This is a genomic window from Geomonas limicola (assembly GCF_014193675.1).
GTDB classification, from domain to species: domain Bacteria; phylum Desulfobacterota; class Desulfuromonadia; order Geobacterales; family Geobacteraceae; genus Geomonas; species Geomonas limicola.
Genome location: NZ_BLXZ01000001.1, coordinates 1 through 57,671 on the forward strand (window position 1 = coordinate 1; position 57,671 = coordinate 57,671).

General features: G+C 60.8%; 46 protein-coding genes (1 of these 46 running past the window's edge). 18 read left to right on the forward strand and 28 right to left on the reverse strand.

What is annotated here, in order from left to right; all coding sequences use genetic code 11:
- Positions 1 to 207, forward strand: a 207-nt coding sequence (locus H7688_RS22510) for a hypothetical protein (RefSeq protein ID WP_209006546.1), incomplete at its 5' end; no start/stop codon positions are given.
- Between the two features lie 72 nt (positions 208 to 279).
- Here H7688_RS22510 and H7688_RS00005 read toward each other — a convergent pair.
- From H7688_RS00005 to H7688_RS00065, 13 genes are all read right to left on the reverse strand, one after another.
- Positions 280 to 1,071 (reverse strand): NAD(+)--dinitrogen-reductase ADP-D-ribosyltransferase, encoded by a 792-nt coding sequence (locus H7688_RS00005; protein ID WP_183358969.1) that lies wholly within the window; start codon positions 1,069 to 1,071, stop codon positions 280 to 282.
- 49 nt (positions 1,072 to 1,120) lie between these two features.
- A complete protein-coding gene (locus H7688_RS00010; RefSeq protein WP_183358970.1) occupies positions 1,121 to 1,450 on the reverse strand; it encodes a NifB/NifX family molybdenum-iron cluster-binding protein in 330 nt (109 codons plus the stop codon).
- A gap of 168 nt (positions 1,451 to 1,618) precedes the next feature.
- Positions 1,619 to 1,882: a ferredoxin III, nif-specific gene (gene fdxB, locus H7688_RS00015; protein ID WP_183358971.1), complete on the reverse strand. Its 264-nt coding sequence runs from the start codon at positions 1,880 to 1,882 to the stop codon at positions 1,619 to 1,621.
- Between the two features lie 89 nt (positions 1,883 to 1,971).
- A complete protein-coding gene (gene nifX, locus H7688_RS00020) occupies positions 1,972 to 2,361 on the reverse strand; it encodes a nitrogen fixation protein NifX (protein WP_183358972.1) in 390 nt (129 codons plus the stop codon).
- A gap of 22 nt (positions 2,362 to 2,383) precedes the next feature.
- Positions 2,384 to 5,140 carry a bifunctional nitrogenase iron-molybdenum cofactor biosynthesis protein NifEN gene (locus H7688_RS00025; protein WP_183358973.1) on the reverse strand — a complete coding sequence of 919 codons (2,757 nt, stop codon included), beginning with the start codon at positions 5,138 to 5,140 and terminating at the stop codon, positions 2,384 to 2,386.
- Between the two features lie 164 nt (positions 5,141 to 5,304).
- On the reverse strand, positions 5,305 to 6,825 hold the full coding sequence (gene nifK / locus H7688_RS00030; protein WP_308470299.1) for a nitrogenase molybdenum-iron protein subunit beta: 1,521 nt from the start codon (positions 6,823 to 6,825) through the stop codon (positions 5,305 to 5,307).
- Between the two features lie 221 nt (positions 6,826 to 7,046).
- Complete coding sequence (nifD, locus tag H7688_RS00035) at positions 7,047 to 8,486, reverse strand: nitrogenase molybdenum-iron protein alpha chain (RefSeq protein WP_183358975.1); 1,440 nt, start codon at positions 8,484 to 8,486, stop codon at positions 7,047 to 7,049.
- 167 nt (positions 8,487 to 8,653) lie between these two features.
- On the reverse strand, positions 8,654 to 9,523 hold the full coding sequence (nifH, locus tag H7688_RS00040; RefSeq protein WP_183358976.1) for a nitrogenase iron protein: 870 nt from the start codon (positions 9,521 to 9,523) through the stop codon (positions 8,654 to 8,656).
- Between the two features lie 376 nt (positions 9,524 to 9,899).
- Positions 9,900 to 11,063, reverse strand: coding sequence for a homocitrate synthase (gene nifV, locus H7688_RS00045; RefSeq protein ID WP_183358977.1), 1,164 nt, complete (start codon positions 11,061 to 11,063; stop codon positions 9,900 to 9,902).
- Between the two features lie 283 nt (positions 11,064 to 11,346).
- Positions 11,347 to 11,616, reverse strand: coding sequence for a cytochrome C (locus tag H7688_RS00050; RefSeq protein ID WP_183358978.1), 270 nt, complete (start codon positions 11,614 to 11,616; stop codon positions 11,347 to 11,349).
- Positions 11,617 to 11,649: 33 nt separating this feature from the next.
- The gene (locus H7688_RS00055; protein ID WP_183358979.1) at positions 11,650 to 12,402 is read right to left on the reverse strand and encodes a DUF1499 domain-containing protein; all 753 of its coding nucleotides are present in this window, start codon (positions 12,400 to 12,402) and stop codon (positions 11,650 to 11,652) included.
- A 25-nt stretch (positions 12,403 to 12,427) separates the two neighbouring features.
- Positions 12,428 to 13,435, reverse strand: coding sequence for a methyltransferase (locus H7688_RS00060; RefSeq protein WP_183358980.1), 1,008 nt, complete (start codon positions 13,433 to 13,435; stop codon positions 12,428 to 12,430).
- A 322-nt stretch (positions 13,436 to 13,757) separates the two neighbouring features.
- Complete coding sequence (locus H7688_RS00065; protein ID WP_183358981.1) at positions 13,758 to 15,209, reverse strand: ammonia-forming cytochrome c nitrite reductase subunit c552; 1,452 nt, start codon at positions 15,207 to 15,209, stop codon at positions 13,758 to 13,760.
- A gap of 572 nt (positions 15,210 to 15,781) precedes the next feature.
- Between H7688_RS00065 and H7688_RS00070 the strand changes: the two genes are divergently transcribed.
- Positions 15,782 to 17,338: a bacteriohemerythrin gene (locus H7688_RS00070; protein WP_183358982.1), complete on the forward strand. Its 1,557-nt coding sequence runs from the start codon at positions 15,782 to 15,784 to the stop codon at positions 17,336 to 17,338.
- A gap of 121 nt (positions 17,339 to 17,459) precedes the next feature.
- On the opposite strand, the gene H7688_RS00075 is transcribed toward H7688_RS00070, so the two are convergent.
- The 6 genes from H7688_RS00075 to H7688_RS00100 all read right to left on the reverse strand — a co-directional run bounded on the left by H7688_RS00075 (position 17,460) and on the right by H7688_RS00100 (position 23,256).
- Positions 17,460 to 18,362 carry a Ppx/GppA phosphatase family protein gene (locus tag H7688_RS00075; protein WP_183358983.1) on the reverse strand — a complete coding sequence of 301 codons (903 nt, stop codon included), beginning with the start codon at positions 18,360 to 18,362 and terminating at the stop codon, positions 17,460 to 17,462.
- The gene (locus H7688_RS00080; protein WP_246329699.1) at positions 18,337 to 20,022 is read right to left on the reverse strand and encodes a Na/Pi cotransporter family protein; all 1,686 of its coding nucleotides are present in this window, start codon (positions 20,020 to 20,022) and stop codon (positions 18,337 to 18,339) included. Before H7688_RS00080 ends, H7688_RS00075 begins: the two co-directional genes overlap by 26 nt.
- Before the next feature lie 134 nt (positions 20,023 to 20,156).
- Entirely contained in the window at positions 20,157 to 20,432 is a 276-nt protein-coding gene (locus H7688_RS00085) for an HU family DNA-binding protein (protein WP_183354756.1), read from the reverse strand.
- A 25-nt stretch (positions 20,433 to 20,457) separates the two neighbouring features.
- Positions 20,458 to 21,513, reverse strand: a complete 1,056-nt coding sequence (locus H7688_RS00090; protein ID WP_183358984.1) for a tetratricopeptide repeat protein — start codon at positions 21,511 to 21,513, stop codon at positions 20,458 to 20,460.
- 38 nt (positions 21,514 to 21,551) lie between these two features.
- Positions 21,552 to 22,868, reverse strand: a complete 1,317-nt coding sequence (rlmD, locus tag H7688_RS00095; protein WP_183358985.1) for a 23S rRNA (uracil(1939)-C(5))-methyltransferase RlmD — start codon at positions 22,866 to 22,868, stop codon at positions 21,552 to 21,554.
- Positions 22,861 to 23,256, reverse strand: a complete 396-nt coding sequence (locus tag H7688_RS00100) for a hypothetical protein (protein ID WP_183358986.1) — start codon at positions 23,254 to 23,256, stop codon at positions 22,861 to 22,863. Before H7688_RS00100 ends, rlmD begins: the two co-directional genes overlap by 8 nt.
- A gap of 184 nt (positions 23,257 to 23,440) precedes the next feature.
- On the opposite strand from H7688_RS00100, the gene infA reads away from it, so the two are divergent.
- The 9 genes from infA (at position 23,441) to H7688_RS00145 (ending at position 37,322) form a co-directional block, all read left to right on the forward strand.
- The gene (infA, locus tag H7688_RS00105) at positions 23,441 to 23,659 is read left to right on the forward strand and encodes a translation initiation factor IF-1 (protein WP_012530490.1); all 219 of its coding nucleotides are present in this window, start codon (positions 23,441 to 23,443) and stop codon (positions 23,657 to 23,659) included.
- A 151-nt stretch (positions 23,660 to 23,810) separates the two neighbouring features.
- Positions 23,811 to 24,374 carry an elongation factor P gene (gene efp / locus H7688_RS00110; protein ID WP_183354752.1) on the forward strand — a complete coding sequence of 188 codons (564 nt, stop codon included), beginning with the start codon at positions 23,811 to 23,813 and terminating at the stop codon, positions 24,372 to 24,374.
- A gap of 2 nt (positions 24,375 to 24,376) precedes the next feature.
- The gene (gene epmA, locus H7688_RS00115) at positions 24,377 to 25,288 is read left to right on the forward strand and encodes an EF-P lysine aminoacylase EpmA (RefSeq protein WP_183358987.1); all 912 of its coding nucleotides are present in this window, start codon (positions 24,377 to 24,379) and stop codon (positions 25,286 to 25,288) included.
- A gap of 151 nt (positions 25,289 to 25,439) precedes the next feature.
- Positions 25,440 to 28,301, forward strand: a complete 2,862-nt coding sequence (locus tag H7688_RS00120) for an ATP-binding protein (protein WP_183358988.1) — start codon at positions 25,440 to 25,442, stop codon at positions 28,299 to 28,301.
- Positions 28,302 to 28,447: 146 nt separating this feature from the next.
- Positions 28,448 to 29,434 carry a biotin synthase BioB gene (gene bioB, locus H7688_RS00125; RefSeq protein ID WP_183358989.1) on the forward strand — a complete coding sequence of 329 codons (987 nt, stop codon included), beginning with the start codon at positions 28,448 to 28,450 and terminating at the stop codon, positions 29,432 to 29,434.
- An 18-nt stretch (positions 29,435 to 29,452) separates the two neighbouring features.
- Entirely contained in the window at positions 29,453 to 30,172 is a 720-nt protein-coding gene (gene bioD / locus H7688_RS00130) for a dethiobiotin synthase (protein WP_281379390.1), read from the forward strand.
- A 93-nt stretch (positions 30,173 to 30,265) separates the two neighbouring features.
- Positions 30,266 to 31,633 (forward strand): adenosylmethionine--8-amino-7-oxononanoate transaminase, encoded by a 1,368-nt coding sequence (gene bioA / locus H7688_RS00135; RefSeq protein ID WP_183358991.1) that lies wholly within the window; start codon positions 30,266 to 30,268, stop codon positions 31,631 to 31,633.
- A 599-nt stretch (positions 31,634 to 32,232) separates the two neighbouring features.
- Positions 32,233 to 33,609, forward strand: a complete 1,377-nt coding sequence (locus tag H7688_RS00140) for a TatD family hydrolase (RefSeq protein ID WP_183358992.1) — start codon at positions 32,233 to 32,235, stop codon at positions 33,607 to 33,609.
- Positions 33,610 to 33,674: 65 nt separating this feature from the next.
- Positions 33,675 to 37,322 carry a DUF748 domain-containing protein gene (locus H7688_RS00145; protein WP_183358993.1) on the forward strand — a complete coding sequence of 1,216 codons (3,648 nt, stop codon included), beginning with the start codon at positions 33,675 to 33,677 and terminating at the stop codon, positions 37,320 to 37,322.
- 4 nt (positions 37,323 to 37,326) lie between these two features.
- On the opposite strand, the gene H7688_RS00150 is transcribed toward H7688_RS00145, so the two are convergent.
- Positions 37,327 to 39,294 (reverse strand): sensor histidine kinase, encoded by a 1,968-nt coding sequence (locus H7688_RS00150; protein WP_246329654.1) that lies wholly within the window; start codon positions 39,292 to 39,294, stop codon positions 37,327 to 37,329.
- Positions 39,295 to 39,782: 488 nt separating this feature from the next.
- Here H7688_RS00150 and H7688_RS00155 point away from each other — a divergent pair, with 488 nt between their 5' ends.
- From H7688_RS00155 to H7688_RS00165, 3 genes are all read left to right on the forward strand, one after another.
- Positions 39,783 to 41,963 (forward strand): sensor domain-containing diguanylate cyclase, encoded by a 2,181-nt coding sequence (locus H7688_RS00155; protein ID WP_183358995.1) that lies wholly within the window; start codon positions 39,783 to 39,785, stop codon positions 41,961 to 41,963.
- A gap of 468 nt (positions 41,964 to 42,431) precedes the next feature.
- Positions 42,432 to 44,372, forward strand: a complete 1,941-nt coding sequence (locus tag H7688_RS00160) for a PilZ domain-containing protein (RefSeq protein ID WP_246329655.1) — start codon at positions 42,432 to 42,434, stop codon at positions 44,370 to 44,372.
- Between the two features lie 25 nt (positions 44,373 to 44,397).
- Positions 44,398 to 46,380: an HD domain-containing phosphohydrolase gene (locus H7688_RS00165; protein WP_183358997.1), complete on the forward strand. Its 1,983-nt coding sequence runs from the start codon at positions 44,398 to 44,400 to the stop codon at positions 46,378 to 46,380.
- On the opposite strand, the gene H7688_RS00170 is transcribed toward H7688_RS00165, so the two are convergent.
- A complete protein-coding gene (locus H7688_RS00170; RefSeq protein ID WP_183358998.1) occupies positions 46,335 to 47,141 on the reverse strand; it encodes a class I SAM-dependent methyltransferase in 807 nt (268 codons plus the stop codon). The two genes, H7688_RS00165 and H7688_RS00170, sit on opposite strands and share 46 nt — an antisense overlap.
- A gap of 340 nt (positions 47,142 to 47,481) precedes the next feature.
- Here H7688_RS00170 and H7688_RS00175 point away from each other — a divergent pair, with 340 nt between their 5' ends.
- A complete protein-coding gene (locus tag H7688_RS00175; protein WP_183358999.1) occupies positions 47,482 to 48,744 on the forward strand; it encodes an OmpP1/FadL family transporter in 1,263 nt (420 codons plus the stop codon).
- A 261-nt stretch (positions 48,745 to 49,005) separates the two neighbouring features.
- Here H7688_RS00175 and H7688_RS00180 read toward each other — a convergent pair whose 3' ends face one another.
- From H7688_RS00180 to H7688_RS00190, 3 genes are all read right to left on the reverse strand, one after another.
- Positions 49,006 to 49,899: an ATP-binding protein gene (locus H7688_RS00180; RefSeq protein ID WP_183359000.1), complete on the reverse strand. Its 894-nt coding sequence runs from the start codon at positions 49,897 to 49,899 to the stop codon at positions 49,006 to 49,008.
- Positions 49,900 to 49,965: 66 nt separating this feature from the next.
- Entirely contained in the window at positions 49,966 to 50,898 is a 933-nt protein-coding gene (locus H7688_RS00185) for a hypothetical protein (protein WP_246329656.1), read from the reverse strand.
- Between the two features lie 250 nt (positions 50,899 to 51,148).
- On the reverse strand, positions 51,149 to 52,159 hold the full coding sequence (locus H7688_RS00190) for a transglutaminase-like domain-containing protein (RefSeq protein WP_183359001.1): 1,011 nt from the start codon (positions 52,157 to 52,159) through the stop codon (positions 51,149 to 51,151).
- Positions 52,160 to 52,434: 275 nt separating this feature from the next.
- Between H7688_RS00190 and H7688_RS00195 the strand changes: the two genes are divergently transcribed.
- The gene (locus H7688_RS00195; RefSeq protein ID WP_183359002.1) at positions 52,435 to 53,340 is read left to right on the forward strand and encodes a selenium metabolism-associated LysR family transcriptional regulator; all 906 of its coding nucleotides are present in this window, start codon (positions 52,435 to 52,437) and stop codon (positions 53,338 to 53,340) included.
- A 6-nt stretch (positions 53,341 to 53,346) separates the two neighbouring features.
- Here H7688_RS00195 and H7688_RS00200 read toward each other — a convergent pair whose 3' ends face one another.
- Positions 53,347 to 53,664: a peptide chain release factor family protein gene (locus H7688_RS00200; protein WP_183359003.1), complete on the reverse strand. Its 318-nt coding sequence runs from the start codon at positions 53,662 to 53,664 to the stop codon at positions 53,347 to 53,349.
- 226 nt (positions 53,665 to 53,890) lie between these two features.
- On the opposite strand from H7688_RS00200, the gene H7688_RS00205 reads away from it, so the two are divergent.
- A complete protein-coding gene (locus H7688_RS00205) occupies positions 53,891 to 54,127 on the forward strand; it encodes a hypothetical protein (RefSeq protein ID WP_183359004.1) in 237 nt (78 codons plus the stop codon).
- Between the two features lie 123 nt (positions 54,128 to 54,250).
- Here H7688_RS00205 and H7688_RS22850 read toward each other — a convergent pair whose 3' ends face one another.
- The 3 genes from H7688_RS22850 to H7688_RS00225 all read right to left on the reverse strand — a co-directional run bounded on the left by H7688_RS22850 (position 54,251) and on the right by H7688_RS00225 (position 56,541).
- Entirely contained in the window at positions 54,251 to 55,099 is an 849-nt protein-coding gene (locus H7688_RS22850) for a glycine/sarcosine/betaine reductase selenoprotein B family protein (protein ID WP_371873151.1), read from the reverse strand.
- 20 nt (positions 55,100 to 55,119) lie between these two features.
- A complete protein-coding gene (locus H7688_RS00220) occupies positions 55,120 to 55,998 on the reverse strand; it encodes a GerMN domain-containing protein (RefSeq protein ID WP_183359006.1) in 879 nt (292 codons plus the stop codon).
- 66 nt (positions 55,999 to 56,064) lie between these two features.
- A complete protein-coding gene (locus H7688_RS00225) occupies positions 56,065 to 56,541 on the reverse strand; it encodes a hypothetical protein (RefSeq protein ID WP_183359007.1) in 477 nt (158 codons plus the stop codon).
- 427 nt (positions 56,542 to 56,968) lie between these two features.
- On the opposite strand from H7688_RS00225, the gene H7688_RS00230 reads away from it, so the two are divergent.
- A protein-coding gene (locus H7688_RS00230; protein ID WP_183359008.1) for a two-component system response regulator crosses the window boundary here: on the forward strand, positions 56,969 to 57,671 show its 5' portion. 1,445 nt of this gene lie beyond the right edge of the window; the window shows 703 of its 2,148 coding nt (coding positions 1-703); the start codon lies at positions 56,969 to 56,971; its stop codon lies off the right edge, out of view.

Sequence of the window (57,671 nt, forward strand, 5' to 3'; positions counted from 1 at the left end):
GAGTTCAAAATCCTTGGGAAGATATTTTCCGAAGAAAAACAAAAACTCCCACCTTCCTTAACATCAGGAATAGTGGGAGTTTTTGTTTCTTTACAGGGTCACCGTTTCAACACTTTAAGCAAGGGCGTTGGTCCAGGAGACGGCCTTTTCTTTTTTGCACTGATTTATACCCAATTTCCCGCTCGCAAAAACTTCAGGTTCTTTTAAACAGGGATGAATGGGATACAAGGGATAAAAAGCAAAAAGTACCACCGCAACGTTCCTCAGCACGTAGACCAATCACACCGTACAGAGTAGACGCCGGACCCGGTACTCACCCCCAATCACCAGACACTCCCCCTCTCCTTTCAAAATCGAATTCGGCAGCAGCTCACTGAAGAAGAAGATCTTGGGCATCGGGACGCGCACCTCCCAGACAATGAATCCGAATTCCCAGGCGCGCTCTTCGTCGGTGGTGAAGGAATTGAGGTTGTTGAGCCGCACGATTTCCTCACGCTTGGAAATCACCTCCAATACGTCGTGCTCATAGCGTTCATAGGTACCTCGGTAGAGGGTAAGGTAGTTCTGACCCGGGTACTTCTTGGCGAGTTCGTACTGACAGTACTCGTAGAGCAGGTCGAGTTGGGAATTGATCGCCGAGGTCCGGGCGCTCCCCTTGGTGCGGTCCAGCGCGAACTGCTGATAGCCACGGTCATGGACATCGAGAATCCGCACGTTGTGGAAGGTCGGATGCAGCCCCATCCGGCTCTCCACCCACCCCTTTAAAACGGCTCCCTCCACCGAGTTCGAGTCCATCATCCAGCCGCGCAGGAACCTGAGGTAGCTGTTTTTCAGGCTTTTCCGTGCCGTGGCCGTTTCCTGCTGCCATTGGTGCAACTGGAACTTGACCGACATGTAATCGTTGAATACTGCCGCGCGCTCTGCGGCAGAACCGAGTGCATCGAGTTTTTGGAAGAGGAAACGGTTGGCGAGACGCACACCCTGGATCTCGAGAGGCTGCGGGTGGTCGTTGAAATGGCGGGAAGCGATGACCCAGGGGGGAAGATTGCAGTGATTGAATGAATTCTGCACGGGCCATCACCTCGCTGTGACAGTTTTCGGTCCTGCTGTGGACCCCTTGCTACAGTACGCGGGCCAGATCCTTCAGGGTGGTGACGATATCACCTTCCACCACAAAGGGCTCGACGCCGAGCCTCTCCAGTTCGATCCGGGGAGCCTCGCCGATCATGGAACAAACCACCGCGCGACAACCTGCCAGTACCTCGGCAGTCCCCTTCAGGGTGTGGCTGCGCAAGGGGTGGTCGGGGTCGAAGCGGCAATACTTCTCCACCTCGCGCTCTTCAATCAACTCGACGCGATCCCCTTCCACCTCGTAGATGAGGAAGCGCTCCACGTGGCCGAAGTGCTGATTGATCTCTTTTCCGTCTTTGGAAGCTACTGCGAAGCGCATAGACACCCCCGTGGTCCAGCAGGTTGTGTTCAAGGGTTATTGGCCGAGAAAACCGACCTCATATTGTGAGGTCAAGGTTGAGTAACGCAGGTCGCTTCAGAACCGTTTGGGAGGAGCTCCAAATGCTTTCGTGTCACTCAACCTTAACCTCAACCTTAACCTGAGGTATTAAGCTTCAACCGGAGCAAAGGTGAAGCATTTCTTGGAACAGGTTCTGCCACAGGCCTGGCACCCGATACAGTTGCCCGGGTTCTCCACCTTCATGAACATCTTCGCCGAATCGTCCTCGTCCAGTTCCTCGAAGTTCAGCACGTCGTGAGCGCAAACCTTGAAGCAGCGGCCGCAGCCGATGCAGGTTTCCTCATCGATGGAGGTGATGAACTGCGGGGTCCACTCTTTCTTGTTCTTGGTCAAGCCGGTAATGTAGGCCATGGTCGTCTCCTTTTATCAGTAGGGTTGCGGCAGATGACTGCCTGTTTCTGCTTCCAGATTCTTAAAAGTGGTGCAATGCCGCGCTCCTGCTAGTCCTCGTCCATGAACGATCCGGCATCTGCCTTGTTCATCGCTTTACGCAGCCAGGGCGGCGGATTGCCTCTCAGCACTTCCTGCATGCGTTCGATGGACTCTCTAAGCCCCACCTCGACGTTGGTCTTCATGGGGTGGATCTTGCGGGCGATCAGCTTGGCCGCCGCGGGTCCGCCGATCTGCATGGTGTAGACCACGGCGCAGTCGGAGAGGATGTTGGCGCGTGCGGAAATGCGATCTTCCTCGTCGCTGCCGTGCTCGCCCACGCTCACCGTTTCCAGGTAGTGGGCGTCCTCGGGACCGACCTCCCAGACGTGGAAGGAGTCGGCCTGGCCGAAGTGCATGTCGATCATCTCGCCAGTCTTGGTGGTAAAGGCAATTTTCATCGTTGGCTCCTTTGGATAGCTATTAGTTGTGCGCCAGTTTCTGCGCCTCTTTTGCGTTGGCCTGGAAGATGTTCGCCACTTCGAAGATCAGGTTCAGGGTGCCCTGGTAGCCCACCCACATCTTGTGGTGGGACCCGAGCCTGTCGAAGACCGGCATGCCGGTTCTCAGGTGGGCGCCGATGCCGAGCTTTTTGGCTGCCTGACGCCCGTTGGAGTTCGCCACCAAGAGCTCCGCACCAGTGGCCGTTTGCTCCAGATCCTCCAGATCCCCCACGAAGAGGTTATCCACCGGCAGGTGATCCAAGCCGCGGGTCCTGGTAGCTGCGATCCCCACCTGGATTTCGCACCCCATGCCGTAGAGGAAGTTGGTCATCCCCTTCAGGTGGTCGGACTCCAGCGCGATGGCCACTTTCTTGAGCCCGAACTGGTAGTGGCAATCCACCATGGCGTCCATGAGGCGGCTTCTCCAGCGCCGGAACTTTTCGGGAACCGGTTTGCCGGAGAGCTTGGAGAGCACCGCCATCAGGCGATCACTCTCGACAAGCCCGGTGAGCGAGGTAAACCCGTAGCTTGGAATGCCGAACTTCTCTTCCAGGATACCGGCTGCGTCGCAGAGCGAATCGCCGAGGTAGAGCGTGGCGACGCTGCGTCCGGCCTGACGGATCCGGTCCACGGTGACGCCGCCGATGGAGAGCGGGGAGACCGTTTCGTCGATGTGACCGTCGAGCGCGTTGGAAATATCCGGTACCACCAGAGGATCCAGCCCAAAGGCCTGGCAGATCTCGGCAACCTGTTCCACCTCGGCGGGGGTAAGCTGGCACCCCGGCAGGATGTTGATCTGCCCGGATACCTTCTCGCCCCCTTCGGGAATCGCCGCCACAATGGCCTCGACCGCGGCTGCATATCCTTCCTGCATGGAACCGCAGTAGTCCGGCGTGGAGGCGTTGATGACCGGCGTACCGTCGTGCTCCGGGTGTTCCTGGCGGAACTTGACGATGGCGCTTCTCACGTCGTCGCCCATGGTCTCGGTGAGACCGGAGGTCATCACCCCCACGACCTTCGGGTTGAACTTCTCGATGACACGCTTGATCCCCAACCTCAGGTTGTCCCAGCCGCCGAAGATGGCGGTCTCCTCGCTCATGCTGGTCGAGTTGAGTGCTATGGACTCCTTGAAGTGGCGGGAGAGCTGCAGCCTTATGAAGGTGGAGCACCCCTGCGCGCCGTGCAAGAGCCCCAGCATCCCGTCGATGCCGAGATAGGCAAGTGTTGCGCCCAGGGCGGGTGAGTTTTTCTGCGGGTTCACCGTGGCGCTCTTGACGGGCACCTTGACCCGTGAACTCTTCATCTCCTCGACGGCAAGTGCTGCACGTAACCCGGCCGCCTCGGCGACCAATGCCTCCAGGTCCACCTCGTCCTTCTCCCAGGGTGCCTTTCCATTGAGGACCGGCCAGATCGGGTTATTCACCGTGAGATCGAGCTGCTTGGCGAAGGTGACCATGCCGTCGTAGCCGGCATACGGGTGCGAGCGTCCGTGGTTGATGTCGAGAAACGGCGTCTTGGTCTTCAGCGCCAGGAACTTGGTCTTGCCGCCGGCCACGATCAGGTCCGGGAGCTTCTCGTACATCACCGAGAGAAGACCCGCGGTCGAGGTGTCCTTGATGATGGAGGCGTCCTGGTGCATGAGGGCCTTCATCCGGTAGAAGTCCTCCAGCGTCGAATTCTGGGTCCCCGCCGCGAGGATTTCCACGCCGAGCTCGGCCAAGGCATTGACCATGGACCAGGTCTTGACGCCGCCGGTGAAGAGCACGGCGCGCTTGCCGGCAAGCCGCGCCCGGTAGGGGGCAAGCTCGGTGCGGCACTTCTCCTCGGACTCCGCGATCAGTCGTTCCACCCGGTCCTGCATGATCCGCTTCTCGAGACCGTTCACCCGGTCATCCAGTTCGCGGGCGATATCCCGGAGCGCCTTGGCGACGTCGGTCATGCCGTAGAAGGATTCCTCCAGGTAGGGGATCCCGTAATTTTTCTGCATCTTCTTGGCGAGGTTGGTGAGGCTCTTGGAGCAGACGATGATGTTCAGCTTGGCCCGGTGAGCGTAGCGCAGGTCCTCGAACTTGGCGTCACCCGAGATGCAGGAGAGCACCCGGATTCCCAGCTTGTCAAAGAGCGGCAGCATGCCCCACAGGTCGCCCGCGATGTTGTACTCGCCAATCAGGTTAATATCGTAGTCGGTGGTGTACTCCGGCTCGGCGGTGCCGATCACGTACTTGAAGAGCATCTCGCCGGCCAGCCGGTTGCCGATATTCTTGTCGCCGATGAAGCCCGGGGTGTTCACGGGGATGACCGGCATGGGGACCTTGTCGCTGGCCGCTTTGCAGACCGCCTCGATGTCATCGCCGGTCATCGAGGTGACACAGGTGGCATAGACAAAAATGGCCTTGGCCTCGGGGTAGCGACCGGCGAGATCCTTGATGGCCTTGTAGAGTTTCTTCTCGCCGCCGAAGATCACGTCGTTTTGCAGCATCTCGGTGGTGAAGCCGCGGCGGTAGAGTTGGGACTCGCTGGAGCGCGCTCCGCGGTTGTCCCAAGAGTTGCCGGCACAGGCGATAGGGCCGTGCACCAGGTGGATGACGTCGGTGATGGGCATGAGGACCACGCGGGCGCCGTCATAGGCGCAGCTCCTCTCGGTCCCTTCCCCCGGCTCGGATCTTTTGCAAAACTTCGGGGCGCCGGCATCATTTGTCGCGCATTCTTCAACGTCGTACCAATCCGGTTTTGCCATGGGCCACTCCTTTGTGGGGTGATGCAGGGACTAGCGGCTAGGGAATGGGGACTAGGGAAACCCGATCTGCAGGTAAGATTAGGGCCGTTCTCCAACCTTCTAGCCCTAACCCCCTAGTCCCTGCATTACCAGCCCCTAGCCCCTAGTCCCCAGTCTCTTCCTTACTACCTCATCATCTCGAAGTACTTGTCCTCGCAGGTCTCGTCTCTAACCTCGATGAACTTGTTGCAGATGGTGGTCAGCATATTGATGGCACCCTGGTAGCCGACGAGCGGCGCGCGGTGCAGGTTCACCCGGTCAAAGATCGGGAAGCCGAAGCGGAACAGCGGGATGTTCGCGTCGCGGGCGGCGAACTTGCCGTGGGTGTCGCCGATCATGGCGTCGACCGGGTCGGTCACCACGAGGCTCCTCATGTGCCAGAGGTCCTTCGAGAGGTAGATGGTGCACCCCTTGCCATCCGCAGAGCCGTCCAGGAGCGCCTGGCACTCTTTCTGGAATTTCTTGCTCCCCTTGGAGCAGATGATGTGCCAGGGTTTTGCCCCCATCTCCAGAAGGAAGGAGACGTAACCCAAGAGGTAGTCGGGATCCCCATAGAGGGCGAACTTTTTGCCGTGGATGTACTGGTGCGCGTCGGTCATGGCGTCAACCGCACGGCCGCGCTCGGCCTTGACGGACTCCGGTACCGGCTTGCCGAACAGTTTGGAGAGCTGCAGCACGAACTCGTCGGTTTTAGCGACGCCGAACGGGGTCGGCAGTGAAACATGCTTGCCCGAGTAGTTCTCCTTGATCCAGGTGAAGGTCTTGGTGGTGGAGAACGGCGCCAGTGTCATGGTCACCTTGCCGTTGATCGAGTCGGCAGCCTCGTCGAGTTTGGTGCCACCCGGGTACGGCTTGTAGGTGCCATCCAGCGGGGAGTCGAACACCTCGGAGATGTCGGCGAGCACGGTATAGGGGATCCCGAAGGCCTCCAGGATCTTCTTGTACTCGCGGTAGTTCCCGGTGTTGCAGTCAAAACCGGGGAGCAGGTTCAGCTTGCCGGTGCAGCGCCCTTCCACCTTCTTACCCTCGGTCAAGGTCTGCAGGATGGAGAGCAGCATCGAGTCATAACCGTGAATGTGCGAACCGTTGAAGCTCGGGGTGTTGGCGTAGGGGAGCGGGAAGTCCTGCGGCACGATCCCCTTGTTTTTGGCGTTTTTGATGAAGGCGGTCAGGTCGTCGCCGATAACCTCCGGCATGCAGGAGGTGAAGATCGGGATCATCTTCGGCTTGTAGATGGTGTAGGCGTTTTCCAGCCCCTCGTGGAGGTTGTTCTGGCCGCCGAACACCGCGCCGTCCTCGGTCATGGCGTCGGAAACTGCCGCGGCCGGCTCGCGGAAGTGACGGTTGAAGGTGGAGCGGTAGTAGGAGGCGCAACCCTGGGAGCCGTGCACGAAGGGGAGCGCGCCTTCGAAACCGTGGGCAGCGAGTTCCGCCCCCAGCGGCTGGCAGGCGTGCGGCGGGTTGATCACCAGCGCCTGGCGTGCGAAGTTCTTCTCCTTGTACTCCTCGGAGTTGATCCAGTTTTTGACCCGCTCGATGTCCTCCTGCGGTGTCTCGGTAACGTATTTCACGGCAGTTTCTGCAGTCATATCTTTACTCCTTTCGGCCCTCGACCAATCTGTCGAGCGGCTGGGAAATGTATCCAGGTATCCTCTGATTCGCCCCCTGCCCTCTGCACCGGTTCCATGCAACTATGCAGGTGGCTCCAGCGTTCCCCCCTTTGCAAAAGGGGGGACAGGGGTGATTCGCCTTTGTGAATGTCGGCAGCTACCCGCGAAGCAAATCGTCGCTGTACCTCCTTTTCCAAAGGAGGGGACGCACAGGCCGACTACGGTGGTGGTGCCAACATCCTCGGAATCCGTTGCCTCTAGAACGGGCTCTTCACCAGGTTCCAGGTCGGGCTGTTCACGGCCATATCCACGTCGCGGGCGAAGATCGGGAAGCCGTTGTACGCGTGGTAGGGGCCGGAGTAGTCCCAGCTGTGCATCTGGCGGAACGGGATCCCCATCTTCTGGAACAGGTACTTTTCCTTGATGCCGGAGCCGACCAGGTCGGGGCGCAGGGTGTTGACGAATTCCTCGAGCTCGTGTTCGGAGGCGTCGTCGTAGATGACCGTCGCTTCAGGCATCTCGACCGAAGTCCTCTCGTAGTCGTCGCCATGGGCGAACTCGTAGCCGGAACCCACCACGGTCATCCCCAGGTCGCCGTAGGCGTTCACCGTGTGGCGCGGCCGAAGGCCACCCACATAGAGCATTACCGTCTTACCTTCCAGGCGCGGCCGGTACTCGTCGATGACCGCCTGCATGATCGGGTCGTACTTGGCGATGACCGCCTCGACCTTCTCTTTGATGTAGTCGTCGAACTGGTCGGCGATCTTCCTCAGGCTCTCGCGGATCTTGGTCGGGCCGAAGAAGTTGAACTCGAGCCAGGGAATCCCGTACTTCTCTTCCATGACGCGACACATGTAGTTCATGGAGCGGTAGCAGTGGATCAGGTTCAGTTTCACCTTGTGGGTCGCCGCGATCTTCTCCAGTTCGCCGTCACCGGTCCAGACAGCCTTCACGTTGAGGCCGATCTCTTCCAGAAGCGGCTTTACGCTCCAGACGTCGCCGCCGATGTTGTAGTCGCCGATGAGCGCGATGTCGTAGGGGCTCTCGGGCTCGGCGAACTCGCGGGTGCCGATGATGTGGTCGCGAATGGTGTCGTTGGAGATGTGGTGACCAAGCGACTGGGATACACCGCGGAAACCTTCGCAGTTACAGGGGATGATCGGGATGTCCAGTTCCTTCGAGGCGACCTTGGCAACCGAGTTGATGTCGTCGCCGATCAGACCTACGGGGCACTCGGAGAGTACCGAAATCCCCTTGGCAAGGGGGAACAGGGTCTGGGCCTCCTCGAGGAGGGTCCTCAGTTTCTTGTCGCCGCCGTAGACGATGTCCTTCTCCTGGAAATCCGAGGTGAACTGCATGCCGAACTGGGTCACCCCGTTGATGCCGCTCATCATGTTGCGGCGGGTGCCCCAGGAGTACCAGCCGCAGCCGACCGGGCCGTGGGAGACGTGCACCATGTCGCGGATCGGGCCCCAGACCACCCCCTTGGCCCCGGCGTAGGCGCAGCCGCGGGCACTCATGATACCGGGAACCGTCTTGCGGTTACTCTTGACGCAGGCCCCCTCCCCTTCGTTGGGAGCCAGGTGCGGCGCCCTCTTCTTCTTGGCCTTCTCGGGGTAGATCTCCATGGCGTGATCGATCATCGCCTGGGTGGATTCCTTGGTGATTCCCTCTACTTTTTTCCTCGCTTCAGACATAACAGGCTCCTTATAAAACCGTTACTTGATGCACATCCGCTCAAGTAGATTTGTAGGTAGCATCCCTTGTACGCACCCCGAGTGATCCTTCCGGTTTTTCCGGGAGACGGGCGGGATGCGGCACTGCTTCCTTCGTGGTGATGGGGCGATTTCCGGCGGGGTGCCGGTTAGACTGCTTGAGCCTCGGCGACACCGACGATGGACTCGTCCTCTACTTCCATGATGCCGAATTCCATGAGGAGCTCTTCCAGTTCTTCCATCTCGAGCGGAGTCGGGACCACGAGCATTTTGTTTTCGCTGATCTTCTGGGCCAGGGTGCGGTACTCCTCAGCCTGCGGGTGCTCGGGGGAGTACTCGATGACGGTCATGCGGCGCAGTTCGGCGCGCTGTACCTGGTTGTCGCGGGGAACGAAGTGGATCATCTGGGTGCCGAGCTTCTTGGCAAGCGCTTCGATCAGCTCGTCCTCGCGGTCGGTCTTGCGCGAGTTGCAGATAAGTCCGCCCAGGCGAACCTTACCGGAGGATGCGTACTTCAGGATGCCCTTGGCGATGTTGTTGGCAGCGTACATGGCCATCATCTCGCCGGAGGTGACGATGTAGATCTCTTCTGCCTTTCCTTCGCGGATCGGCATGGCGAAACCGCCGCAGACGACGTCGCCCAGGACGTCGTAGAAGACGAAGTCGAGATCAGGGGTGTAGGCGCCGTTTTCCTCAAGGAAGTTGATGGCGGTGATGACGCCGCGGCCGGCGCAGCCGACACCCGGCTCGGGCCCACCGGACTCGACGCATTTAACGTTGCCATACCCCACCTTCATCACGTCGACCAGTTCGAGGTCTTCTACGGTGCCCAGTTCGCGCACCAGGTCCATGACGGTGTCCTGGGCCTTGGCGTGCAGGATAAGTCGGGTGGAGTCCGCCTTCGGGTCACAGCCGACGATCATGACCTTCTTGCCGATGGACGCGAGGCCCGCTACCGTGTTCTGGGTGGTGGTGGATTTGCCGATGCCGCCTTTGCCGTAGATTGCGATCTGTCTCATGTTCTTCATCTCCTTGTTGCCCCGCTGACCGGTTCCGCCGTACGGCGGTCCGCTCGGTCACCTTCGTCAGCCACTCTGACGAACCTGCCACCTCGCTAGACCGTCATCTCGATACTTCGCGGTGCAGGGCTCTTTTTAATGTGCGAGGCCTTTAACAGAAAAAGGCGCTCCGTGCTAATTACGGTGGGCGCCTTTGCCATGATACTGGAGGTGAAATACGTCGCTGTATTTCCTATTCGGTTTTGCCTCACTCTTAGCAGCTACCGTGCCAAGCTGTAACATGCTGCTTTTACTCTTTTTTTACCATGCTGAATTTCAACTGCCCGCAAGCTAGCGAGGCAGTTGCCTATCTTTTAGTCACTTACCGAACGCTTCATTAAGCAGCCGACAGCCGGCAGGTATCGGAGCCGAGCAGGCGGCGGTAGAGGTTCGCCAGCTCCTCGGCGCCCAAGGGGCGCTTCAGCCGCTGCGCCGTGGCCCGCACCGTCGCCATCAGGCTCTGCGCCTCGTCTCGGCTCACCTCGATGCCGATCTGGCGATAGCTCTCCACGATGCCGTTGGTGCCCGAGTGCTTGCCGGCCACGATATAGCGGGTAAGGCCTACCGCCTCGGGCGGGAACCCCTCATAGTTGGCAGGGTTCTTCAGTACGCCGTCGGTGTGCAGCCCCGACTCGTGGGAAAAAACCCGCTCGCCGACCACCGCCTTCCAGGCAGGGACATCCCGGTTCGACGCCTTGCCGACCAGGCGGGAGACCGCCGAGAGCTTGCGGGTGTCGACACCAACGTCGATGCCGCAGGCGACCTTGAGCGCCATCACCACCTCTTCGAGTGCGGCGTTGCCGGCCCGCTCCCCTAACCCGTTCACCGTGGTACTGATATACGTCGCGCCCCCCCTGATCCCTGCCAGGGCATTGGCCGTTGCCAGCCCGAGATCGTTATGGGTGTGCACCTCGATCTCCAGGCCAGGGACTGCTGCCGTCAGGGTCGCCACCTTCTCGTACATGGCAAAGGGATCCAGGATCCCCAGGGTGTCGCAGAACCGGAAGCGGTCCGCACCAAGCCCGTGCGCAATACCCATCAGTTCGGAGAGGAAGCCAAGGTCGGCGCGGCTTGCGTCTTCACCGCCGACGCAGACGTAGAGCCCGTGGTCCTTGGCAAAGCCCAGGGAGCGCTTGAGCTGCTCCTTCACCCAGTCGCGACTCTTGTTGATCTTGTTCTCGATCATGATGTCGGATACCGAAAGCGAAAGGTCCACGGCGCCGACACCGCAGGAGAGACTCGCCTCGATGTCGGGGATCAGCGCACGGTTCCAGGTGATGAGCCGGGCGTTCAGCCCGAGGTTCACCAAGGCGCGGATCGAGGCGCGTTCCTCGGCTCCCATGGCAGGGATGCCGCATTCGAGCTCGTGTACGCCCATGGCATCCAGGGCGCGTGCTATCGCTACTTTCTCTTTGGCGCTGAACACCACGCCGGCGGTCTGTTCCCCGTCGCGCAGCGTGGTGTCGCCGATGCGTACGGTCTTTTTAGCTGAGTCGCCCATGTCTGCCTCCTTCGGGTAACGTTTCTGCCAGGAGAGGTGGGCTCCGTTGCCCAGTGCTCACGGTTTGAGAGACCTTGAGCACAAGCTGTGCCAGATAACTTAAAAGCAACGTCTACGCTGTATCTAGGCAAGATCACATGAGGTTGTCGCGGCGTGAAAGGAGAGGGGCGGCGACTCGAGGCGGGTTCGATCAACCCGCGACTGCACGCCAATGAATCGATAAGCCTAATATTGCGGCAGGTGAGGTAGAGGAGGCAGGTTGAACGAGCGAACGGGGAACCGGCTACGACCTGACCAGGTCATGGCAGACCAGGCACTGTTCCTTGGGAGGATGGTTTTTGGGGAGGGGTTGAGAACTTTGGTTGTGACAGGTGGTGCAGATAAGTTCGACGTGGGCGCGGTCGCGCCCCTCTTTGAGCGCCTGGTAACTCGAGCGGTGGCGGTCGTCGAGGGGAATGGTCTTCCCCCTCCCCTTGCCGACTCCCAGCCCCAGTAACCCTATGAGCAACGCCACTCCGATGATGCCAACCCAGTCCCTGCCAGATAACTTCATGCATGATCTCCACAGCAATAAAAAACGTAGCAGCTAACGCGGCGCAGGGTGGTGCGTCAGCTTTGCCAGAAAGGAGCGGATCCTGTGGGCATTGGTGCCGACATCGCTGATGCCGACCCGTGACGCCGAGCGAACGTCGACAAGCGAGCGGTCGGCGGCGGGAAACACCCGGATGACGATGTCATCCTTGAATCCGTACCAGAAGGTCGTGTCGGTCGCTTCGATGCGCCCTTCGTCGGGAACAGCCGCAACGATCTGCCACCCCATCTCGCGAGCGGTGTCCAGGGCGGATTGGTAGGCACGCGCCATGGGTACGCCAAGCACTGCGGTCTTCAGGTCAGGATAGGCCCGCAGTTGCTGGGCTGCCACCGAGGCGCCGGGATAGGCAACATCGCCGGTGCGTGCCGGTGCCAGCGCGACGAACTGGGGCGGGTGGTCCAAATCGGTAGATATGTCGTGGATGCGGGGTACCTTACCGGCCTTGAGCTTCCATGAGTACGGTAAGCCAAACGCGGTGGCCCCCAACACGAACGCGAGCAGTGCAGCCGACAGGGCGCCAAAGTGCCGCCCCTTCCCCGCAACAAACACGGCCACGGTTGCGGCCAGAGCGGCAGCAAGCCCCAGGAACGCAGACCATTTGAGGATAGCGAACCCGGTGCGAAACTGCCAGATACCGAATCGAGCGCCGAAGCCGGAGCACGCCAGGAGCAGCAAGGCGCAGAGGGAGGCCAGCAATGCAGCAAGCGCGAGCGATCGTCCGTTTCCCGTGTGGTTCTCCGTTGTCATACCGCCCTCTCTCTCGCCTCGTGTATCACGAGTTGGGTGCCACTCCCGCGATAATGCCCGAGCCGTTGGGTAGCTGCAGGGGAATGCGCCGCACCTCACGGGCACCGGCAGCCTCGAGCAAGGAGACCAGTTCCCCTTCGCTGTAGGATTGCCCCCCGGCCGTGCCCACCAGCATGTTGAGCGAGAAGAGCGCCGGGAAAACCGGGGCATCCTTGGCGTCGTCCAGGACAAACTCCTGTACCAGGATGAGTCCTCCAGGGTCCAGGGCCCGCATTACCTTGCGCAACAGGGCAGCGCACTCCTCGGGCCCCATGCTATGCAGGATGTGGGAAAGCCAGGCGACGTCGAACCCGGCCGGGAGCTCGTCAGTTTCGAAATCCCTGCTGACGAAACTGATCCGTCCGGCCAGGCCGAAACGCTCCACGGTCTGCTCGGCAAACTCCCGGGTAGTCGGGAGATCGCAGATCACCGCGCTCAAGTCCGGGTTCTCCTGGCAGAAGTGGATCGCATAGGTGCCAGGACCGCCTCCCAGATCGAGCAGGCGGCGCCGGCCGGCAAGGTCGAGGTTCGGCACGATCTTGGGCGCCATCTGCATGCCCAGGTTGAACATCCCCATCAGGAAGCTCTCGCGCTGTTCGGCAACATCCCCGTGCGAGACGCGCTCCCGAACCGGCTCCCCGCGGCGCACCGCCTGGTCGAGCTGAATCCAGCTGTCCATCAGGTGATGGTGGTGCATGATGATGTGGCCGAGGTAGTCGGCAGAGTCCCGATTGAGAAACTGTGCTGTGAAGGGGGTGGCCACGTACCGGTCGCCGCTTTTGTCCAAAAGCCCCAAGGCGCTCAAGGCGTCGAGCAGCATGGCGAGCCCGCGCGGGTCCAGCTCGAGTTTGCCGCCAAGTTCGGCGGCCGTCATCGGCTGGGCAGCCAGAGGGGTAAAGACCTGCAGTTTGACCCCGGCGTGCAGAGCACAGGTACTCCAGTAGCTGCCGGAGAGTTCCAGAAGTCTAGCGATATTCCAGGATCCCTGTTCCAAGGGGGCCTCCTTTTTCCCGACATTACAAAAGAGATTTGCCGTGCAAGCTGAGCGATCTCGTGCCCCTACTGAATCAGGCAGCACAGCAACAGGCACGGATATGGATCAAGTGGCACTTCTTATGGTACTCCTTCTTTGACTATCATTTCACCAGGTATTGTTGTAACGACCGCTGAAGTCTAACCTGAAGGCTTCCCAAGTCAAGACAGCGGCTGTTTCTCGAACTGTTGCAGAGAAACCCTTCACACATCGTATCCAGGGCAAAGAAAAGCCCCGGAGAACAGCATCGATCTCCGGGGCAATGTCGTTATTGCGGTACCGGCTAGTGAGCGACCGGCGCCTTGATCTCGTGCTCGGGGTTGAACATCAGTTTCTTGCTCCCGCGCTGGTTGGTGTACTTGGTGAGTTCCAGGTCCACCTTCTCGGGTGCCGGGCGGCCGGCCTGCGCCAGGAGCTGGCGTACCTGGACTTCGGCTGCTGCTGCGAAGCGGGTCGCGTCGTTGAGGACCCTCATGGTTTCCTTCGGGTTGTGGAAGCCGATGGAGTTCTCGGCACCGATGAAGACCACGCGGTAGAAGGCCTGCTCGTAGTTCTCACGGGCCTGGGCGTAGAGCGACTTGTCGATCTTGGTCCCGGCAGCCTCGAGCTTGTTGGCCATCTCGAAGAGCTTCGCGTCGGTGGCGGTTGCGTAGCCGGCCTTCAGGTAGATGGTCATGGTGTCATCCTGGATGGTGTACACCTTGGCACGCAGCGCCTCGGGGCTCTCGGTGTGGCACGCGGCGCAGGCCTTCAGGTCGCTCTTAAGCGGACTCATGATCCGGTGGTCGGAGACCTTCTTGCCGTTCTCGGTGACGGTCGGCATGTGGCAATCGGCGCAGCTCACGCCAGCGAGCCAGTGCGGGCTGTCGTTGGAGAAGAGTTCGTACTCCGGGTGGCGGATGAAGCCGAGTTTGAAGCCGGTGACGCTCTGTTTCCACTCGCCGTTGGCCGGGGAACTCTTGATCTGCTTGATGATGTTCTCGACGGTGATATGCCCCACCTGGCTCCCCTGCCACGGGAAGTAAACGTCGGTGGAGTGCATTTCGGCATCCTTGGGGATCACGTAGGTGACGTGGCACTGGGCGCAGACCAGGCTGCGACCCTGCTGGCGGTCCATGGTCTTCACGTCGAAGCCGATATCTTTCAGTGCGCGCCCCAGGGTGAATTCGCGGGAGATCTTAAGGGCCATGGTGCGGTTGTCGTGGCAGTCGACGCAGGCGACACCGAGGGTCTGCTGGTCCTTGGGAAGCCGTGCCAGCACCTCTTTGTACGGGGTCGGAAAGTAGGCGGCACCCATCTGCTTGTGCAGCGCCGGTGCGTACGGGGTCTTGCAGGTCAGACAGGAACCGCCGGCCTTGATCCTGCCGGGATCAACCTCAAGCTGGTCCTGGACCATGAAGTAGTGGCCGCGCGGTTCCTTGTACTCGGAGCCGAACCCCCAGCCGTTGTACAAAAGCGCCAGGAACGGGTACTCGTCGAGCTTGTCGCGACGCCCCTCGCCCACATCGTAACCGCGCTTGTACTTGCTCTTGCCGGCCGGCGTCGGTTCTCCCGTCTGTTTCCAGAGCTTGTACTGCTCCGGATAGACCTTGCCCCACTCCGCAGGATCGATGGCTCCGTCGGCAATTTCCGAGGATTTCATCGGTTCCACCTTGTGCTGGGTGCAGCCCGACCAGATTGCCGCGGCAGCCACCAGGACAACAGCAGCACAACGCTTCAGGTTCTTCCTCTGCATGTTGATACCCCCTTTCAGTTGATGTCGATTGAATATCTCATAAGCGCCGCTTCGCCTGACAGGAGAAGCGCACAGCAGCCTCACAATGGCTGCCGCACCTTAACAGCCGCTAAAGCTTAACACCTTGACGGAAGTCAAAAAACCACCGGTTGTCAGAACAGCGAATCTTGATAGGTACGTGGTTTTTGCACAGAGAGTGTCGGGTGCCGCGGGAAAGGAAGCTACCAGTCGTAGTGTACCATCTGGCGAAGTGAATTCCAGAAGGTCGCGAAGTTTCCGGTCGTCGCAACGTTTCCCTTCACTCGACCCTCCGCTTCACAAGGTCTTCCGATGGAGCAGGCTACCATGAAAACTATTAAACCTCGGGCACTTGGCAGCGCAACGCCCCCCTATTTGGCTAAGCGCTAAGTATTATGGGAATTTTCGCTAAAGTTTACGTCCCCCTTTCCGAGAAGAGCTGAAACGGTAGCAGTATTGGAAGTTACCGGAAATTAAAAGAAAAAACTTACCAAAGGTTTCAAATAGGCTTACAAATTCTTACGCAGCCCCTCTGGCCGAAAATGGAGTAAATCATGTCATTCACCGCACGCATCGTTCTCGGCAACATCATCAGCACGTTCCTGGCCGTCACCACAATTGCACTGACTGGCCCAGGCGGCAGTTTCTGGGCCCACCTGATCATCGGGATCCTGGTCATCTCGTTCACCTCGGCGGTACTGGGTGTCCTCTCCTACCGTGCCTTTCACCCCCTGCAGAACATGGTCCGGGCCTTGGAGGAGGCCGCCAGCGGCGACCTGTCGGTGCGCGCCAAGGTCGTCGGCGACGGCGAGTTCGGCAGGCTCGCCCAGGCTTTCAACTCGATGATGGAGGACATGAACAAGGCAATGCGCCAGTTCTTCTCGGTAGCGGACCTGGTGCGCGACTCGGTGGTGCTGGTGCAATCGACTACGGACACCATGGCCTGTGCCGCCGAAGAGGTTGCCATGCAGGCAGGGAGCATCGCAACGGCCAGCGAAGAGATGTCGGCCACCTCGAGCGACATCGCCCGAAACTGTCTCTACGCAGCAGAGAACGCCCAGAAGGTCACCACGCAGACCGAGGAGGGCGAGGGGCTGGTACAAAACAGCAGCGTGCTCATGGGGCACATCGCCCAGCGAGTCAACGAGTCATCCAAAACGGTGCTGGGGCTGGGAGAGCGCTCGGACCAGATCGGGGCCATCGTCAGCACCATCGAGGACATCGCCGACCAGACCAACCTCCTTGCCCTGAACGCGGCGATCGAGGCGGCCCGTGCCGGCGAACAGGGACGCGGTTTTGCCGTGGTTGCCGACGAGGTGCGCGCCCTTGCGGAACGGACCACCAAGGCGACCAAGGAGATCGCTACCATGATCCGTAGCATCCAGTCCGAGACCCAGGCAGCAGTCGGCTCCATGGCCGAAGGGGTAAGCGAGGTGGAGCGCGGGACTACCGAGGCGAACCGCTCCGGCGAGGCACTCGCGGTTATCCACCAGCAGATTAACGAACTCACCATGCAGATCAGCCAGGTGGCCACGGCCGCGGAAGAGCAGACGGCAACCACCCACGAGATCACCAACAACATCCAGATGATCACCGACGTCGTCGCCCGCAACGTGGCGAGCGCCCGCGACACCACTGTAGCTACCCACAAGCTCGCCGAACAGGTGGACAGCCTGCATGCCCTGGTGGGGCACTTCCGGCTGGCACGCGCCATGGAATGGGACGAGAGCTTCTCGACGGGAGTGCGTTCCATGGACGAGGAACACAAGACCCTGTTCCGCATGGTCAACGACCTGCACGACGCCATGCAGCAAAAGCGCAGCAAGGAGGCGATCGGCAAGATCCTGAACGGCCTGGCGGACTACACGGTGAACCACTTCGCCGCCGAGGAAGCCATGTTCGCCAAGACCGGCTACCCCGAAGAGACCCAGCACAAAAAGATCCACAAGGACCTGGTAAACCAGGTGGTCGAGCTGATCGGCAGGTTCAGCTCGGGCGAGACCGTGCTCACCCAGGACGTGATCACCTTCCTGCAGGACTGGCTGGTGAACCACATCAAGGGGACCGACAAGCGTTACGGCCCACACCTGAACAGGCACGGCATCAGGTAACAACAAAAGAGGGGGCTGCCGGATTTTACGGCAGCCCCCTTCCCTTTTCGTAGCATGACACCCTTCCCTACCATGCACGGCACTTCCTGAACAGGACTCTGCCAGGCAACTATTCCCGCACTCAGCTCTCCAGCAAAAGCCCTTCCAAAAGCCCGGCGTCACTAACGGTCAAGGTCTGGAACCCGAAGATCCGCATGGTCTCCAGAACCACCAGCGTACCTGCGATGATGAGGTCCTCGCGTCCCGGCTCCAATCCGACGACCTGGAGACGCTGGGCGGGCGTGAGCGGCAGCAGGCGCTGGAAAATCTCCTGCACCTGGGCGTTCGTCACCACGCAGTTGTTTACCTTGCGATAGTCGTAGTCGGTCATCTTGAGTTGGATTGCAGCGAGGCTCGTCGCCGTGCCGGCGGTCCCCACCAGGGCGGAGCGCGCAAAGTCATCCAGCAGGTGGCACTCCTCGAGGTCGCGCTTAAGCCGAGACAATTCCCGCACGATCTTATCCTGCATCAGGGCCAGGTCGCCCTTCCCCTCGGTAAGTCGCACCACGCCAAGCGGCAGGCTGCGGCTGAAAAGCGGGGAGCTGCCACGGGCCAGGGTGTACTCGGTACTACCACCGCCGATGTCGAAGACCGCGAGGTCACGGGCCTTGTCGGTAAGGATGCTGGACACGCCGACCAGGGTGAAGAGCGCCTCCTGGTGACCGTCGATCACCTCCAGTTCAATGCCGGTTTCGGCTTTGACCCGGGTGCAGAACTCGGCACCGTTTGCCGCGTCACGCACCGCGCTGGTGGCTACCGCGCGCAGGCGCTCGACGCCGTGTCGCTTCATGTCCCCGGCAAATTCCGCAAGCGCCGCAAGGCTGCGCTGCACAGCCTCGGCGGAGAGTCCGTGCTCGCGGGTGAAGCCTCCACCCAAACGGGTGATGGTACGCTTCAACAGGATCTGCTGGAAAGGTTCGAGATTTGCGATCAAAAGGCGTGCGGTGTTGGTCCCCAGGTCAATGGACGCGACCGGATGCTTCATGGGTGATTCCTCTTTTGTGAGCGATGATGGTGAAACTGAGCTGGGCGATCTTGCCGAACGAGGCGATCATGTCGCCGAACAGGAGCCCGGCGACGATGCTGCACTTGCCGCTCTTCAGACGCTTCAGGTGGCTCTTGTTGAGCTCTTCCTCGAGCCTGGCCAATTCAACCTTGAAGGGAGAAAGGTCTTCGTCGGACTCCCCCCGGAAAAGCCGTGCGGCCAGCTCCAGCAAAGTCTCCACCTTGCCGGCCAGCTGTTTGAGCTCATCCATGGCGGCAGTCGAGTAGGTTAGCCGCTCCTCCTTCTTACGGATCAGGTAGTTGAGCAGCAGCTCGCACTGGTCGCCGATCAGTTCCAGGTCGTTGACCAGTTGCAGCATGCTGGGGATCTCCACGGCACGTTCCACGGCCAGGGTCTCCCGGGAGAGGGCGATAAGAAAATGCGACATGTCGCGGTGCAGGATATCGAGCACGACTTCCTTTTCACGCACGGCAGCGGCCTGTTTGGGATCGAAATTCTCGAAAAGCACCACCAGTTCCCGGTACATGGTGCAGGCGATCTCCAGCATGCGCTCCAACTCGTTCCAGGCCTGGGCCAGGGCGATGATCGGGGTTTTCAGGACCCGGTTGTCGATGAAGCGCGGCCGTGCCTCGCTCTCCGAACGCCTGGTCGGCAGGAGCGTTTCGGCCGAGCGGGTGAACACACCGATCAGTGGCAGGAAAACCAGCGCGCAGGCCAGGGTGAAGATGGTGTGGGCGTTTGCCAGGTGCCTCGCGATAGAGGGGCGCAACTCCGGGATAAGCGGGTGCGCAGCCCCCTGGTGCAGCGCAGTAAGGTCACCGGGGGAACAGTAATCGACCGCCTTCAGGAACCAGGGGAAAAAGGCGAGCGCCAGGGCGATGGCCGCGGCGTTGATGCCGAAGTAGAAGATGACGGTGCGTTTGGCGGTAGGGGTCCCCCCCACGGAGGCGATGAGCGGAATGAGCGAGGCACCGGCCACCTCGCCGACCACCATGGCAACGGCGGCGTCGTAGTGCAGCGCGCCCCCGGCCGCGAGGGCGATCACGATGCCGATGGTGGCACCGCCGGACTGCACCACGAAGGTGATGAGTGCCCCCAGTAAGACCGCGGTGAGCCGTGCGGACAGCAGTTGCTGGTGCAGGATCCCGAAGATGGCGCTCTCCCCCAGTGGCAGACAGGCCTCCTCCAGGAGCGACAAGCCGAAAAAGACCAGGCCGGCGCCGAGCAGCAAGCCCCCGAGCTTGGCCAGACGGCGGCTGCGCGAGAAGAAGCTGAACACCACGCCGAGCGCGATGGCAGGAAGCGCGAAAGCAGCGACCCGAAAGGCGATGAACTGGATGGCGAGGGTGGTACCGATGCCGGTCCCCAGGAGAACCCCCAGGGCTTGGTAGAGCGAGAGGAGCCCGGCATTGACGAAGCCGATCACGAGGACCGAGGCCGCAGAACCGGACTGCAACAGCGAGGAGAGGCAACTTCCGATGAGGGGGGCGGTGAAGCGGTTACCGGTCCCTTTTTCCAGGATGCGCCGAAGGCGCTCGCCGCTGACCTTCTGCAACCCTTCGGACATGGTGCGCATGCCGAGGATGAACAGGGCCAGACCGCCGAGCGCCTGTGAGATGTAGGACCATGAGGTAGGCATGATGAGAAGCAGGTCGAGGTTAAGGTTGAGGTCGAGAAAAAGCTCCCGCAAGGCTGAGACTGCGTCGGTAACCAGGTCGAAGTATCCCACTCTGGCGGGTTTTACTCAACCTCAACCTCAACCTTAACCCGATGTTATCCTGATACCTTCTCCTTCAGCTCCTTACCGACTTTGAAGAAGGGGAGCTTTTTCGCCTTCACCGCGATGGATTCCCCCGTCTTCGGGTTTCTCCCGGTGTAGGCGTCATACTCCTTGACGACAAAACTCCCGAACCCCCTGATTTCTATCCTATCGCCGGATAGCAGGGCATCGGTCATCGATGAAAACACTGCGTTAACGACCTCTTCAGCTTTCTTGAAAGAGAGGGCCTTCTTGGCGGCAAGCGACTCGATGAGTTCCGATTTGTTCATGGTCCTTTCCTCCGGTTAGTATGCCTCAGCAACACCCCTTCAAGTACTGTTTGGCCAGGAATTTTGCTTCGGCGTCACGTCCTTGGCTCGCCAGCAGTGGCACCAGCTGCTCCGCTGCGGACTTGGCTACGGACTTGAATTGCAATGCCTTGGACCAGGCTTCCAGGGCAGCCGCGTTGTCGCCGGACGCCTGGTGCAGCTCGCCCAGAATAAACTGGGCTTGGTCCGGGAGGAGGTCGCGTTGTTGCATCCGGGTCACGATCTCGATTGCCTCGCCATAGAGACCGAAATCGCACTTAAGATGCATCAGTGCAAGGTACAGGGTGGCGTTGTCCGGGTTAATGTTGAGTCCCCGTTTCAGTAGTTCCTCGCACTCATGAGCGTGACCGCCCCTGTACAGTATAAGTGCCAATTCGTAGATTACAATGTCATTTTCGGAAGATAACAACATTTCTTTGAGAATGGGGAACGCAGCCGCGTCGTCGCCTTCATGAATGAGAAGGTAGGCTTTGGCAAATTCATGACCCATGGCACAGTAGCGCTCCGGCAGATCCCCCGGCAACGGCTGCACGAGCAGGGTGAAGCGATCGTCCTCGTGCACGTCGTCGGTGTTCACCTCGACCGGTGCCTGGTGGTGCTTCCCGGAATCGCTGCAGGAGCCGCAGGAGCTCTTGTGACCGTGCCCGTGAGCGTGCGCGGCAGGCGCCTTGGCTGCGGCAGCCGAGGCAGCTTTGGGCTGGTTCAGTTCGCGCAGTGCGCTGGTGGCGCGGGAGCGCAAGGCCGGGTCGGCGGCGAGTTCGAGCACCAGAGAGAGATGATCGGCCGCCTTCTGCAGGTCCCCGGCATTGGCGGCATGGTTCCCCTCCTCCAGGTTCAGCTCACCCAACCGATTCCCGGCCCGGGCCAGCCCGTCCGCAATTCGCTTCACGTCCTCGACGGCATCCGACGGACAGCAGGCTTGGGCCTCCTGGTACTCGACGCGCGCATCGGCGTAGCGTTCGGCGGCGAAGTACTTGTCCCCTTGGGCCAGGTAGTAGTTGTGGTCACGGTCCTTCTTGAACAGTTTGCTGAAAAACGACATGCGGGGTCTCCTGTGAAATGTAGTAGTTATAGCAAAGGCTAGAGCAATTCGAGTAAGGTGACGCTTTCGAGATGGTACGTCTGCGGGAACATGTCGACCGGTTGCGAGGCGACCACCCGGTAGCCGCGCTCGGTCAAGAGGGCCAGGTCCCGGGCCAGGGTCGGCGGATCGCAGGAAACGTAGACGATCCGGAGTGCGGCGAGCCGGGCAATCTCTCCGGCAGCCTCGGCACCGCTCCTGGGCGGATCCAGGATCACCAGGTCGAAGCGCTCTTCCGCTTCGGAGAGCCGCGCCACCACCCGTGCCACGTCACCAACCTCGAACTGCGCGTTGGCGATGCCGTTGGACGCGGCGTTGGCACGGGCGTCGTCGATGGAGGGGGCATACCCCTCGACACCCAGGACGGATGCCGCATAGCGGGAGAGCGGCAGCGAGATGTTGCCGTTACCGCAATAAAGGTCGAGCACCCGCTCCTGGCCGGTGAGTTGGGCGAAACGGTGCACCGCGGCGATCAGTTCCAGGTTCTGGGGGTAGTTCACCTGGGAAAAGCCACCCCTGCCAAAGCGCAGCGTGAGTTCCGGGGCTCCGGGGAGAAAATCTGCCGGTACCCGGTAGGCAAGCGAATCGATCCCGAACACCTTATCGATGCGGGCCTTCGCGCCACTGCGCAGAAAGAGCCCGCCGACCGCGGAGAGCTGGTCGCGTCGCGCGTAGAACGCCTCTTTTAGGGAAGCTGCGGCGGCCGGCTCCACGTGCAAAACGGCGATGCTCTCACCGTCGGCCCCGATGGAGAGGTCGATCTGGGAAAGCGTGCGCCCCTTGGGAAGCCTGCCGACCACAGCCCGGAACTGGTCCGCCATCCGGTTCAGGAGGGGATCGGAAATATGGCAGCCACAAGCGGCATCGACCACCCGGTGCGAACCTGCCTGGAAAAAGCCCAGAAGTATTCTGTCCTTGAGGTGGGCCACCTTGAGCTGGATCCGCGAGCGGTACCCGTACTCACTGGGCGAAGCGCTGACCGGAAGGATCGCCTCGGCCGGCACCCGGCCGATACGCTGCAGGGTCTCAGAAAAGATTGCCCCCTTCTGGGCCAGCTGTTCGACATAGGGGAGAAACTGCCAATCGCAGCCACCGCAGCGACCGAAGATGGGGCAGCGGGCGGCGATCCGCGCGGGTGAGGGCTCGACAACCTCGAGGAGTTCTCCCTCGACGAAGGAGCGCTTCTCCTTGACAAGCCGCACGCGCACCCGGTCACCGGGAGCTGTGTAGGGGACAAAACAGGCCTTTCCCGCCAGCCGACCGAATCCGGACCCGCCGTAGCTCAGCTTATCGATAACGATTTCGGCCTCAGCCATTGATATGCATGGGGATCGCAAAGGACCGGGAGCGGGACTTGAGCCGATTCAGCTCGGACTGCACCAGACGGCGGGGGAAGTTCTCCGAGGAGAAGTAACCAAGGGAGTGTTCGATGAAATGCTGAATGACCTTTTCCACCTGGTCTGCCACCAAGAGTGTGGGCACACCCTGGTGCTCCACGAGCTTACGGTAAGAAACCGAGGCGCCCAGGAGTTTGCGGGCGGCCTCGAAGGCGGCGGGATCGTCGAACAGTTGGGCGGTGAGCGGGACCTCGCAGGTCACCTCCACCCGTACCTGGTGATAATCTCCGAAATAGCGGCGGCTGGCGTCACTGAAGCGGACGGTAAGACCGTTGTCCAGTGCCAGTTCCCTGACGATACTGTTCATGGTGCGGGGTAACTCCTTCGAAAAATCGACGCTATTTTTAGCATGTTGCGCCTATCCTGTAAATAGAATAGCTTTGAACCGGCAAAAGGAGCCTATGAGTGAAAACCAGCTTGCTTTTTTCTGGAAATATTTGTAAAGTCACAGATTGTTAAAAATAGCTGCTACCAACCAGCCAGGAGTGCAAATGAGCAAGGAAGAAGCAATTGAAGTTGAAGGCACGGTAATCGAGCCGCTGCCCAACGCGATGTTCAAAGTAAAGCTGGAAAACGACCACATGGTGCTGGCACACATCTCCGGCAAGATGCGCAAGTTTTTCATCAAAATCCTGCCCGGCGACAAGGTCACCGTCGAACTGTCCCCCTACGACCTCAGCCGCGGCCGCATCACCTATCGCGCGAAGTAACCCGCCCAGGCAGTCCCGGCGCAACCAGCCACTCCCCCATCTGAACCCGTCTCTATCAAAGGTCACGGGAACCAGGGGTGAGTTGCGCTCAGGCACGCGGCGAGCTAAATATTTGTAAATTCTCACTATAACTGCATCAGAAGGAATCTCCATGTACACTGCAGCAGACCTCAGGAAAGGGCTCAAGATCACCATCGACAACGAGCCGTACATCATCACCCACTTCGACTTCGCCAAGCCGGGCAAGGGTCAGGCGCTGTACCGCACCAAGATGAAGAACATGATGACCGGCACGACCCTGGAGCGCACCTACCGCTCGGGCGAAACCTTCGAACCGGCCCACCTCGAGGACCGCAAGATGCAGTACCTCTACAAGGAGGACGACCACTACTGCTTCATGGACAACACCACCTTCGAGCAGGTGCACGTTTCCGAGGACGCCATGGGCGACGCCAAGAACTACCTGATCGACAACCTGCCGGTCGACGTGCTGCTGTTCAGGGAGAAGGCGATCGGCGTCGAGGTTCCCAACTTCGTCAACCTGCGCGTCACCGAGACCCTGCCGTGGGTCAAGGGCGACACCTCCGGCAGTGACTCCAAGCCGGCCACCGTGGAAACCGGCTACGTGCTGCGCGTTCCCCCCTTCATCGAGGAGGGCGAACTGATCGTCATCGACACCCGTACCGGCGAGTACTCCACCAGGGTCAAGGGGTAATCATGGCAGGGAACTGGGCCCTCTCCCGCCGGCGTTCGGCGCTGGAGCGGAGAGGGGCCATTTTCGACAGCATCCGGGCATTTTTCAGGGGAAAGGGGTATCTCGAAGTCGAGACCCCTTTTCGCATTCCTGCGCCCGCACCCGAGGCCAACATCGACGCCATCCCCGCCTCAGGGTGGTTCCTGCACACCTCCCCCGAACTCTGCATGAAGCGGCTCTTGGCGGCCGGCTATCAGCGGATCTTCCAGATCTGCCGCTGCTGGCGCGATGGCGAGCGCGGGGTGCGCCACCTCTCCGAGTTCACCATGCTGGAGTGGTACCGGGCCGGCACCGACTACCTGGGGCTCATGGAGGAAACCGAGGAACTCCTGCGGGCGGCGGCCGGTAGCGACTGCATCCTGTACCGCGATTGCCGGATCGATCTCAGCCTGCCCGCCGAGCGTCTGACGGTAGCCGAGGCGTTCGCTCGCTGGACCGCGACCACCCCCGAGGCGGCTCTGGCCGCGGGGAGCTTCGACGACCTGATGGTCGAACAGATCGAGCCGAACCTCGGGATACATCGTCCCAGCTTCCTCTACGACTACCCCGCACCTTGTGGTGCGCTGGCGCGCCTGAAGCCGGAAAATCCCGCAGTCGCCGAGCGGTTCGAACTCTACCTGGGAGGGCTTGAGATCGCCAACGCCTTCTCGGAGCTCAGCGACCCGGTGGAGCAGCGGGCCCGCTTCCTTCAGGAGGCAGCCGAGCGGGCACAAAACGGTAAACTCCCCTACCCTACGGCCGACAAGTTCCTGGACGCCCTCAAAGACCTCCCCGACTCGGCCGGGATCGCCCTCGGTCTGGACCGCCTGGTCATGGTACTCCTGGATGCCGAGAGCATCGACGAAGTGGTCGCCTTCACCACCGAAGAACTCTAAACGCCCCCCGCGGCAAGCTCGTTAATCGTCTATGGTTAAACGAAGTTATCGTAACTATTATTCTTTTTTAACAGACAACCTCAGATTAATCCGGTAATATGAGCGGTCAGGTTCCTAACCGAGCGTTATCCGATTGCTGTCGAGGTTGTACATGTTCCAGTCCCGGCCGGGAGCACGGCGCATCGCCTTTTTGCTGACCTTTGCGGTCACCTGCTGTTTCTTCGGCAAGCTTTTCTACGACATCCGCACCGACCGCCGGCAATCACTGGAGCATGCCGAACAACACTCCCGCGGCCTAGCCAGCGCACTCCACGAACACGCCCTGCGTACCTTCAACGGCGCGGAAGCCACCATCGACTCCCTCGCCCGTGGCATCGCCACCATTTCGCATACCGGACTCCCCGACGAGCACCACCTCCAACAGCTTTTCGCGGCACACGCGAGCAGCCAATCAGTCCTGGCCACCCTCTTCATCGCTACACCGGACGGCATCCTGCACGCCGTTTCTTCAGAATATCCGGTACGACAGGTCAACATCAGCGACCGGGAGTACTTCCGGCACCATGCCGCGTCCAAAGACCCGAGCCTCTTCATCTCAAAGCCGTTTCGCAGCAGGCTGGACAACCAGTGGCTGATCACGGTAACCAAGCGGCTCTCCAACCCGGACGGCAGCCTGCGGCTGATCGTCGGCGTATCCCTCACCGCGCAGTACTTCAGCAGCTTCTACTCGACCCTCGAGCTTTTGCCCACCGACCGGATCCTGTTGCTGCGCAAAGACGGCACCCTGCTCTCCATGGGTCCCTTCTCCGAGGCACTCATGGCCACGGCGCCCAACAAGCTCTTCCCGCCCGAGTTGCTCCTTTCTGCGGAAGCCGGCACCCTTCCCAACGCCAAAGTCCCGCTGGACGGCACGGAACGTGTCATCAGTTACCGGTCCTCCTCCACCTACCCGATCGTCGCGGTCATCTCGTTGGACCGCCAGGAGCGCCTCAACCAGTGGTCGGCCCGCACCCGGCGCGAACTCGCCAGTTCAGCGCTGCTGCTCTCCCTGGTCGGCGCGCTCGCCCTGCTGATCAGCCGGCAGGTGGCTCGCCTCAAGGAGGCCAACCGCCAACTCTCCGAGCAGAAGCTGGAACTCTTCCGCGCCAAACAGCGCTCCCAGGAAATCGTCAACAGCATCGACGGCATCGTCTGGGAATACGATCTCCCGTCGGGCCGCTTCACCTTCATAAGCGAGCAGAGCGAGTCGATTACCGGGCTTGCCGCGACGCGCTGGCTGAACGATCCCGGGTGCTGGTGCGAGCGGATCTTTCCCGGTGACCAGACTTGGCTTGCCTGGCTGGAGCACGACCCGGAGCGCCTTCCCGGCGATGCCATTTTCGAATACCGATTCAAGACCGATCGGGGCGCCTGGATCTGGCTCAGGGACCTGGTGAGCGTGGTGCACGAAAATGGGGTACCAGCGCGCCTGCGCGGGGTCATGTTGGACATCTCGCAGGAAAAGCAGGCCGAGGCCCAACTCCTCGAGTACCGTCAGGCAGTGGAAGGGTCCAACGACATGGTCAGTGTAGTGGACCGCGACTACCGGTACCTGATGGGGAACCGCGCGTTCCTCGGGTACCTCGGGCTGGAGCGCCACCAGTTGCTGGGGAAAACGGTGGCAGAGGTGATGGGTGCCCCCCGTTTCCGTGAGCTGAAGCCGTATCTGGATGCCTGCCTCGCGGGAGATAGCGTCAGTTTCGAGCAGCAGACCCGCTCGCCATCCGGAGAGCCGCGCGACCTCGCCTTCAGTTTCTCACCCGTGGTACAACGCGGTGTGGTGACCCGGGTCGCCTGTATCGGAACGGACACCACCCAGCAGCGGGCCCTGGAAGAACAGCTGCGCCAGGCCCAAAAGATGGAGGCCACCGGACTTTTGGCGGGAGGTATCGCCCACGATTTCAACAACATCCTCACCGTCATCATCGGCTACTGCAGCGTGATGCAGATGCGACTGCTGCCCGCCGACCCGAACCGGAACAGCGTCGACCAGGTGCTCGCTGCGGCGGAGCGGGCGGCGGGGCTTACCCGGAGCCTGCTTGCCTTCAGCCGGAAGCAGGTGATGAACCCGCGCCAGGTCGACCTGAACGGGATCGTCCGACACGTCGAGCACTTCCTGGGCCGGGTAATCGGCGAAGATATCACGCTCGAGACCAGGCTCGCCCCCGAGCCGCTGTACATCTTTGCCGACAGCGGACAGATCGAGCAGGTCCTGATGAACCTGGCGACCAACGCGCGGGATGCCATGCCTGAGGGAGGGACGCTCCAGGTACAGACCCAGCTGGTGGACCTGGAGCCGGGCCGGATCGGCTTCAGCTGGTGTTCCACGGGTCGCTATGCCCTCTTGAGCATTGCCGATACCGGCATGGGGATGGACGAGGCGACCCGCGCGAAGATCTTCGAACCGTTCTTTACCACCAAGGAGGTCGGCAAGGGAACCGGGCTTGGACTCGCCATGGCCTACGGGATCGCCCTGCAGCACAACGGCCAGATCATGGTGGAGAGCGAGCTGGGGCAGGGAACCATCTTCAAGGTCTATCTCCCGATCACCAGCTGCCAGGAAGCGGCCCCACCCCCGGATGAGCCGCGGGCGGAAGCACAGGCGGGGTGCGAGCTGATTTTGGTGGCCGAGGATGAGACGGCGGTACGGGAACTGGTGCGCAGCATACTGATGAGTTTCGGTTATCGGGTGCTTCTGGCAGCCGACGGTGCCGAGGCGGTCGAGCAGTTCCGCGCACACCGTGACGAGGTCGACCTGGTCCTTTTGGACCTCATCATGCCGAAGCTGAGCGGCAAGGCGGCCTACGACGAGATCCAGCGTCTCAAGCCCGGCATCCCCACCCTCTTCACCAGCGGCTACACGGCCGACGTGATCCGCAGCAAGGGCGAACTCGCCCCCGAAACCGAGCTGGTCATGAAGCCGGTACACCCGCTGCACCTGATCAGCAAGGTCCGCGAACTCCTGGACCGCTAACATCTTTCCCCACACCTTCGCCCTACCCCGTGCCGAGGCATCCCCGTTCCGGCCCTTTTTGGGGGGCGCCCAACCTCGTCAACCAGAAGGCTAGATTAGGTTGACAACCGGAGATTGGGCATGGTACATGAGGCGCGGAGGTATTCATGGAAAAGCTGATCAACGAGATTGTCGAGCGTACCCTTGCCGGGGGGAGCATCACCACGGAAGAAGCAGTACGGCTGAGCCAGGCAGAGGGGTCCCAGGTCTTCGACCTGTACCGCGGCGCGACCCGGGTCAAGGAGCACTTCGTCGGGAACAGGGTCCACCTCTGCTCCATCATCAATGCCAAATCCGGCCGCTGTGCCGAAAACTGTGCCTTCTGTGCCCAATCGGCCCACCACCGGACCGATGCACCGGTCTATCCCCTGGTCGAAGAAGAGCAGATGGTCGAATGCGCCCGCCAGGCCGAGGCGAGCGGCTCCGCCTGTTTCGGGATCATCACCAGCGGCACCACGGTGAATGGCCTCGAGCTGGAGCGCATCCTCGCTGCACTGCGCCGGATCCGCAAGGAGACCGGCATCTTCCCCTCCTGCTCGCTGGGGATCATCGACTACGATACCGCCGTCAAGCTGCGCGACGCCGGCATGGATACCTACCACCACAACCTGGAAACCGCCGAGAGCTTCTTCCCCAACATCTGCACTACCCACCCCTACAGCGACGATGTCGAAACGGTCCGCGCGGTCAAGAAGGCCGGCGTCAAGGTCTGCTCCGGTGGGATCTTCGGGCTGGGCGAAAACGCGGCGCAGCGCATCGAGATGGCGTTCACCCTGAAGGATCTCGACGTCGACTCGGTGCCCCTTAACTTCCTGAACCCGATCGAGGGAACCCGCCTCGAGGGAGCCAACAACATCACGGCCCAGGAGTGCCTGAAGACCATCGCGCTCTACCGCTTCATCCTGCCGGACAAGCGGATCACGGTCTGTGGCGGAAGGGAGAAGAACCTGCGCGACCTGCAGTCCTGGATCTTCTTTGCCGGCGCAAACGGCACCATGATCGGCAACTACCTGACCACCTTGGGGCGCAACGTCGCCGTCGACCTGAAGATGTTCGATGACCTTGGGCTGGAAACGGAGCTGTGCGCCCACTAACGGCCACACCTGGAGTATCTGATGGCAAAGGCAATTTTCATCACCGGCACCGATACCGGGGTCGGCAAAAGCATCGCATCGGCCAGTATCGCCCTGTTGCTCAAGCGCCAGGGTCACAAGGTAGGGGTGATGAAGCCGGTTACCAGCGGCTGCATCATGCGGGACGGGGAGCGGGTCTCGGAGGACGCTGAGCTATTGGCCTTCGGGGCCGGCATCGAGCTTACCCCGGACAGCACCCCTTTCCTCCTCATGGCACCGCTGGCGCCCTCGATCTCCGCGGAGCAGGAAGGGGTGCGCATCGACTTCGGGGTGATCAAGGACGCCTACCAGCGCCTGGCGGCCCAGTACGACTACCTCATCGTCGAAGGGGCCGGCGGCCTCATGGTACCGCTAGCGGGGGGACTCTTGATTGCCGACCTCGCAGTCAACCTCGGCCTGCCGATCGCCGTGGTGGCGCGTCCCAACCTGGGGACCGTGAACCACACCCTGCTCACCACCTTTACTGCGCGCCAGATGGGGCTCGAGGTTAAGGGGGTCATCGTGAACCGCTACCCCGATCATCCGGACGCGGCATGCGCCTACGCACCGCACTTGATCTCCTCGTTGAGCGGGGCACTGCTGCTGGGCAGCTTCCCCGAAGTACCCGGCGAGGACGACCGTGCCCGGGTGACCGCCGTCGTGGACCGCCTCGAACGCGAGCCGGAAACGGCCATCATGCTGAGGGAGATGTTTGGGTAAGGCGTCCCAGCAAGGTAGACCGATATCGAATGACAAAGAGTTGCCAGGGGCGAGCCACCGTGTTCGCCCCGGTTTCGTTTCAAAGGAGGCACCATGGAAGAGCTGGACACTGCGACCTTAAGGAAATACGACTCGGATTACCTCTGGCACCCCTTTACCCAGATGAGCGAATGGGAAGGTGCCGACAACCTGGTGATCACCAAGGGTGAGGGGTGCTACCTCGTCGACTCTGAAGGGAACCGCTACCTGGACGGCGTGGCCGCCATCTGGACCAACGTGCACGGGCACTGCCGTGCCGAGATCAACGAGGCCATCAAGGAGCAGGTGGACCGGTTGGAGCACTCGACGCTGCTCGGGCTTACCAACGACCGCGCTGCCCATTTGGCCAAACGGCTCATCGACATCGCGCCGCCGGGCCTTGCCAAGGTCTTCTATTCGGACAACGGCTCCACCGCCGTCGAGATCGGCGTGAAGATGGCCTTCCAGTACCAGAACCAGACCGGCCACCCCGAACGCACCAAGTTCATAGCCTTCGACAACGCCTACCATGGCGACACCGTGGGCGCGATGAGCGTCGGCGGCATCGACATCTACCACGAGGTCTACTCGCCGCTGCTCTTCCCGACCATCAAGGCCCCCTGCCCCTACTGCTACCGCTGCCAGCTTACCGAGGATCGCAACCCTGAGCGCTGCGGGATGCTCTGCCTGAAAGATCTCGAACGGCTGATGGAGTCGCACTCTCACGAGCTTGCCGGCCTGGTGATAGAGCCGGCGGTGCAGGGTGCCGGCGGCATGATCGTGCAGCCCCCGGGATTTTTGAAGGCGGTGCGCGAGTTGTGCGACCGCTTCGACATCCTGATGATAGCCGACGAAGTTGCCGTCGGTTTCGGGCGTACCGGTGCCATGTTCGCCTGCGAAAAGGCCGGGATCACCCCCGACATCATGGCGCTCTCCAAGGGGATCTCTGCGGGATACCTGCCACTTGCCGCTACGCTTACCACCCGCAAGGTCTACGACGCCTTCTGGGGCAACTATGCCGAGTTGAAGACCTTCTTCCACGGACACACTTTTACCGGGAACCCGATCGCCTGCGCCGCTGCACTGGCCAGCCTGGAACTCTTCGAAAAGGACCGCCTGTTGGAAGCCCTGGTCCCCAAGATCGCTTACCTCGGCGAGCGTCTCAAGGACCTTTTGGACCTCCCGCATGTAGGCGACGTGCGCCAGGAAGGGATGATCGGCGGGATCGAGCTGGTGCAGGACAAGAAGGATCGCACACCGTATCCCTGGAAGGAACGGATCGGCGTCCGGGTCTGCCTGGAGGCACGTAAGCACGGCCTGTTCCTGCGCCCGCTGGGGAACATCATCGTGGTCTTCCCGCCGCTGGCCATCTCGCTCGAGGAACTCAAGATCCTGATGGACGGCATCGAGGCGGCGATACGAGCGATAACAAAGGACAATTGACGATCGACGATTGACGATTGGCGATTGCTGCAAGCCACCTGGCGAACGTTCTTCTGGCAAGGTGGCGTGGTCTCGAATTGCATGTCACCATAGCCCTCCTCTGCGAAGGTACTTCCACGAATTCGGAGGTAACCGTCCAACAGGGTCCCCTCTCCCCCTGCGGGAGAGGGACAGGGTGAGGGGGAAGGTGCCACATCATTGCCGAGGGCAGTTTCACCCACCCCCCGGCCCCCTCCCGTCAAGGGAGGGGGTGCTGTGGTTCCCGGAATTTCCGGATGTGCCTTCACAAAGCAGAGTGAGTGTTTTCACCTGCCGTGTTTCATCGTAGCGATGTTGCTGTGCCAGATGCAGCTGATAACCGGATACCCTCCATACCACCGCACTTCCTTGCAAAGATATCTATCCCCAGGACCCTGCCGTCTCACTAAAATTCCACTCCCAGTAGGTCTTTCACTGTCAATTGTCAATCATCAACTGTCTATTGCCTTTAACCCCCTTTTTTTACTGGCATCCAGAACTGTGGTACATTAAGATACGTGATTCCTTTTCGCCGGCTGCAGGGTGCACGGCAGTATCTTGGAACACGAAGGAGTAGTTTCATGGAACTGATTGACAGTCATTCACATATTTACGGCAACGAATACGACGCGGACTTTCCGGAAATGCTGGAGCGTGCCAGCGCAGCCGGGGTCGGCACCATCCTCGCCGTGGGAGCGGACCTCGAGTCGAGCCACGACGCCTGCCGACTCGCCGACGCCTACGACCGTATCTACTGCTCGGTCGGCATCCACCCGCACGACGCGGCCGGGGTTACCGAACAGTGCTACGAAACCATACGGGAGCTGGCCAAAGCCCATCCCAAAGTGGTCGCCATCGGCGAAATCGGCCTCGACTTCTACCGCGATCGCTCGCCCCGGGACCTCCAGGAAGAAGTTTTCCGGCGCTTCATCAGGCTCGCCCGCGAGTTGAAACTCCCCATCATCATCCACGACCGCGACGCGCACGACCGCATCGTCGCCATCATGAAGGAAGAAAAGGCGCACGAGGTGGGTGGCGTTTTGCACTGCTTTTCGGGGGATCTCGCCATGGCGCAGGAGGTGATCGCCATGGGTTTCAAGATCTCCATCCCCGGAACGGTCACCTATCCCTCCAACGAGGCACTGCGCGAGGTGGTGCGCGGCGTGAAGATCGAGCAGATGCTGGTAGAGACAGACGCCCCGTACCTCACCCCGGTGCCGAACCGCGGCAAGCGCAACGAACCGTCCTATGTCCGGTTCACCGCCGAAAAGATCGCGGAACTCAAGGGTCTGTCGCCGGAGGACGTAGGGCGCATCACCTCATTCAACACCCGGCGCCTCTTCGGGATCCCCGATCCCGAGGAGCAGGCGACGCTCGCCTACAAGATCCGCAACTCGCTCTACCTGAATATCACCAACCGCTGCTCGAACCGTTGCACCTTCTGCCCGAAGTTCGAGGAACTGATCGTGAAGGGGCACGAGCTGAAACTCTCCCACGAGCCGAATGCGTCCGAGCTTTTGGCGGCAGTCGACGCAGCAACAGACTTCAACGAGGTGGTGTTCTGCGGCTACGGCGAGCCGCTGATTCGGCTCGACCTGGTGCGCGAGGTTGCGGTGGAGCTCAAGAAACGGGGCTTCAAGGTGCGCATTAACACCGACGGCCAGGCGAACCTGGTGCACGGCAGGAACATCCTCCCGGAACTCGCCGGCTTGGTGGATGCGGTCTCGGTAAGTCTCAACGCGGCCGACCCCGCCACCTACGCACGGCTGTGCAACACCCCATTCGGCGACGCCGGTTTTGCCGGTGTGTGTGATTTCATTCGCGAGGCCACCAGGTATATTCCCACGGTGGTGGCGAGTGCGGTGACCCTGCCGGGACTGGACCTGGAGCCGATTCGGGCCTTGGCCCGGGAGCTGGGAGCGGAGTTCCGCGAGCGCGAGTACGCAGAGGTAGGTTAGAGTATTTCCCCGGGGCCACCGGGACATCGAGAGTCCAGCAAGAAGGGACCCGCAAGGAGACCGGCATGCGTCTGAGCAGAAAACACCTCATCGTCACGATACTCTCCCTGGTGATCCTCGCTACGGCCCTGTTCCTCGGTTTTCCGCCGCTCGCCCGGCACCTGGCCGTGCAGAAGATCAGCGAAGCCACCGGCCGTCGCACCGAGATCGGCCGCATCTCGCTGAATCCCTTCACTATGACGGCAGCCGTCGTGGGATTCCGTCTCTGCGAGAAAGGAAGCAGTGCGACCTTCGTCTCCTTCAGCTCGGCACGACTGTCACTTAGCCCGCTCTCGCTCCCAAAGCGCGCCTTCATCGTACGCGAGATCACTCTCGACTCGCCGTACGTGCACCTGGTGCGCAGCGCTCCGAACCGCTTCAACTTTTCCGACCTGATCACGGAGAAGAAGCAGGAGCCGAATAAAAAAGAGAGCTACCTGTTCTCGCTCAACAACATCACCCTGAAGCGCGGCCAGGTGCTGTTCCAGGACGACGCCCTGAAAGCCCCGCGCATCCACCGGCTCAGGGAACTCACGGTCACCCTCCCCTTCATCAGCAACGTCCCCTACCTGGCCGACCGCTACGTGACGCCGCACTTCTCGGCCTTTGTCAACGACACGCCGGTGGTCCTGGACGGCCGTCTCAAGCCGTTAAGCCGCGCCATGGAGACGGTGGTCGACCTCAAGGTGCGCGCACTCGACCTCCCCTACTACCTGGGGTACGTCCCCTTTCCCCTTCCGGTGCGTTTCGACTCGGGACAGTTAACCAGCAACCTGGAGGCCTCCTACCGCATCGACGCGAAGACCGGCCCCGAGGTCCTGCTTTCGGGGTCCCTTTCCTTGGACGGCATCGATTTGAAAGAAACGCAGGGTGCTCCGCTGAGCAGTCTGAAACACGCGGGGATTGCCGTCACTCGCGCGGCACTGTTGACCAAACAGTTCGATCTCGCCCGCCTCGACCTGGAGCGCCTGGAGGTCTTCGCCTCCCGCGACGCCAACGGGAAATGGAACTTCCAGAAACTATCGGGTGCCGAAACAGAAAAACCTTCCGAGCCGCCAGCCGACAAAAAACCCCAGGAGAAGAACCAGCCGCTGCTGTTCCGGCTGGCCCAGTTGAGCCTCAAGGACGGCAGCGTGCATTTCCAGGACGCGCTCCCCAAGGGTGGCTTCCGCAGCGACCTGAGCGGCATCGAGTTCTCTGCGAGTAACTTTTCCACCGAACGGGACCGCCAGGCACCCTTCGACCTCACGTTCGCGACCAGCCACGGCGAAAAGCTCGCCCTCAAGGGGCAGCTTTCGGCGGAGCCCCTCGACGTCAAGGCGCACCTGGCCCTGATCGGGATCCCGCTCAAGGACTACTACCCGTACCTTGCCGATACGCTCACCACTCCGGTTAGCGGCAAGCTCGGTCTCGAGGCGGACCTCGCCTACAACGCCACCAAAGGGTTCACCCTCGAGAAGAGCTCCCTGAAAGGCGAGAACCTGGCCGCCAGTTTCGGTAACGGCGAAGGTATCCTCCTTAAAGAGACCCTGGTAAGCGGCATAGCCCTGGACCTGAACGGCAGGAAGGCGGGGGTTGAGAGCGTGGAGTTCAAGGGTGGGAACCTGAGCATAGGGCGTGAAGCGGACGGGAGCATCTCCGCCGAACGGCTCCTTAAAAAGGAGACCGGGACCAAGCCGGCACCGCCCCCACGCGCTGCCCGCAAAGAAACGACTGGTGCGGCAGCCCCCAAAAACGCACCCTTCAGTTACCGGGTCGGGAAGGTCTCGGGAAGCGAACTCGGCATCAGATTTACTGACCGCAGCAAGGATGAGGCGCCAACCTTTACTCTGGCAAAAACCCGTTTTTCGGTCGCCTCGATAACCGGTCCGCGCCAGGGCACGATACCCTTCACCCTCAGTACCTGGTATGGCAAAGGGGGGCGCCTGGCCGCCGCGGGCGACCTGACACCGGCCCCCTTCAAGGTGAAAGGTAAACTCGAACTGGGCGGCATCCCGCTGCGCGATTTCGACGCCTACATCCCGGAAGGGACCCAGATATTCCTCGCCGACGGCGCCCTCGACGCCCGGCTAAGCTACGACCTCGCCCAGGACAAGGTTGCCGGGCTCACCGGGAACTTCGCCGGGAACCTCGGCGTGCACTCCTTTTACTGCCTGGACACCATCCTCGACGAGGACCTCCTGAAGTGGGACAGCCTGCAGCTCGACCAGGTAAAGGGTACCCTCGCCCCCTTCTCCCTCGCCATCCAGGACGTCTCCCTCAGTAACTTCTACGCCAAGGTGACCGTGGAACGGGACGGCAGCCTGAACCTGCAGCACCTCAGCGCCGAGGAGTCCAAGCCCGCGACACCGACTGCCCAGGCACCGGGTGCTCCCCCGGCAAAACCTGCTAGCCAGGCACGCGCAGCCTCCGCTCCCCCCCAAAGCCCCGCCACTCCGGCGCAGGGGAGCGCTCCGGCCGCAGGACCGCGTCCCATCCGGATCGACACGGTGGCCGTACAGGGGGGGACCCTCGACTTCAGCGACCGCCACCTGAAGACCCCTTTCGCCACCACCTTCTACAACCTGGGGGGCAGGGTGAGCGGGCTTTCCTCTGAAACCAACCGGACGGCGGACGTCGACCTGAGGGGGAACCTGGAGAACCACTCGCCGCTCTCCATCACCGGGAAGATCAACCCGCTGCGTGGCGACCTGTTCCTCGACCTGAAGATTGCCTTCACGGACATCGAACTTTCGCCCTTCACTCCCTACTCCAACACCTTCCTGGGGTACATGATCGACAAGGGAAAACTGAACCTGGACCTCGCCTACAAGATCGACAAGAAGGCGCTCACCTCCTCCAACAAGCTCTTCATCGACCAGTTCACCTTCGGCAAGGCCGTGGAGAGCGACAAGGCGACCAAGCTCCCGGTGCGCCTCGCCGTGGCACTGCTCAAGGACCGCAAGGGCGAGATCCACCTGGACCTCCCGGTGGTGGGACAGACGGACGACCCGAAGTTCAGCGTCTGGGGGGTGGTGCTGCAGATGCTGAAAAACCTCCTCGTGAAGGCGGCCACCTCTCCCTTTGCCCTTTTGGGTTCGCTCTTTGGCGGCGGCGAGGACTTCAGCGCCATCCCCTTCGATCCGGGATCGGCGCACATCGGCAAGCCTGACGAGGCGAAGCTCCTCAAGCTGGCGAAGCTACTCGACGAGCGGCCGGCGCTCAACCTGGAGATCTCGGGTTTCGTGGATCGGGAACGCGACGCCGAAGGGTACCGTAACGAGCTGCTCGTCAAGAAGATGAAGGGTGAGAAGTTCCGCGCACAGGTAAAAGAGGGGAAAACCAGGCCGGGGCAGACCCAGGACGACACCGAAATCCTCCCGCAGGAGTACTCCACCTACCTGAAGGCTGTTTACGCCAAGGAGAAATTCCCCAAGCCGCGCAACGTCCTCGGGATCGCCAAGGACCTCCCCGATGCGGAGATGCGCAAGCTCATCCTCACCCACACGGTGGTCGGCGAAAACGAACTGCAACAGTTGGCCCGGGAACGGGCCGAGGCGGTGCGGAATTACCTGCTGAAGGCTGGAAAACTGCCGCCGCAGCGGCTTTTCGAAAAGAATGCGGACATCTACCGTGCGAGCACCAAGGAGGGGGGTACGGCGAGTCGGGTGGAGTTCGGAGCGATGGTGAAGTAGTGCTCTAGCGCGGCGGGGCGATGGTGAAGTAGAAGGTTGCCCCTTCGCCCGGGGTGCCTACCCCCCAGACCTTGCCGCCCAGCCGTTCCACCATGCAGCGCACCATGGAGAGACCCAAGCCATGGCCGGCGAAGGTCTTACCGTCGTGCAGCCGCTGGAACGGGGCGAAGAGCCGGTTCGCGTAGGCCATGTCGAAGCCGGCACCGTTGTCGCTCACGTAGAAGACGCTGTCTTTCACGCCGAAGCAGATCGAGGTCACCCCTTTCCCCGCACTGTACTTCCAGGCGTTCCCCAGCAGGTTCTCCATGATGCTGGTCAAGAGTTCCTCATCGCCGGTGACCACCACCCCGTCCTCGATGGTGCAGGCCAGCTGGCGCTTGGGATCGGTTATGGTGAGATCGGCCAGGATGCGCTGCGCCATGCGGCTTAAGTCGACCGGCTGCCAGCTGAGCTCCATGAGACGCACCTGGGAGAAGTCGAGCATCCGGTTCAGGGTCGCCTCCATCCGCTCGCCCCCTGCGATCATCGAGGCCAGGTACTCCCTTCCCGCGTCGTCCAACCGTTCGCCGTAGAGTTCCTGCAACAGCTCGCCGTAGCCGTAGATCACCCGCAGCGGGGTGCGCAGGTCGTGGGAAACCGAGTCGTAGAGGAACTCGAGCACCTCGTTGGCCCGCGACAGCTCGATGGTGCGCTCTTCGACGCGCCGTTCCAGCGAGTCCGAGGCCTTGCGCAGCTGTTCAGAGAGGTCGCGCTCGTTTGCCAGGCGCCGGGCATTGCGTATCGCGATGCCGATGACCGGAGCCACCCCCTCCAGGACCCGCACGTCGTTGGGTCCCAGTTCACCATCCCTCTTGGCGTCGCTGACCACGAACACCCCGAGCGACTCCCCTTCGCACACCAGGGGAACGCAAATGAAGGAACGAATGCCGAGGGAGGCCAGCACCGCCCGCGCAGGGTCGGCAAGGGGGACCCCGGGAGCGTTGGGGTCGTTGACCAGAAGCGAGCGCTGGTGCGTAAAACAGTGGTCCAGCATGCCGTCGGGAAGGGGGGGATCGATGGAGTAATCGATCTGCGTCAGCATCTCGACGTCCTGGTCGCGCAGACCAAAGCAGCTGCGCAGGGTGAGGGAGCTGCCATCGGCATCTCCCAGGAGCAGGATTCCCGAGGTATAGTCGAGCCGTTTTTTCAGCACCTGGTTCAGGCTGTCCAGGATCTCGTCCAGGTCGGTGCGGCTGGCGAACACCTCGCCGATCTCGTTCACCATGAGGGCGGCATCGTAGTTCCCCTTGAGTTCCTCCAAAAGCTGCTGACCGGAGCTGCGCATGGCGGCCATGCTGGTGCGCAGGGAGGCGCGCTCCAGCCGCTGGATCCACCCGACCAGGGCAAGGTAGGTAAGGAACACACCGAGAAAGACGAGACCGACCGTGGTATCGGGCGCAAGCCAGAAGCCGCAGCCTGCCACCACCGGGAGCAACAGGAAGCTCAGGCGCCGCAGCCACACCAGCCGGATGGCGGGAGAATCCTCCCAGGTTACCCGGTACCGACAGATGCTGGCGCCCTCGAAGACGCATTCAGGATGGGAAATTTCAGGAGGGGTGTGGTAGCCGAAGAGCTGGAAGCCGGCCTCCATGAACCCCATGCGGTTTTCGCACTGGTAGGGCCTCTCGTGGACTCCCTCTTCGAAGCTGACGGTGACCTCGATCTCCCGCGGGCCGATGCGCCGCGAACTGATCCGGGAAGATCGGGTATAGGTCGGAGCGACCCGGGAGACGATGTCATAGAGATACTCGGGGCCGGCCAGCGCGAGGAAGTATTCGCGCAGTCCTCCCAGGGCATCGGTGGAAAAGGCATAGCGTCCGGCCTCACGGGCGATGTCCCGGTTGCCGCAGAGCTGCACCATTTTTTCGTAGAAGCGGTCCGACTGTCTCTGGGTGAACCAGTGCCCACGATCTGCTATTTCAGACTCTTTCATCCCCGCGTACTTCAGAATCTGCGGAATGCTGACGAAGTCGTACTTCTTTTTTAGCAGTTTTAAGCATGAATCGAAGATTCTGCTATTGTAAAGTGGGGTATCATGTGAAACGATTGCCATGTCTGCTCCGGGGTTTCGACAGCGGGCAGATTCTACTGGGAATTCCGTGGAAAAATCAATGCATTTTTCTCGTTCACTGTCCAGGAAATCGTCTGTCTCTTCGAAGCCCCTCTCTGCCTGGCACGCTTTCGCTAGAGTCAGTGCAGCCGAATTCGCCCTGTTTTTGTCTGCACCAGGATCTGATGTCGCACCCCCTTGTGTCATGACCGGAAGTGCCTTGGTACTGTACCAGTAAACACTGGCACAGTAATTGCTGAAATTATTGGTAGTGTAGTGGTGCACCCTGATCTTCTCATGAGGGGTCTCACCAATTAAACCTGCCATTTCCGAAGGTATTAACGCCACCCGCTTCCAGGAGCGCTCGACCCGTGGAACCAGAACTCGACACATCACAGTTTGAGGAAATCCTGGCGACTCTTCGGGTGGCGGTCACCTCTTTGTCCCACTATAACCTTACCCTGTACCGGAGCAGCCACGTCGAACCTGTCGTTTCTCCGAAGTTTACCTACTGTGCCAGCCGGGTTCAGGACCCGGTGAGCAACGAGTTGGCCCGCCACTATTTCTCCAAGGATCTTGCCAGTTATTTCGAGGAAGCTACCCCATCGGTCTGCCGTTACGGTGGCGCCTTTTTCGGGTTCGTGATCCCCTTCATCCTCAGAGACGACCATTTTTGTCTGGTCGGCGACGGGGTTCGGGACACCTCCATCGACCTCTGGCAACTCGCAGCCCTCTCCAGACAAGGCGGAACCGACGTCTTTTCACTGTTTCCCCATGTGGAAACGCTTCCCACTGCCACCGTTCGTGAGGTGGAAAACGTTGCGAGAGCTGTTTCTAGGGAGATTGCACGCCTTTGCGCCGCAGCCCAGCAGCTCGGTGAAATAACGGAGTCCCCCGCTCCCCCCCCGCAGGTTGAGCAAGCCGATGACGACCAGGAACGGGTAAACGCCCGTCTGGCCGAGATCTCCCTGTTCCTGGAAAGGGTTGACAAGGCGCGGTCCCTGGCCGCCACGCTCGCCCTGTGCGTGGACACCATCACCACGCTGCACCCGGGGGCCAAGCTTCTGACGGCCCTGCGTGCCGACGACGGGGTCAACTACGAACTTTCGGGCTTGTGGGGGCTCCCGGAGGAACTGGGTATTCTCCCCGCCACCTCGCTGGGGGTTTTCCTGTCCCGCGAAAAGGTGAAGACGACCGTCCCCTTCGACAACAAGATGCGCGCGGCAATCCCCGAGGTACGCGCCAATCTCGCCACCTCGTTCCCGCTGGAAAGTGCCGGGGAGCGCCTCGGTTTTCTGAGCCTCCTGGACTGCGATCTCACCCCCAACGACGCCCTGGTGGTCTCCATGTTGGTGCACGGTGCCGGTTCACGTCTTGCACAGCTGCTCAAAGAAGCTGAACAGGCACGGGCCAGTTCGCTTTCGGGAAGGCTCCTCTCGCTGACCAATACCCTCTTGCACGTGGGGAGCAAAGACGAGCTCTACAAGACCATCCTGGAGATCGCGGCGGACCTCCTGAACGCCGCCCAGGGCTCCATCATGCTCATCGACAAAAACGGCGAGACCATGCACATCGTCTTCACCAAGGGGATCACCCTGCACATCGCCCAGTGCCTCCCGATGAAGGTCGGCAAGGGGATCGCCGGCAAGGTCGCCCAGACCGGCCAGCCGCTCGTGGTGAACGACGTCGAAAAGGATAGCAGGGTCGCCATGATCAACCGGCCGCGCTTCAAGTCCAAGGCGCTCATCTGCATCCCCTTGAAGCTCAAGGAGAAGGTCATCGGCGTCTTGAACCTATCGGACAAGGCGGACCTCGCCCCCTTCACCGACGCGGACCTGCAGCTTTTGACCTCCTTCGCCAACCTCGCCTCGCTGATGATCGAGCGGACCCTCGTCTTGGAGGAGTCGGTACGTTTCGAACAGCTCTCGGTCACCGACTCGCTCACCGGGCTGTACAACCGCCGCTTCTTGAAGAGCAGGATCGAGGAGGAACTAAACCGCAGCAACCACCAGGGGCTGAACCTCACCATCCTGTTCCTTGACCTCGACTTCTTCAAGAACTACAACGACATCTGCGGGCACCTGGCCGGCGACGAGGCGCTCAAGCGGACGGCGGACATCATCCAGGGTACGCTGCGCGAGATGGACACCGTGGCGCGCTACGGCGGGGAAGAGTTCTGTGCCCTGCTCCCCGGCACCAGCAAGGCAGAAGCACTCATCGTCGCCGAGCGTATCCGGGCCGAGATCGAGAGCGAGAAGTTCCCCGGCGAGCACAACCTCCCCTTGGGAAGGCTCACCGCAAGCTGCGGGGTCGCCTCGTTCCCCGAGGACGGCCGGACCTACACCGCCCTGATCCATGCCTCGGATATCGCCCTATACCAGGCCAAGGCCAACGGCCGCAACCAGGTGGTCGCAGCCAACGCACCGCGCAGCGACCGGGCGCCCCAGGGAAGCGCCCCAGCCGAGCCTACGCAGCAGCAGGCCGCGGCCGCCCGCACCTTCGACTTCAACTCCTACCTCGAAGCCACCGAATCCCTGCGCCAGAAAGCCTGAGGCACCAACCTCACCACCTCTCTCTTAGCAATTCCCCCCAGTGAAACAGCGTGCCCCTTTCCCCTGTAAAGCTCCTCCTGTAACAGTCGCCACCACCCATTAAGGGTGCCACATTTTAGCATCAGACGAGCCCTCAGCGCCGCCTAAGAGTGCCATGTCCGCCAGGCAATGACACAAAACACATCCTGTCAGGGGTTTACAACGTATTTTATTCATAATTTGTGGTGAAAAAGGTTGCGAGTTGTGCTATTAGTGGAGCGCATTTCTGCAATGCAGAGCACGCGGTACGACGTGATTCATGCAATGAAGGGTTCCCCTACTCCAGTTTTTTCTTGTTTTTGAAGAATCAGTCGAGGTCCATTGATGGAAAGCGCGCGCAAGATTCTGCAGTTTGTCCGACCGGGGACAACCATCGAATTCCCGCACGATAACGAAAAACAGATTCCCCGGTCGAAGCTGATCAACAGGTTGAACTACCTCAATTTTCAGGACGGTTCCCTGCTGGTCAACTTCAAGCACAACAAGTACTCCCGCACCATCTCCCTGGAGGCCAAGCCCCTCCCCTGCCATGACGAGAACCTGGCGTGCCACTGGGTTGACCCCAGCGAGGTGCTCCAGAAAATCCGCTCCGCGAGCTTTGATAACCTCTTCATCATCGACGGCCAGAAACTGGTGGTGGTCGAGCCGGCTGTGGTCGAACTCAACGAGCGCGGCATCTCGCTGCGCCTGCCGGAGACCGCCCAGGAGGTGAGCTACCGCAAGGTGCGCCGTCACCTCTGCGAGGGAATCAGCGCCCAGATCATGCAGAACAGCGCCATCTTCGAGGGGACGCTGCTCGATTTCAACGCCCTCTCCTTCAGGGTCGAGGTGGAGGCGGTGCCGCCCCAGACCTTCCAGTGGGTCGACCCGGATCTGCCGGTCAACGCGGTCTTCTACGGTGCCGCCGGCGCCTACTACTCCGGCGAGTGCCGCATCACCAAGCAAAACCCCGGCCAAAAGCTGCGTACCTACGTGCTGGAACCGGTCCGCTTGCAGCGCCCGCGCTTCAAGCCGAAGTCCTACCGCAGCGGACGCCACATCTTGGCCCCCTCCCCCAACATCTTCTTCGTGCATCCCTTCACGGGAAAGCAGATCGACCTCAAGGTGGTGGACCTCTCGGGTGGCGGCTTTTCGGTCGAGGAGGACATCAACAACTCGGTACTGTTGCCCGGGATGATCATCGACTGCGTCGAGATCAACTTCGCCAACAGCTTCACCTCGCGCTGCCAGGCCCAGGTGGTGTACCGCTACGCCCTGGACGACGACCCGCGCACCGTGCGCTGCGGCCTTACCATCCTCGACATGGACGTCCAGGACCATGTGCGGCTTTTGGCGCTGGTCTACCAGGTCGACGAGCAGCACTCCTACCTGAACAACAAGGTAGACATGGACCAGCTCTGGCAGTTCTTCTTCGAGACCGGGTTCATCTACCCCAAGAAGTACAGCCACATCAAGGAAAACAAGGAGAAGTACCGGGAACTCTACGAGAAGCTCTACACCCAGCACCCGCGTATCGCGCGCCACTTCATCTACCAGGAGAGAAACGTCATCCTCGGGCACATGTCGACGCTGCGCTTCTTCGAGAACTCCTGGATGATCCACCACCACGCGGCGACCAAGGCGGAGTCGAACCACGCGGGTCTTGCCGTCTTGAACCTGATCAGCCGCTTCATCAACGACTCGCACCGCCTCTACTCGATGCACATGAACCACGTGTTCTGCTACTTCCGGCCGGACAACAAGTTCCCCAACAAGGTGTTCGGTGGCGCGGCCCGGGTGATGCGCAAGGCGAAGGCCTGCTCCCTCGATGACATGGCGTACCTGCACGTGCAGCGCGAGTTCTCCGGCCTGCAGCGCATGTCCGACGCCTGGAGCCTCACGGCAACGGTGCGAAGCGACCTGCAGGAGCTGGAGAGCTTCTACGAGGAGCACTCCGGCGGCCTCATGATCGAGGCGCTCGATCTGGAATCGAACATGCTGGACGGCGGCGACCTGGCACGGGAATACGCAGCCATCGGCTTCCGGCGCGAGCGTCACCTCTTCTCGCTCAAGATGCATGGCAACCTGGTTGCCATCTTCATGATCAACTTCTCGGACCTGGGGCTGAACATGTCCGACCTGACCCACTGCGTCAACGTGTTCGTGCTGGACGGCGAGGAGCTCACCAAGGAGATCCTGAGCATGACGCTCTCGATCCTCTTCATCCGGTTCAACCAGGAGCAGATGCCGGTCTTGATCTACCCGAAAAGCTACGCCGAGGCGCAGCAGATCCCCTTTGAGCGGACCTACGCTCTCTGGGTGCTGAGTATGCTCTACACCGACGAATGGTGGGAGTTCTCCGAACGCCTTTTAAGGCGTATGAGAGCCTGAAATGAGAAGTACACAAGGTTTGGCAATGGATGTCATAGACGAGGACAAGCCGCTTTACAACAGCAGGATCATCGATACCTACGTCAAGTTCATCAAGAGCACCTACCCTTTTGTGAACGTGGCGGAACTGTTGGAAAGCGCCGGTATGCACCCCTACCAGGTTGACGACCACGGGCACTGGTTTACCCAGGCCCAAGTGAACGCCTTCCACGAACGCGCCAGCCGGATGACCGGCAACCCCAACCTCTCCCGCGAAGCAGGCCGTTACGCAGCCGCCCCTGAAACCAACGGCGGCATGCGCCAGTACATCTTGGGCATGGTCGGCCCGGCCATGGTCTACGAGCTCATCAACAAGGCAAGCTCCGTCTTCACCCGCTCCGCCGTCTACGCCTCCCGGCGCATCTCGACGAACATGGTGGAGATCACGGTGACCCCGAAACCGGGGGTCCAGGAACGCAAGTTCCAGTGCGACAACCGCACCGGGATCTTCGAAGCAATCGCCATGGTGTTCCAGAAGAAGATGCCCCACATCGACCACCCCGAATGCATCTTCAAGGGGGGGGAGACCTGCCGCTACCTGGTTTCCTGGGAGAACGCCACCATCCCGACCTGGGAGAAAGGGCGCACCCTGCTCGTCGGACTCACCGTGCTCACCGCAGGGCTTGCGCTCCTCGTCGATCCGATGGCCGCCCTCAAATCGTTCCCCGCTATCTCGGCCGCGGCCGCACTCCTCTACGTGGTGTTCAGGCTCAAGCGCGAGAAGCAGAGCCTCATCGACCGGCTGGACGCCTTCCAGGACTCCAGCGACAAGCTTTTGGACCAGATAAACCTGAACTACAACATCGCCCGGGTCACCAACGAGATCGGTCACGCCATCAGCCGCCAAAACAGCGTGGACGACATCCTGGCAAGCGTCGTACAGGTCCTCGAGGAGCGGCTGGACTACGACCGCGGGCTGATCCTGCTCGCCAACCAGAGCCGCTCGAAGCTGGTCTTCAGGGCCGGCTTCGGCTATCCCGAGGCGACCGTACAGGCACTCACCAAGACCACCTTCCACTTAAACCGCCCCGAATCCCAGGGGGTGTTCGTCATCTCGATGCGCGAGCAGAAACCGTTTCTGGTGAACAACATCAACGAACTCGACGGCAGCCTCTCGCTGAGAAGCCTCGAGTTCGCCCGCAAGCTCGGCTCCCAGTCCTTTATCTGCTGCCCGATCATCTGCGAGGGGGAGTCGGTCGGCATCCTCGCCGTCGACAACCTGAAGTCCAAGCGCCCGCTTTTGCAGAGCGACATCAGCCTCCTGATGGGGATCGCGCCGGTCATCGGCATCAGCATCCACAACGCGAACCTCCTCGACGCCAAGTTCGCCCAATTCAGCTCGTTTTTGAAGGTGCTCGCCGCCTCCATCGACGCCCGGGACCCGCTCACCGCCGGTCACTCAGAAAAGGTCACCGAGTACTCCGTGGAGATATGCCACGAGCTGGGTCTGCCGCCGGCCGAGGTCGAGATGATCCGGGTCGCGGCACTGTTGCACGACTACGGCAAGATCGGGGTGCCGGACGCCATCCTGAAAAAGAACGGCAAGCTCACCGATCTCGAGTACGAAATCGTCAAGACGCACAGCTACAAGACGCGCGACATCCTGGACCAGGTTAATTTCGAGGGGATCTACAAACAGGTACCCGAGATTGCCGGCGCCCACCACGAGAAGGTGGACGGTACCGGGTACCCGCGTGGTCTCAAGGGGAAAGACATACCGCTGGGGGCGAAGATCATCGCAGTGGCAGATTTCTACGAGGCGGTCACCTCACTTAGGCACTACCGTGAGCCGATGCACGTTGAGGACGCCTTCCGCCTGTTGCGTGACGGGATCGGCAGCCATTTCGACAAGAGGGTGGTCGAGTCGCTGATCACCTGCCGCCAGCGGGCGCGGGCGGCAGCCAACGAGGAAATTCAGGAACTTCAGGAAACAGGCTTGCGCCCGCGGCAGGAGATGATGGGAGTATAGGTAAAGCGCCTCGGGTCGGCGAAAAAGGCCCGGAACTCGTCGCGGAATTCCTCGAAGCCGCCGGGGAACTCGGAGAAGTCGTAGAACGCCCGCGCGGCCACCTCGACCTTCTTGGTCCAGTTGAAGTCGTCACTGCCTTTAAGCGCACCGAAGATGGTATGGTGCGCCCCCACCTTCACGTCGATATCTTCGTAACCCAGGTCGTACAGGTAGGCGTAGAGCTTGCGCCCGACATAGGCGTCGAAGTTGGCGCGTTCCTCGATGTTCTTCATGATCTGCACCAGGGCCCGCTCCATACGCGGCGCGTGTCCATAGTGGGTCAGGCAGTTGTAGTCCAGGTCGATGAGGCACAGGACGCCGCCGGGCTTCACGATCTTGTCCACGTTTTTGACCAGTTCGAAGCTGTTCCGGTGGTGGTATTCCAGGACAAAGCGGATCCAGGCGAAGTCGAACTGGCCGAAATCCTCGATGGGGGTAAGCGCGTCGCGCTCCTCGAAGCGGAGGGTTTCGCAGGCGTAATGGTCGTTACCGTAGGCGGCCCGCCGCGCCGAGATATCGAAGCCGAGCGAACTCCCCCCCGGCTGCACCAGCTGGTTCAGCACGTGGGTGGTGATTCCCGGGCCGCACCCGACATCCACCAGCCGCATCCCGGGCTTGATCCCCGCCCACAACGCCTGCTGCTTGACCGCCTCTGGATCGGTTTTGACGATCAGACGCTTGGTTTCCTCATCATTCTCCATCATGTAGTCAGTGCATTGCATCAGTAATGATCTCCGGTAGTTGAATTGTTGAGGTATCGGGAAACTACCACAGAATCGGGAAACAAACAATCATTAAGGACTACGGGCCACCCTATCTCAGCACAAATTATCGGTGCACTTCTACTGTTTACAGGAGTCCGTCGATGTGCTATGAAACGGAAAATTCTTACAACGCGAGATCTCTCCGATTAATACCAGTTCCAGAAGCTATTACAGCATAACAAGTTCCACAGTAATCGCGCGGCATTTAGGGTTATTAAATACTAATATTTTTCCACGCCGCACCAGGTCCATGTTTATTTTCAAATATTGAAATGATTTTCAATGAGGGGAGCGCACTATGATTTGCAGAAAGAGTATTCGCTGGACGGCCCCGGTCTTAGCCTTAGGACTGGCGCTGATTGCTGCCAATGACGCCAAGGCCTCCGGATTTTCGGTATTCACGCACGGCGCCTCGGCACTCGGTCAGGGGAATGCGGTAACCGCCCACACCCAGAGCCCCAGCACCATCTTTTACAACCCGGCCCTGATGAACCGGTTGGACGGCACTCGCCTGGAGCTTGGGACCACTGCCCTTATGGTCTCCCGCGAGTACAATCCGGCAGGCGGCGGCACCCCGACGTCCAACGATTCCAGCTTTTTCCCGAGCAGCATCTACGTCACCCACAAGTTCAACGACAGCCTGAGTGCAGGCCTGGGGATCTTCAACCCGTTCGGCCTGGGAACCGAATGGAGCGATACCTGGGCAGGAAAGTACATCGCCACCAAGTCGGAATTGACCACCTACAACTTCAACCCGGCCGTTTCCTGGCAGGTGACCAAAGACTTGGCCGTTGCTGCAGGTCTCGACGTGATCCTCCTTGACGCCACCCTGCAGAGAAAGCTGCCACCTAGCGCATTAAGCCTGCCGCTGGTCGCCGGCGACGTCAACAGCAAGTTCAAAGGGGACGGCACCGGTATAGGCTTCAACGTGGGAATCGCCTATGATCCGATTCAGAAGGTAACGCTCGGTGTATCCTACCGCAGCCCGGTGACCATCGACATCGACGGCGACGCAACGTTCTCGAATCCCAATATTCCCGGTGGCCACAGCACCGTCTCCGGCAAGAGCAAGGTGACTCTTCCCCAGCAACTGACCGCCGCCGTTGCCTATCGGGGCACCGAGAAGCTTACCGTGGAGGCAGGATTGCGCTGGGAAGGGTGGTCCTCCTTCGACAAACTGCAGATCGATCTCGCCAATGGCGGCAGCACCACCACCCCGCGTGACTGGAAAGACACCTGGGGCTTCAACCTCGGTGGGCGCTACCAGTACAGCGACATGGTCGCACTGCTGGCAGGTTACGTGTACGGCGACGCCGCTGCGCCGGGAAACACCTTCGACCCTTCCATCCCCGACGCGAACACGCACGTTTTCTGCGTGGGTACTGACGTGAACTTCAACCGTTTCAACCTGGCACTCTCGTATGCCTACCAGCTCTACGAGAAGCGCACCAAGAGCAACACGATCAGCGGCGGCCTCCCCTCGCCTCCCTTCAGCACCGCCAACGGCACCTACGAGACCGACGCACACCTCGTGGCTCTCAGCCTCGGCTACAAGTTCTAGCAACCCAAGCCACTAAGGACTCAGACCTCTTCCAGCGGTACCGATCCCTCCCCCTCACTTGACGGGAGGGGGGCGGAGGGTGGGTGAAGGTGCTACCGGCAAAGAAGTGGCTATCTCCCCCTCACCCTGTCCCTCTCCCGCACGGGGAGAGGGGACCTACGATCGACGGTTACCGAAACGTCCCTACAACAAAGACGGCCTCTTCCCAAATGGGAGAGGCCGTTTTCGTTTAACTGAAACGCCAGCTGCTCTTTGTTCAGATCACACCTTGCTCCTCGCAGGCAGCAGGTAGTGTCCCACCCAGTCGCTTGCGAACTGGTTTGCGATGCGCCCGCTGCGATCACCCTTCTTCTGGGACCAGAGGATCGCGGCATCCTGACACTCCTTGTCCCACGGGACCTCGGCGCCGCACTTCACTGCCAGTTTGCCCACCCACTGACGCACCACTTCCAGGTACTGGTCCTGGCTGAAAGGATGGAAGGAGACCCAGATTCCGAAACGCCCTGAGAGGGAGATCTTCTCTTCCACCGCCTCGCCGTGGTGGATCTCGCCTTCGACCATCATGGCACCCTTGTTGTCGCTTTCGTACTCAGGGATCAGGTGGCGCCGGTTCGAGGTCACGTAGATCAGCACGTTTTCCGGCGGCGCGTACACCGCACCGTCCAGGGCGCTCTTGAGCATCTTGTAGCTCGATTCGCCGATCTCGAAGGAGACGTCGTCGGAGAAGATCAGGAACCGGTAGGGCTGGTTCTTCAGGCGGTCCACGATGTCCGGCAGATGGATCAGGTCATCCTTGTCGACCTGAACCACCCGCAGCCCTTGGTCGAAGTACTTCCTGAGCAGCGCCCGCACCAGTGAGGATTTGCCGGTTCCCCGGGTGCCCCAAAGCAGCGCGTTGTTGGCCGGAAGCCCGGCCAGGAACATCCTGGTATTCTCCTCGACCACCTGTTTCTGGTTCTTGATTCCGAGTAAGTCCTCCAGCCGGATCCCCTCGATGCTGTCCACAGGCTCCAGGTAGCCGGAAAAGGAACGGCGCTTCCAGTTGGCGGCGTGATGCACGCCCCAATCGATGGCCGCCACCGGCTGCGGCAGCAGGAATTCGGCCGCCGCCAGCACCCGCTTCAGTTGTCCTATCAATTCGGCATCAAGTTCCACAACAACCTCCAGGTTGTGAGATTGAACCAGCACGGCCGCATAACGAACCGCATGACAGCCTAAGCGCTACTTTGCCTTGGCGAACTTGGGATCGAGTTCGCGGATCAGGTCGTCATAGGCAACCAGCGACTTGATGAGCGGCGCATCCTTCTTGACCGTCTCGTCGAACAGCTTGAACTTGGCATTGAATCCCGCGGCACGGTTTCTCAGGGCAGTGGTACTCTCGGCGAGGAAGCTCTTCTCCTTCTTGTCGTCGCTCTTCAAGAGCGACTTGGTCTTGGCCCAGTACTCGTCGGTGGACCCGATGTAGTGGTTCAGGCTTTCCAGAAACGACAATGACGAAGCAGAGAGCTCGGAGGTACTGGTCAGTTTTTCCTGCACCTCGACCATCCCTTTAAGAAGATCCTGATCGGCGAAACGTACCAGTTCCGAAACCTCCCGGGCGCTGGACTCCTTGGAGAGATCGATGGCATCCACCCGAGCCAGGAACTGCTGGGAGGTGCCCAGGTACTTGTTGATGGAGACGGAAGCGGCGCTCAGCGAGAGAGCTGCGTTGGAAACGAACTTGGTGAACACCGATGCCTGTCCGGCATAGGGAATCGGGAGTACCTTGGCGAACCCGGCGGCTACCGATCCTGCGGAGATGTATTTGGAGTAGCCGGCGATGTTCGCAGACATCCACTTCACGTATCCCTCGAAGTCTGTCAGCCCCTGACGCTGCGCCCGGATGTCCACAGCAATCTCCTTGAGGCGCTTGCCGTTTTTGGCAGCGAGAGTGCCCGAACTGATGCTGCAGCTCTCGAGAGCCTTCAGTTTTTCCTGCAACAGCTCATTCTCCTTGGTAAGAGCAGCGAGGGCTGCATCTGCGGGTTTCTCGACCGCGGGGAGTGCGGGGATTACGGGGGGGAGCGAGGCAACCGGCCCGTCTTGGGCACCGGCAGGAGTTCCCGCAAGGGTGGCAATGAGTGCGGCAGCAGCAAAAAGAGTGCAATGCTTCAAAAAGCACCTCCTTGTTCGATTAATCAGGACAAACAGCGACACCATACCGCAAAGCCGTCGAGCACACAAGGCGAAATCAGGCGCAAAAAAGCCGCGTCAAGAAGCCTTGACGCGGCAGGAAAGGGAGTTGCAGAACCTCGTACAGCCAAATTACCAGGATGTGGTTGACGCTGGGTGGGCCAGGGGCTGGTAGGTGCGAATCATCACCCTCCCGGCAGTAACCGGGCACCTCCAGCCGAAGGCATCCAGGCTACCGCTCCAGGTAATTGATGGTGTAGCTGAAGCCCTTCGGTTCGTAGAAGTCGAGCGGGGTGCCACCTATCTCGGCGTAGGGGTAGCCGAAGGTGTTCAAGGGCGCACCGGCCTGCGGCGGGTTGAGCACCAGGTCGCGGCCCTGGGCAAGCTTGAAGCGGTAAGCGTCGATGCCCCCCCAGAAGTACTCACGATACTCGCGGGTCTTGGCGTCTTTCAGCTCGAGTTTTTCGACCAGCATCGCCTTGCGCACGTCGGCCGGATCGACCGGCACCCAGCCGAAGCCGGGGAGGAAAAACTCGACCCAGCAGTGCTGGTAGGTGGTGATGTCCTCCTGGGCCTTCTTGCTGAGGCGCAGACCGAACACCTCGCGGCTGGGAATACCGGCAGCACGGGCCAGCGCGATGTACACCGAGGAGATGTCGGTGCATTTGCCGCCCGGCCTCTTCAGCAGTTCGCAGACATCCCCCTTGCCGCAGCCACGGGTAGCCGGGTCACGGTACATGTTCTCGCAGGTCCAGTCATAGATCGCCCGGGCCTTCTCGAGCACCGTCTTCTTTCCCTGGGTGATCTGGTCGGAAAGCTTCTTGATCTCGCCGGTGGTGGGCCCCATGGAAGTGGGCTGCAGGTATTCCGCATAGTCGGCGCTGTTCCAGGCCGGCTCGCTGGTCGGAAGATTCTTGAGCTGGATCTCCTGGCGCTCGACTTTAAACGAGTAGCTGAGCTTGCGGCTGGTGGCGCCTTTGTCCCAGCGGGCAAAGAGAATCGGGGTGCCGTTGACCGGATCGGTATAGACGGCTGAAGCGGCAAAATCACCAGTAACCTTCACATCGGTCACGTTCTGGTTCTTGTCGGACACGGCGTAGGGTACCCAGAGTTTGGTTTCTTTCCCGGCGTCCTGCTTGGAGAGGTCTACCTCGTAGGTGACCAGACCGCTGCGGCTTTTGGCCCAGGCGGCAGGCGCCAGCACCAGGGAAAGGGCGATTAACGACAACAACATTTTTTTCATCAAGTATCCTCACTGCGTTGAGATCAAGGCAAACACGCCTTGGAGTGCAAAACCGTTGTTAGGATCTAAGCCCTTCTACTACCTCGGAACCTAAGTCAGAGACAAAGTACCGAAACAGAGAAGATAGAACCTGCTCCTTTGGCTGAACCGCAAAGTATGAGACGGTTATTCCTGCCAGAGTGACCTCAGTAATATGATAATTGACACTCCTACGTCAAATTGATAAATTCGATAAATACAAAACCAGTTATCGTAAAATACTATGGGATCTCTCTATGAACCTGAAGCAACTCGAAGTATTCATAAATGTCGCGGAAAGCGGCAGCTTCTCCAAAGGGGCCGAAGCGACCTTTATCACCCAGTCGACCGTGAGCCAGCACATCTCAGCGCTGGAGAACGAGTTCGGCTTGAAGCTTTTGGACCGCACCGGTAAAGGAGCGCTGCTGACCGAAGGGGGGAAACTCCTTTTTGAGCGGGCGCGTCGCCTGGTCGAATACGCACGCGAGATAACCGTCGCGGTGGATCGCTTCAAGGGTGTCGAAGAAGCCGTGTTGCGCATCGCCGGCAGCAGCATTCCCGGTGAGTACATCATCCCGGCCGCCCTCCCCCTGCTGCTCGGCAAGTTTCCCGGACTCACCCTGGTCCAGGTCCAGGGAGACAGCCAGGACGTCCTCGACAAACTGAAGGCGGAGCAGGTGGAATTCGGGGTGGTCGGTGCCGCTGTCGAGGACGATGCCGTCGAGTACACCCCGTTCGCCCAGGACCACCTGGTGCTGATCGCGCCGGCAGGACACCGTTGGGCGACCAGCGAGGCGATCACGCTGGAGGAAATGCTCAGCGAACCGTTCGTGCTGAGAGAGCCGGGATCCGGCACCGGGCGCGCCTACCTGAACGCGCTCTGGAAAGCTGGCATCAAGCCTGACAACCTGCGGGTCGCGGCACAGCTTGGCAGCAACGAGGCGATCAAGCGGGCGGTCATGGCGGGGGTCGGGGTTTCTTTCGTTTCGGAGATCTCGGTGCAACGGGAGGTTACCCAAGAGGCGCTGGTACAGGTACCGGTCCAGGGGATCGACATCAAGCGCCAGTTCTTCCTGGCCAAGAGAAAGGGGCGGGAACTTTCGCCGGCGGCCTTGGCCTTTGCCGGTGTGCTGCAGGAATTCTATGCGGGAGGGAAAGCCTAGGCTGGTTCAGTCGAAGGTAGAGCGATGTTTCTTGCGCAACGAGGCGGCTTTCTTATCGGAAAGCCGCTTTTCTTTTGCCGATCGGGGAACCTTGGTGGCGACGCGTTTTTTCGCCTTTTGCTCCCGCTTGCGCAGCATTGCGGCCAGCCGTTCCAGGGCCACTTCCCGGTTCTGGAACTGGGAACGGCTTTCACTGGCCTGGGCCACCACTCCGGTGGGGAGATGGCGGATGCGCACCGCCGAGTCGGTGGTATTGCGGTGCTGCCCCCCGGGACCGCTGGCTCGGTAGTACTCTGTCTTTAAATCTGCTTCCCTGATTTCCACTCTCTTCTCCTGCTTAAAGCTCTACGGCCTCATCACACCGGACAGCTTTAACACAGCGCGAGCCCAAGGTCCAGCACAGCGGTTAAACTCCACTGAGCGGGAGCCGATGAGAAGTTGAGACAGCGGAATTTTTTGTTACAGTAGGCTCTGCTGTCGGAACACCGTCCAGGCAGCGTCGATGGGGAGATCTCGGAGAAACTGCCAACACCACACAAGGGGTGGACTCATGGATGACGAGACGTTCAAGAAGGAATTACTGACCAAGCTGGACCGGATCCAGTCCCTGCTCAGTTACCTGTGCGGTGCCGCCAAGGCTTCGGAGGAGCGGGCCCAGGCGGCGCTGAGGGTGCCGGAAAAACAGGAAACACGGCTTCCGGCTGACGGGCGTTCCCTGTTACAGGACGAAATGCAGGATGATTATCACCAGGCGCTGCAAAAGTGGCACTCGACCCGGCAGGGATGACAAGATCCGCTTTCCCCCGCAGTCCGCGTCGCGCCCCCCTACCCGTTTAGCCAGCCCCGGAAAACATACCTGTCCGCAACCAGGCCGGCCTCGCGCCTTGGCAACGGCAGTGGAGCGTCAAAATCACCTTGGGTGCGAGGGGCGCGCGACCGGTCCCAGGCGCCGGAAACGCTCCCAGTCTGGATCGGGATAGTTCTCGCGCTTCCAGCGCAGGCCGGAGTCCCTGATGGTGCCGGGCGTATCGGCCTCGAAGAGAAGTTCGAAGGCACGCCAGAGGATGTCGAACTGCTGGTTGCGCGCCCCCACTTCGCCCAGCGCATGGCCGAAGGGAAAGCGCATGTAGAGAGCGCGCGGTGGCGGCGTCTTCTCGGTAACCTCGCGCACGATGGAGAGTGCGGTGGTCGGAATGCCGGCGGCCTCGATGGCCCTGGCTACCAGTCCCACGGACCGGTTGCAGGAGCCTCAGGCAGGCACCAGTAAGGCGTAGTTGACCCCCGCGGCGACCAGTTTGCGGGCGATGAGCGGAGCGGTCTGTTCCTGCAGGGTCGCCAGATGCGGTCCGTCGATGTGCCCCATGATCGAAGCGCCCACCGGATACAGACTCCCGATGGCTCCCCGCTCAACCAACTCCTTCAGACGCTCCACCGGAAAGACCAGGTTCAGGTCGCTCTCCGCGTCGCGGTGGTCGTAGTAGTCGTGGGTGATGCACAACTCCTCCCGCGGGGTATCGACCGGCACCTCCCTGAGGCTCGGGTCGCCGTCCGAATCGCTCATGTCGAAGGGGGCCTGGCTTGCCAGGTGCACCCCGCCGGTGGTCACCAGCGCGATGCGCGCCTTGGCAAGCGGCAAGAGCGGTTCGACCCAGGGGATCTCCCCGGCGTGCTGAACCAGGGTCTTGCCCCAGCGCGCGGCAAGTGAGGGAAAGGCGGTGAAGACACGGGCCAACAGCTGGTTTTTCAGTCGTGATGCCACGGGAACTCCTTTGGTTGCAGTCAGTCCTGGTGCAGCCTGACCGTGAGGGCGACACTACCCTCGCCGCTTGCCGGGCGCCCGAGTTTGTCCACCACGCGGTAGCGCACCCTTAAGCTGGTCAGGTTTTTCAACGCCTCGGGATCCTTCGGTTTTAAAACCGCGGCCATGTCGAACATGGTGTGAAAGACATCCCCGGCGATAACCTTACCATCATCGGAACTAAACTGGAACTCCTTGATCTCCACCGGACGGTCGAAGAGCGCGTCGACCTCCTTTATCGGTTCCTTGGCCGACTCTTTCATGGCGACCACACCTAACAGACGCGGCGCCCCCGGCTCGGCCACCGGGGTCGTTGGCTGGTCCTTCAGTGCCAGTTCCGGCAGGAGGTCCTTCCCCTCGCTCAGGATCCGTACGCGTGACACCCCGGGAAACTGCCCCAGGGTAAGCGCCACGCTCGACTGCAAAAGTTCGCTCCGCGTCGGGTCGAGCGCCAGTTGTCCCACCTCCTTGCTGAAGTTCACCGTGACCACCCCCTTCTCCTCGCTCAGCGACAAAAGGCGACTACCGGAAGGGAAAAGGTGCAGGAACTCGCCGCGATAGCTCGCCTCGTCTATGCCGCCGATCATCCGCTGCAGGGCAACCTTCTTAAGGGAGGCCTCGTCGAAGCTGAAAAAGGGGAAGGGGGTCATTTTCCCGGGGTTTTTCACGCTGGGAAAGTAGATGATGAAGGCGAAGCAGGTCCCCTTGTCGGTGGTCGGTGCAGGGCCGAAGGCACGCTCGAAAGCGCCGGTGGCTGAGACGCGGGCGGGTTTGGCGGCGGGGGGAGGCTCGGAACGGCGGCAGCCCGGAAGACCGGACAGCGCCAGCAGGGCGATCACAACGATGACCTGGAATCGCATCGGGCGCTCCTAACGCACCCGGGGGAGTTTTCCGGCTCCCCCGGTGCTTTTCTTTTTCAGGTGCTGTTACTTGACGGTGTGCCAGAACTTGACGTTACGCACCTTGCCGTCGGCAAGCTTGAACTTGCACATCACGCCGTACTTGCCCGGCTTGGAGAGGTCGAAGTCGGCGCCGAAGTGCCCCTGCATCCCCATGAGGTCCTTGGTCTGCTCGGACTTGTCGGGACCCTGCAGTTTCAGCTTCACCTCACCCTCGGTGAGCGCCTTGCCGGTCTTGGCATCCTTGAACTCGACGGCGATGTGGTGGGTCTCCTTCATCCCCGCCGGCATCTCCATCTTCATGGCTTTCATGTGCTCTTTCATGCTCATGACGCGGAAGGTCGCCTTTACCCCCTCCACGACTTCCTCATGGGCCGCGGCGCCTTTGTGGTCGCCGTGCTCCATCTTCATGGAGCCGTGGTCCATGCCGTGCTCCATGGCATAGGATACCTGAACTGCGCTGAGGGCGAAAGCTGCTGCGACGAGTGCGATGGTCTTTTTCATGGGATTGCTGCTCCTTTACCTGGCGATGTGCCGAACTGATGAACGTGATCAGGGATTAGCAGCTAGTGTGCCAACTCTCCGGCACGCAAAAACCGGGGGTTGGCGCGTCAGCCGGGGTCCTGACTGTGGAATATCCGACAACGGGCGTGGCATATTCCTCTCATTTTTGGATTCTACGGCAGGGCGCACTGGATGAGCCGCCCCGCCCGGTGCTCTCAAAAAGCCTTTGCTGCACAGAGCAATGAAAACTAAAGGGAATGGCAATCGTTTCCGAAAAGATATGTCAGCGTCTGAACTGCGGTTGATACTACAACCTGCGGTTTCCAAGGTTCATCGACAGCAAAAATGACTGGACGACCATTCTTATAAATATTACATTGGGCCTGCATCACTAACGACTGCGTGGTCCCCTGGGCGTGTTGATACTATGATCCGCACGAGTGAAGATGATGTCCTAGGAACTGTCCTCATCGTCGACGACGATTTCGCCGTCCGTTTGCTTGCCAGGGAGACCCTGGAGCAGGCCGGCTGCATCGTGTTCGACAACTGCGACGGGGTCGGGGTACTGCTGCAGTGCGAGGAACTCGAACCGGACCTCATCATCCTGGACGTCTTCCTCCCCCAACTGGACGGCTTCAGCATCTGCCAGGAGATCCGTGCGCTCCCCGGCGCGAAAAACATCCCGATCCTCATGATGACGGGCCTCGATGACGTTTCCTCGATCCACCATGCCTACCAGGCCGGTGCCACCGACTTCATCACCAAGCCGTTCAACTGGCCGATTCTCGCCTACCGGGTCCGCTACCTGCTGCGCAACAGCCTGATGTTCCAGAGCCTGGACCGCAGCCAGCGCAGCCTGAACTACGCCCAGAAGATTGCCGGCCTGGGGAGCTGGGAGTGGGACATCACGACCGACAAGCTCGAGTGGTCCGAGGCGGTGTACCGCATCTTCCACATCGACCCGGTCGGTTTCGACGGAACCTATCACGCCTTTCTCAACTCGGTGCACCCGCTCGACAAGGAGGTGGTGAACGCGGCCCTGGAAACCGCCATCACCTACCGCAAGCCCTACAGCATCGACCACCAGATCCTCCTGCCCAACGGGGAGGAGCGCTACGTCCATACCGAGG

What these genes read in the sequence shown, in the direction of transcription:
- H7688_RS00120 (WP_183358988.1), top strand. Translation starts at nt 25,440, where the DNA reads ATGTTCCAGTCCCGGCCGGGAGCACGGCGCATCGCCTTTTTGCTGACC.
- H7688_RS00190 (WP_183359001.1), bottom strand. Translation starts at nt 52,159, where the DNA reads ATGAAAAAAATGTTGTTGTCGTTAATCGCCCTTTCCCTGGTGCTGGCG.
- H7688_RS00070 (WP_183358982.1), top strand. Translation starts at nt 15,782, where the DNA reads ATGTCATTCACCGCACGCATCGTTCTCGGCAACATCATCAGCACGTTC.
- H7688_RS00050 (WP_183358978.1), bottom strand. Translation starts at nt 11,616, where the DNA reads ATGAAGTTATCTGGCAGGGACTGGGTTGGCATCATCGGAGTGGCGTTG.
- H7688_RS00220 (WP_183359006.1), bottom strand. Translation starts at nt 55,998, where the DNA reads ATGCGATTCCAGGTCATCGTTGTGATCGCCCTGCTGGCGCTGTCCGGT.
- H7688_RS00025 (WP_183358973.1), bottom strand. Translation starts at nt 5,140, where the DNA reads ATGGCAAAACCGGATTGGTACGACGTTGAAGAATGCGCGACAAATGAT.
- infA (WP_012530490.1), top strand. Translation starts at nt 23,441, where the DNA reads ATGAGCAAGGAAGAAGCAATTGAAGTTGAAGGCACGGTAATCGAGCCG.
- H7688_RS00055 (WP_183358979.1), bottom strand. Translation starts at nt 12,402, where the DNA reads ATGACAACGGAGAACCACACGGGAAACGGACGATCGCTCGCGCTTGCT.
- H7688_RS00205 (WP_183359004.1), top strand. Translation starts at nt 53,891, where the DNA reads ATGGATGACGAGACGTTCAAGAAGGAATTACTGACCAAGCTGGACCGG.
- H7688_RS00150 (WP_246329654.1), bottom strand. Translation starts at nt 39,294, where the DNA reads ATGAAAGAGTCTGAAATAGCAGATCGTGGGCACTGGTTCACCCAGAGA.
- H7688_RS00010 (WP_183358970.1), bottom strand. Translation starts at nt 1,450, where the DNA reads ATGCGCTTCGCAGTAGCTTCCAAAGACGGAAAAGAGATCAATCAGCAC.
- H7688_RS00075 (WP_183358983.1), bottom strand. Translation starts at nt 18,362, where the DNA reads ATGAAGCATCCGGTCGCGTCCATTGACCTGGGGACCAACACCGCACGC.
- fdxB (WP_183358971.1), bottom strand. Translation starts at nt 1,882, where the DNA reads ATGGCCTACATTACCGGCTTGACCAAGAACAAGAAAGAGTGGACCCCG.
- H7688_RS00085 (WP_183354756.1), bottom strand. Translation starts at nt 20,432, where the DNA reads ATGAACAAATCGGAACTCATCGAGTCGCTTGCCGCCAAGAAGGCCCTC.
- H7688_RS00065 (WP_183358981.1), bottom strand. Translation starts at nt 15,209, where the DNA reads ATGCAGAGGAAGAACCTGAAGCGTTGTGCTGCTGTTGTCCTGGTGGCT.
- nifX (WP_183358972.1), bottom strand. Translation starts at nt 2,361, where the DNA reads ATGAAAATTGCCTTTACCACCAAGACTGGCGAGATGATCGACATGCAC.
- rlmD (WP_183358985.1), bottom strand. Translation starts at nt 22,868, where the DNA reads ATGGCTGAGGCCGAAATCGTTATCGATAAGCTGAGCTACGGCGGGTCC.
- H7688_RS00195 (WP_183359002.1), top strand. Translation starts at nt 52,435, where the DNA reads ATGAACCTGAAGCAACTCGAAGTATTCATAAATGTCGCGGAAAGCGGC.
- H7688_RS00165 (WP_183358997.1), top strand. Translation starts at nt 44,398, where the DNA reads ATGGATGTCATAGACGAGGACAAGCCGCTTTACAACAGCAGGATCATC.
- bioB (WP_183358989.1), top strand. Translation starts at nt 28,448, where the DNA reads ATGGAAAAGCTGATCAACGAGATTGTCGAGCGTACCCTTGCCGGGGGG.
- efp (WP_183354752.1), top strand. Translation starts at nt 23,811, where the DNA reads ATGTACACTGCAGCAGACCTCAGGAAAGGGCTCAAGATCACCATCGAC.
- bioA (WP_183358991.1), top strand. Translation starts at nt 30,266, where the DNA reads ATGGAAGAGCTGGACACTGCGACCTTAAGGAAATACGACTCGGATTAC.
- H7688_RS00140 (WP_183358992.1), top strand. Translation starts at nt 32,233, where the DNA reads ATGGAACTGATTGACAGTCATTCACATATTTACGGCAACGAATACGAC.
- H7688_RS00090 (WP_183358984.1), bottom strand. Translation starts at nt 21,513, where the DNA reads ATGTCGTTTTTCAGCAAACTGTTCAAGAAGGACCGTGACCACAACTAC.
- H7688_RS00080 (WP_246329699.1), bottom strand. Translation starts at nt 20,022, where the DNA reads ATGCCTACCTCATGGTCCTACATCTCACAGGCGCTCGGCGGTCTGGCC.
- H7688_RS00100 (WP_183358986.1), bottom strand. Translation starts at nt 23,256, where the DNA reads ATGAACAGTATCGTCAGGGAACTGGCACTGGACAACGGTCTTACCGTC.
- nifV (WP_183358977.1), bottom strand. Translation starts at nt 11,063, where the DNA reads ATGGGCGACTCAGCTAAAAAGACCGTACGCATCGGCGACACCACGCTG.
- H7688_RS00145 (WP_183358993.1), top strand. Translation starts at nt 33,675, where the DNA reads ATGCGTCTGAGCAGAAAACACCTCATCGTCACGATACTCTCCCTGGTG.
- H7688_RS00225 (WP_183359007.1), bottom strand. Translation starts at nt 56,541, where the DNA reads ATGAAAAAGACCATCGCACTCGTCGCAGCAGCTTTCGCCCTCAGCGCA.
- nifD (WP_183358975.1), bottom strand. Translation starts at nt 8,486, where the DNA reads ATGTCTGAAGCGAGGAAAAAAGTAGAGGGAATCACCAAGGAATCCACC.
- nifH (WP_183358976.1), bottom strand. Translation starts at nt 9,523, where the DNA reads ATGAGACAGATCGCAATCTACGGCAAAGGCGGCATCGGCAAATCCACC.
- epmA (WP_183358987.1), top strand. Translation starts at nt 24,377, where the DNA reads ATGGCAGGGAACTGGGCCCTCTCCCGCCGGCGTTCGGCGCTGGAGCGG.
- H7688_RS00170 (WP_183358998.1), bottom strand. Translation starts at nt 47,141, where the DNA reads ATGCAATGCACTGACTACATGATGGAGAATGATGAGGAAACCAAGCGT.
- H7688_RS00175 (WP_183358999.1), top strand. Translation starts at nt 47,482, where the DNA reads ATGATTTGCAGAAAGAGTATTCGCTGGACGGCCCCGGTCTTAGCCTTA.